This window comes from Pseudomonas sp. LjRoot277, from assembly GCF_964253845.1.
Lineage (GTDB): Bacteria > Pseudomonadota > Gammaproteobacteria > Pseudomonadales > Pseudomonadaceae > Aquipseudomonas.
Genome location: NZ_CAXURI020000001.1, coordinates 5952409 through 6010079, shown reverse-complemented (window position 1 = coordinate 6010079; position 57671 = coordinate 5952409). Strand labels below are relative to the sequence as shown.

General features: G+C 57.7%; 50 protein-coding genes, 2 tRNA genes and 1 other RNA gene (2 of these 53 only partly in view). 33 read left to right on the top strand and 20 right to left on the bottom strand.

Annotated features, from left to right (window positions below; translation table 11 throughout):
- Together ACSQ87_RS27980 and ACSQ87_RS27975 are read left to right on the top strand one after the other, a co-directional pair.
- On the top strand, positions 1-634 hold the 3' portion of the coding sequence (locus tag ACSQ87_RS27980) for a histidine phosphatase family protein (RefSeq protein WP_223433134.1). Its footprint begins 38 nt before the window's first position; the window shows 634 of its 672 coding nt (coding positions 39-672); the start codon falls outside the window, past its left edge; the stop codon is at positions 632-634.
- Positions 635-660: 26 nt separating this feature from the next.
- Positions 661-1518: a phosphatase PAP2 family protein gene (locus ACSQ87_RS27975; protein WP_150658695.1), complete on the top strand. Its 858-nt coding sequence runs from the start codon at positions 661-663 to the stop codon at positions 1516-1518.
- 40 nt (positions 1519-1558) lie between these two features.
- On the opposite strand, the gene rimJ is transcribed toward ACSQ87_RS27975, so the two are convergent.
- The gene (gene rimJ, locus ACSQ87_RS27970; protein WP_436274825.1) at positions 1559-2146 is read right to left on the bottom strand and encodes a ribosomal protein S5-alanine N-acetyltransferase; all 588 of its coding nucleotides are present in this window, start codon (positions 2144-2146) and stop codon (positions 1559-1561) included.
- Between the two features lie 211 nt (positions 2147-2357).
- A complete protein-coding gene (locus tag ACSQ87_RS27965; RefSeq protein ID WP_436274824.1) occupies positions 2358-3764 on the bottom strand; it encodes a DUF2252 domain-containing protein in 1407 nt (468 codons plus the stop codon).
- Positions 3765-4266: 502 nt separating this feature from the next.
- Between ACSQ87_RS27965 and ACSQ87_RS27960 the strand changes: the two genes are divergently transcribed.
- A complete protein-coding gene (locus ACSQ87_RS27960) occupies positions 4267-5784 on the top strand; it encodes a diguanylate cyclase (RefSeq protein WP_436275124.1) in 1518 nt (505 codons plus the stop codon).
- Between the two features lie 124 nt (positions 5785-5908).
- Here the strand turns inward: ACSQ87_RS27960 and ACSQ87_RS27955 are convergent, their stop codons facing one another.
- The 6 genes from ACSQ87_RS27955 to ACSQ87_RS27930 all read right to left on the bottom strand — a co-directional run bounded on the left by ACSQ87_RS27955 (position 5909) and on the right by ACSQ87_RS27930 (position 12759).
- On the bottom strand, positions 5909-6901 hold the full coding sequence (locus tag ACSQ87_RS27955) for a LacI family DNA-binding transcriptional regulator (RefSeq protein WP_223433137.1): 993 nt from the start codon (positions 6899-6901) through the stop codon (positions 5909-5911).
- 92 nt (positions 6902-6993) lie between these two features.
- On the bottom strand, positions 6994-8493 hold the full coding sequence (locus ACSQ87_RS27950; RefSeq protein ID WP_436274823.1) for a glycoside hydrolase family 32 protein: 1500 nt from the start codon (positions 8491-8493) through the stop codon (positions 6994-6996).
- Entirely contained in the window at positions 8490-9635 is a 1146-nt protein-coding gene (locus tag ACSQ87_RS27945; protein ID WP_436274822.1) for an ABC transporter ATP-binding protein, read from the bottom strand. The genes ACSQ87_RS27950 and ACSQ87_RS27945 overlap by 4 nt, the downstream gene beginning before the upstream one ends.
- A 27-nt stretch (positions 9636-9662) precedes the next feature.
- Entirely contained in the window at positions 9663-10505 is an 843-nt protein-coding gene (locus ACSQ87_RS27940; protein WP_150658701.1) for a carbohydrate ABC transporter permease, read from the bottom strand.
- Positions 10502-11464, bottom strand: coding sequence for a carbohydrate ABC transporter permease (locus ACSQ87_RS27935; protein WP_436274821.1), 963 nt, complete (start codon positions 11462-11464; stop codon positions 10502-10504). Before ACSQ87_RS27935 ends, ACSQ87_RS27940 begins: the two co-directional genes overlap by 4 nt.
- Before the next feature lie 20 nt (positions 11465-11484).
- Complete coding sequence (locus ACSQ87_RS27930; RefSeq protein WP_436275123.1) at positions 11485-12759, bottom strand: ABC transporter substrate-binding protein; 1275 nt, start codon at positions 12757-12759, stop codon at positions 11485-11487.
- A gap of 169 nt (positions 12760-12928) precedes the next feature.
- On the opposite strand from ACSQ87_RS27930, the gene ACSQ87_RS27925 reads away from it, so the two are divergent.
- Both ACSQ87_RS27925 and ACSQ87_RS27920 read left to right on the top strand, forming a co-directional pair.
- Positions 12929-14494 (top strand): carbohydrate porin, encoded by a 1566-nt coding sequence (locus tag ACSQ87_RS27925; protein ID WP_436274820.1) that lies wholly within the window; start codon positions 12929-12931, stop codon positions 14492-14494.
- A gap of 104 nt (positions 14495-14598) precedes the next feature.
- Positions 14599-15507, top strand: coding sequence for a carbohydrate kinase family protein (locus ACSQ87_RS27920; RefSeq protein ID WP_436274819.1), 909 nt, complete (start codon positions 14599-14601; stop codon positions 15505-15507).
- A gap of 400 nt (positions 15508-15907) precedes the next feature.
- Here the strand turns inward: ACSQ87_RS27920 and ssrA are convergent.
- The 8 genes from ssrA to ACSQ87_RS27880 form a co-directional block, all read right to left on the bottom strand.
- Positions 15908-16305, bottom strand: a transfer-messenger RNA (tmRNA) gene (gene ssrA, locus ACSQ87_RS27915).
- A gap of 95 nt (positions 16306-16400) precedes the next feature.
- Positions 16401-16679 (bottom strand): hypothetical protein, encoded by a 279-nt coding sequence (locus tag ACSQ87_RS27910; RefSeq protein ID WP_436274818.1) that lies wholly within the window; start codon positions 16677-16679, stop codon positions 16401-16403.
- A 324-nt stretch (positions 16680-17003) separates the two neighbouring features.
- Positions 17004-17276 (bottom strand): hypothetical protein, encoded by a 273-nt coding sequence (locus tag ACSQ87_RS27905; RefSeq protein WP_223432319.1) that lies wholly within the window; start codon positions 17274-17276, stop codon positions 17004-17006.
- Between the two features lie 98 nt (positions 17277-17374).
- Entirely contained in the window at positions 17375-20215 is a 2841-nt protein-coding gene (locus ACSQ87_RS27900) for an FAD-binding and (Fe-S)-binding domain-containing protein (RefSeq protein ID WP_436274817.1), read from the bottom strand.
- On the bottom strand, positions 20212-20883 hold the full coding sequence (locus ACSQ87_RS27895; RefSeq protein WP_223432317.1) for a LutC/YkgG family protein: 672 nt from the start codon (positions 20881-20883) through the stop codon (positions 20212-20214). Before ACSQ87_RS27895 ends, ACSQ87_RS27900 begins: the two co-directional genes overlap by 4 nt.
- Complete coding sequence (locus ACSQ87_RS27890) at positions 20883-22337, bottom strand: LutB/LldF family L-lactate oxidation iron-sulfur protein (RefSeq protein WP_223432316.1); 1455 nt, start codon at positions 22335-22337, stop codon at positions 20883-20885. Before ACSQ87_RS27890 ends, ACSQ87_RS27895 begins: the two co-directional genes overlap by 1 nt.
- Positions 22334-23158: a (Fe-S)-binding protein gene (locus ACSQ87_RS27885; RefSeq protein WP_223432315.1), complete on the bottom strand. Its 825-nt coding sequence runs from the start codon at positions 23156-23158 to the stop codon at positions 22334-22336. Before ACSQ87_RS27885 ends, ACSQ87_RS27890 begins: the two co-directional genes overlap by 4 nt.
- Positions 23159-23309: 151 nt before the next feature.
- Positions 23310-25001: a lactate permease LctP family transporter gene (locus ACSQ87_RS27880; RefSeq protein WP_436274816.1), complete on the bottom strand. Its 1692-nt coding sequence runs from the start codon at positions 24999-25001 to the stop codon at positions 23310-23312.
- 262 nt (positions 25002-25263) lie between these two features.
- Here ACSQ87_RS27880 and ACSQ87_RS27875 point away from each other — a divergent pair, with 262 nt between their 5' ends.
- The gene (locus tag ACSQ87_RS27875; RefSeq protein WP_008149047.1) at positions 25264-26031 is read left to right on the top strand and encodes a GntR family transcriptional regulator; all 768 of its coding nucleotides are present in this window, start codon (positions 25264-25266) and stop codon (positions 26029-26031) included.
- A gap of 138 nt (positions 26032-26169) precedes the next feature.
- Here ACSQ87_RS27875 and smpB read toward each other — a convergent pair whose 3' ends face one another.
- Positions 26170-26652 carry an SsrA-binding protein SmpB gene (gene smpB / locus ACSQ87_RS27870; RefSeq protein ID WP_008149046.1) on the bottom strand — a complete coding sequence of 161 codons (483 nt, stop codon included), beginning with the start codon at positions 26650-26652 and terminating at the stop codon, positions 26170-26172.
- 118 nt (positions 26653-26770) lie between these two features.
- On the opposite strand from smpB, the gene ACSQ87_RS27865 reads away from it, so the two are divergent.
- From ACSQ87_RS27865 to ACSQ87_RS27855, 3 genes are read left to right on the top strand one after another with little or no spacing between them, the layout of a single operon-like run.
- Entirely contained in the window at positions 26771-28174 is a 1404-nt protein-coding gene (locus ACSQ87_RS27865; RefSeq protein ID WP_436274815.1) for a sodium-dependent transporter, read from the top strand.
- A gap of 7 nt (positions 28175-28181) precedes the next feature.
- Positions 28182-28616 (top strand): type II toxin-antitoxin system RatA family toxin, encoded by a 435-nt coding sequence (locus ACSQ87_RS27860; protein WP_033058141.1) that lies wholly within the window; start codon positions 28182-28184, stop codon positions 28614-28616.
- Entirely contained in the window at positions 28609-28923 is a 315-nt protein-coding gene (locus tag ACSQ87_RS27855; protein WP_436274814.1) for an RnfH family protein, read from the top strand. Before ACSQ87_RS27860 ends, ACSQ87_RS27855 begins: the two co-directional genes overlap by 8 nt.
- A 61-nt stretch (positions 28924-28984) precedes the next feature.
- Here the strand turns inward: ACSQ87_RS27855 and ACSQ87_RS27850 are convergent, their stop codons facing one another.
- Complete coding sequence (locus ACSQ87_RS27850; protein ID WP_008149042.1) at positions 28985-29512, bottom strand: outer membrane protein assembly factor BamE; 528 nt, start codon at positions 29510-29512, stop codon at positions 28985-28987.
- A gap of 97 nt (positions 29513-29609) precedes the next feature.
- Here ACSQ87_RS27850 and fur point away from each other — a divergent pair, with 97 nt between their 5' ends.
- The gene (gene fur, locus ACSQ87_RS27845; RefSeq protein WP_003197684.1) at positions 29610-30014 is read left to right on the top strand and encodes a ferric iron uptake transcriptional regulator; all 405 of its coding nucleotides are present in this window, start codon (positions 29610-29612) and stop codon (positions 30012-30014) included.
- Between the two features lie 75 nt (positions 30015-30089).
- Here fur and recN read toward each other — a convergent pair whose 3' ends face one another.
- Positions 30090-31763, bottom strand: coding sequence for a DNA repair protein RecN (gene recN / locus ACSQ87_RS27840; RefSeq protein WP_436274813.1), 1674 nt, complete (start codon positions 31761-31763; stop codon positions 30090-30092).
- Between the two features lie 241 nt (positions 31764-32004).
- Here recN and grpE point away from each other — a divergent pair, with 241 nt between their 5' ends.
- From grpE to ACSQ87_RS27800, 8 genes are all read left to right on the top strand, one after another.
- Positions 32005-32571 carry a nucleotide exchange factor GrpE gene (gene grpE, locus ACSQ87_RS27835; RefSeq protein ID WP_033058135.1) on the top strand — a complete coding sequence of 189 codons (567 nt, stop codon included), beginning with the start codon at positions 32005-32007 and terminating at the stop codon, positions 32569-32571.
- Positions 32572-32673: 102 nt separating this feature from the next.
- Entirely contained in the window at positions 32674-34590 is a 1917-nt protein-coding gene (dnaK, locus tag ACSQ87_RS27830) for a molecular chaperone DnaK (protein ID WP_008149038.1), read from the top strand.
- A gap of 297 nt (positions 34591-34887) precedes the next feature.
- On the top strand, positions 34888-36012 hold the full coding sequence (gene dnaJ, locus ACSQ87_RS27825; protein WP_008149037.1) for a molecular chaperone DnaJ: 1125 nt from the start codon (positions 34888-34890) through the stop codon (positions 36010-36012).
- A 9-nt stretch (positions 36013-36021) separates the two neighbouring features.
- Positions 36022-36828 carry a 4-hydroxy-tetrahydrodipicolinate reductase gene (gene dapB / locus ACSQ87_RS27820; protein ID WP_046045783.1) on the top strand — a complete coding sequence of 269 codons (807 nt, stop codon included), beginning with the start codon at positions 36022-36024 and terminating at the stop codon, positions 36826-36828.
- Between the two features lie 259 nt (positions 36829-37087).
- Complete coding sequence (carA, locus tag ACSQ87_RS27815) at positions 37088-38224, top strand: glutamine-hydrolyzing carbamoyl-phosphate synthase small subunit (RefSeq protein WP_223432308.1); 1137 nt, start codon at positions 37088-37090, stop codon at positions 38222-38224.
- Positions 38225-38343: 119 nt separating this feature from the next.
- On the top strand, positions 38344-41565 hold the full coding sequence (gene carB / locus ACSQ87_RS27810) for a carbamoyl-phosphate synthase large subunit (protein ID WP_223432307.1): 3222 nt from the start codon (positions 38344-38346) through the stop codon (positions 41563-41565).
- Positions 41562-42038: a transcription elongation factor GreA gene (gene greA, locus ACSQ87_RS27805; RefSeq protein WP_046045786.1), complete on the top strand. Its 477-nt coding sequence runs from the start codon at positions 41562-41564 to the stop codon at positions 42036-42038. Before carB ends, greA begins: the two co-directional genes overlap by 4 nt.
- Positions 42039-42066: 28 nt before the next feature.
- Positions 42067-42471, top strand: a complete 405-nt coding sequence (locus ACSQ87_RS27800) for an MFS transporter (RefSeq protein WP_150658736.1) — start codon at positions 42067-42069, stop codon at positions 42469-42471.
- Between the two features lie 9 nt (positions 42472-42480).
- Here ACSQ87_RS27800 and ACSQ87_RS27795 read toward each other — a convergent pair whose 3' ends face one another.
- Complete coding sequence (locus tag ACSQ87_RS27795; protein WP_008005472.1) at positions 42481-42789, bottom strand: YhbY family RNA-binding protein; 309 nt, start codon at positions 42787-42789, stop codon at positions 42481-42483.
- A 101-nt stretch (positions 42790-42890) separates the two neighbouring features.
- Here ACSQ87_RS27795 and rlmE point away from each other — a divergent pair, with 101 nt between their 5' ends.
- The 15 genes from rlmE to pnp all read left to right on the top strand — a co-directional run.
- Entirely contained in the window at positions 42891-43520 is a 630-nt protein-coding gene (rlmE, locus tag ACSQ87_RS27790; RefSeq protein ID WP_007900501.1) for a 23S rRNA (uridine(2552)-2'-O)-methyltransferase RlmE, read from the top strand.
- 202 nt (positions 43521-43722) lie between these two features.
- Complete coding sequence (gene ftsH, locus ACSQ87_RS27785) at positions 43723-45633, top strand: ATP-dependent zinc metalloprotease FtsH (protein WP_033053619.1); 1911 nt, start codon at positions 43723-43725, stop codon at positions 45631-45633.
- 8 nt (positions 45634-45641) lie between these two features.
- A complete protein-coding gene (gene folP / locus ACSQ87_RS27780; protein WP_436274812.1) occupies positions 45642-46493 on the top strand; it encodes a dihydropteroate synthase in 852 nt (283 codons plus the stop codon).
- A 16-nt stretch (positions 46494-46509) separates the two neighbouring features.
- Complete coding sequence (gene glmM, locus ACSQ87_RS27775; protein WP_223432304.1) at positions 46510-47847, top strand: phosphoglucosamine mutase; 1338 nt, start codon at positions 46510-46512, stop codon at positions 47845-47847.
- Positions 47848-47913: 66 nt separating this feature from the next.
- Entirely contained in the window at positions 47914-48669 is a 756-nt protein-coding gene (tpiA, locus tag ACSQ87_RS27770) for a triose-phosphate isomerase (protein ID WP_436274811.1), read from the top strand.
- 4 nt (positions 48670-48673) lie between these two features.
- On the top strand, positions 48674-49057 hold the full coding sequence (secG, locus tag ACSQ87_RS27765) for a preprotein translocase subunit SecG (RefSeq protein ID WP_017336473.1): 384 nt from the start codon (positions 48674-48676) through the stop codon (positions 49055-49057).
- A gap of 22 nt (positions 49058-49079) precedes the next feature.
- Positions 49080-49165: transfer RNA gene (locus tag ACSQ87_RS27760), tRNA-Leu, on the top strand.
- A gap of 96 nt (positions 49166-49261) precedes the next feature.
- A tRNA-Met gene (locus tag ACSQ87_RS27755) sits at positions 49262-49338 on the top strand.
- A gap of 137 nt (positions 49339-49475) precedes the next feature.
- A complete protein-coding gene (rimP, locus tag ACSQ87_RS27750) occupies positions 49476-49934 on the top strand; it encodes a ribosome maturation factor RimP (RefSeq protein WP_010463487.1) in 459 nt (152 codons plus the stop codon).
- Between the two features lie 47 nt (positions 49935-49981).
- Positions 49982-51463 (top strand): transcription termination factor NusA, encoded by a 1482-nt coding sequence (gene nusA, locus ACSQ87_RS27745; RefSeq protein ID WP_095129499.1) that lies wholly within the window; start codon positions 49982-49984, stop codon positions 51461-51463.
- Positions 51464-51490: 27 nt separating this feature from the next.
- Positions 51491-54019 carry a translation initiation factor IF-2 gene (gene infB, locus ACSQ87_RS27740; protein WP_436274810.1) on the top strand — a complete coding sequence of 843 codons (2529 nt, stop codon included), beginning with the start codon at positions 51491-51493 and terminating at the stop codon, positions 54017-54019.
- 159 nt (positions 54020-54178) lie between these two features.
- Entirely contained in the window at positions 54179-54580 is a 402-nt protein-coding gene (gene rbfA, locus ACSQ87_RS27735; RefSeq protein ID WP_008149016.1) for a 30S ribosome-binding factor RbfA, read from the top strand.
- Between the two features lie 3 nt (positions 54581-54583).
- Positions 54584-55501 (top strand): tRNA pseudouridine(55) synthase TruB, encoded by a 918-nt coding sequence (gene truB, locus ACSQ87_RS27730; RefSeq protein WP_008149014.1) that lies wholly within the window; start codon positions 54584-54586, stop codon positions 55499-55501.
- A 117-nt stretch (positions 55502-55618) separates the two neighbouring features.
- Complete coding sequence (gene rpsO / locus ACSQ87_RS27725) at positions 55619-55888, top strand: 30S ribosomal protein S15 (protein ID WP_003177875.1); 270 nt, start codon at positions 55619-55621, stop codon at positions 55886-55888.
- A 197-nt stretch (positions 55889-56085) separates the two neighbouring features.
- Positions 56086-57671 carry the 5' portion of a polyribonucleotide nucleotidyltransferase gene (pnp, locus tag ACSQ87_RS27720; RefSeq protein ID WP_150658742.1) on the top strand. Its footprint extends 520 nt past the window's final position, so the window shows 1586 of its 2106 coding nt (coding positions 1-1586); it begins with the start codon at positions 56086-56088; the stop codon falls past the right edge of the window.

The following is a 57671-nucleotide window of genomic DNA, read 5'->3' as shown; positions in this document are numbered from 1 at the left end:
GATTGATCTGAGCCGTTTTGCCCGCTATCGCAATGCGGCTGTCGTGCTCACCTCGGCGCTGTTGGTGATTGCGCTGACGGTCTGGCTGTTGCATCCTGCCGCTGTACCGGACCTGGCCCACGGCAATGTGGTCGGCGCCCGGGCGTTGAAGGCCGATTGGGCCAAGGGCAACGTGATCGTGCTGGTGCGTCACGTTGAACGCTGCGATCATTCCAGCGCCCCCTGTCTGATCGGTAACGATGGCATTACCGAACGCTCTCGCAGCGTCGCGGTGGAGGTCGGTGCGCAGTTCGAACAACTGGGGCTGAACAAGGCCGACATCTACAACAGCCCCGTCCTCCGTACAGCGCAGACCGCTGGCTACATGTTCAACAAGGTCGGGGTCGGTGAAGAATGGTTGATCAATTGCAAGGGCACCATGCTGCGCGACGCTCTGGCGCACAAGGTGGCCGGGCGAAACCTGATTCTGGTGACCCACAGCGAATGCATGTCACAACTTGAGAAAGACCTCAAATTGCCGACCGCTACCCTCGGCTACGGCGCTTCTTTGTTTATCTCGGCCGAAATACCTCAGGCACCACGGATGCTCGGTGTCATCGAAGCCTCGGACTGGCACTCGGTGACCGCCGAATGACTTCACTTTCTGGATCAGGACACACGATGTTGACTTCTTCCCGCTACCGCTTTTACTGGGTGAACTTCGGCATTCCGCTGGCCTGTGCGGTCGTGGTTTTCCTGCTGTTCGACCTGACCAAAATCGACATCGCGTTCAATGATCTTTTTTATGACCCGGTCACGCAGACGTTTCCGCTGGATCATGTCCATCTGTTCGAAAAGATCACCCATAAATGGGCACGGATCATCCCGAACTGGACCGGAGAGTTAGCGATCGTCGGCGCCTTGCTGTCGTTTCTGTGGCCGCGTCTGAAGGCCGAGAAACATTCGAAAATCATCGCATTCCTGGAAAAAATCAAAGTCGCGCCGGTGCTTCGGTTCGCCAGCAAGCACCGCCGGGACTTCCTCTACGTGGTGTTCGCGTTCTCCATCAGCACCGGGGTGATCCACTACCTCAAAGGCCATACCAGCGTGTACTGCCCGGTCGAAACGACCCAGTACGCGGGGAAGATCGAGCACAAGGAGTGGTACCAGAATTTTGATCTGCTGAAAGTCGCTGGGCCCGGTCGCTGCTGGCCGGGCGGCCATGCCTCGGGCGGTTTCACCATGCTGGCGTTGTACTTCGTGGCGCGTCGTTACCGCTGGCGCTATTCCAAAGCGGTGATGTACGGCTCGCTGCTGCTCGGTTTCGTCTACGGTACGACGCGGGTTCTGCAAGGCTGGCACTACATGTCCCACACCTTCTGGGCCGGGATCTTCGTATGGCTGGCGTGTTTGCTGACAGCGTTGGCGTTCTATGGACGAGCGCGGCTGGAGCAACCGGTGCTCCAACAGGCTGCGCACCCCATCGGTGAGCCGCTCATTGATTTACAAAACAGTAAGCCTGACGGCCGCCCCGCATAACCTTCAGCCCTTTCAAGGGCGGGGCCAAGCAGGCGAAGTATTACGAGAGGCGTCGGGACCAGCGCTGCTCCGGTGCTTCAAAGCGATCATTGATCAACGCCGTCAACACATGATCCTGCCAGCGCCCGGCGATACTCAGGTAGGCCTTGGCGTAGCCTTCACGTTCAAATCCCAGGCGCTCCAGTAATCGCGCACTGCGTTCATTGCCAGGGATGTAATTGGCCATGATCCGGTGCAGTTTCTGCTCATCGAACATGTAGCCGATTCCCGCTTCCAGGGCTTCCTGCATCAAGCCCCGGCCCTGATGAGATTCGTCGATGTGGTAACCGAGATAGCAGGCCTGAAACGCCCCGCGAGTGATGCTGCTGAAGTTGCAGGCGCCGATCATCTGGCCGTTGTCCGGATCCAGCAGCGCGAAATGCACCGCCAGACCGGCCTGGAAAGCGCTGGCTTGCACCTCAAGGCGCGGGCGGATGCGTTCAGGGCTGTGATAATCGACGGGGCGAATCGGCGACCACCGGGCGAGATGCCTCAGGTTGCGCCGGTAGAAGTCGCTTTCCAGCGCCGCCTGTTCAGGGTCGAGCACCGCCAGCGTCAAGCGCTTGCAGGGTAGGGATAGCAGCGGCATAGGGCGCTCCGGTTCACGGGGATCGTCGCGCAAGCATTGCGTGGCCAGCGGGGAAACACAACAAGACAGCAGGCAAAAAAAAGCCCGCGGGAGGGCGGGCAAACCGTAGTTTCTTGAATGAGCGAGCGCAATGTACCCGTTGGTGGAAGGTCGTGGGGTGAAGAAAAATTCATGTCGATGAGTGCCCGCCGCTTCACACCCTGAGACACGCCTACGGCAAATGATCCGCCGCAAAGTCCGCTTCCGAGCGCGCCCGCAAACGGCCCTTGCGGCAGGCCTGCTGGAATTGTTCGAAGTCGCGCTCATTCTGCGCGGTGTAGCTTTGCGCATACTTGAACAGCGCGCCGGCCAGCGCATCGCTTTTGCCGATGTAGCCGCTGATGTGTGCGGCGTTCCCGGATGATTTGGCGTGGGCCCGGGCCAACGCGCGACCACAAATGCGTCCGTAGGCGGCGAAGGTGTCCGCGTCGAACGTCTCGAGTTCAGCCGAGACTTTCATGTCGCGCAACTGGCGCACATAGAAGTGTCGACCGCTGGGGCCGGTGGTCCAGCCGAGGAACAGGTCACTGGCCGATTGCATCAACCGTTGCCCATCGACCACGCGCTGACCGTTGTGCCTAACTCGCGATTTAGTCTTCACATAATCGGCAAGCACCGAACGACGCGCCTCCTTGAACTGCAGGAACAGCGGGAACTCCTGATCGTCAGTCAGCAGGGCCACCAGGCAACGAGTCCCGACGCTGCCCACACCGACCACTTTGAACGCCATGTCGTGGGCATGAAAACGCGACAACAGCTCACGACGGTCGGCTTGCAGCGTGCCGGGATAGTCGCGCATGAACGCGTCGTAAAGCGCACGCCAGTTCGACAGACGCAGCCAGTCGTCGTCGGCATCCAGCAGCGTGGTGTTTTCGTGTAAATGGAAAATTTCCGGCAGGTCATCGCGAATGATCAGTCGGCCATTTGCGTCACGTTCACTGATTTTCGGCAGCAGTTCAGCATGGGTACGCCGTTCGGCTTTTTCGATGGCACGTTCTACATGTTCCAGAGTCGCTTTGCTCGCCTGCTGCCGCAGATCGCGGTAACTGATGGACTCGTACCAGGTTTCCATGGCGCTTTGTTCGGCGCATTCGAGCATGGTCTGCTGGTAGGCGCCGACCACTTGGCGGCAGACCGTTTCTTCGACCGTGTCGCCATGACGCAGGTCGCGCGCTGCCACCACGAAACTGGCCACCAGCCGTTTCAAGTCCCATTCCCAAGGGCCGGGGTGGGCTTCGTCGAAATCGTTGACGCTGAACAGCAGATTGCGTTCCGGCGTTGCAAAACCACCGAAGTTCATCAGGTGACTGTCACCGCAGATGGGCGATACCAGACCCATGCTGGATGTTGCGGCCAAGTCGTGGGCTTGCAGCAGGGCGTTGCCGCGATAGAAGGTGAACGGCGAGACCAGCATGCGGCCGTAGCGCAACTCGACCAGTGACTTGATGCGGCCTTCACTGGACATTTTGATCAGCGGCAACGGGTCGCGATTTATTTTTCCCATGGCCGCCTGCGAACTGCGGGAGCAGTTCTTGCGAGCTTCCTTGCCTTGGTTCAAGCGGTCTTTGAGGGTGGTCATGTGGGTTCTTTTGGTGAGTGTTTTAGACGTGTGAGAGATGAGTGTAGAAGGGCCCTGCGTCTTCATCCGAAGTGTTTGGGCTTTGACCGTGGGGCGAAAAAAGGCGGCTGTTGAGTCAACAGAAAGTTACAGTTTATGAAACCTATTGTTGAGCTATCAGCCTCCGCGTTGTTTCTTATGTCCGTTCTAATCCCCAAAAAGGCACCTGCGATATTCTCGTCAGGTGCCTTTTTTGTTGAGGAGAGCAGTAATGCCTTCCGATGCTCGATTCGTTAAACCGGCCACTGCATACATGGCTGCTGGCCTGCCAGTCGCTAACTGCACTGAGCCTTCCAGAGTTCTGAGCGGCCTGAGAGCAGGTGGCCCAATACGCTACATTCTGTTGCTGCGCCCCTGCTGGACTACTTGTATCCTTATGCATGCACAGGACATGCGCCTGCTGTTATTGCCCCAGTTCAATAACAGCCAGAACGGGAAACCGGACTTTCCAAAAGGTACTGATGTGAAGCGTGATACCCACCTCGTTGTGCTCTTGCTGTTGATTATCGGCTGTTCCCTGGCATCACTGACCATTTGGAAGGTGATGGGTTCTCGAGATCGAGCGCTGGAGGAGGTAGATGTCCACGGGTTGAACCTTACCCAGGCGCTCGCGACCTATTCCGAAGGCATTGTCCGGCAAAGTTCGCTGCTCTTGCTCGGGCTCGTCGAGCGTCTGGAAACCGAGGGCAGTGGCCCCGTGCAGATCCAGCGGCTAAGTGCGCTGGTCAACCGACAGCGGCCCCTGATGCCCCAACTGAGTGGTATCACCATCTACGATAATCAGGGACGCTGGCTGATGTCCTCCAGCCGGCAGATTCCGGCCGCAGCCAGCGCTAGTGACCGTGCCTACTTTATTCATCATCGCGACGACCCTACCCCGGAGCCCTTCATCGGGCCGCCAATTCGTAGCCGGTCTAACCAGGAATGGGTGATCACCGTCAGCCGGCGTTTCAATGATGATCGGGGAGAGTTTGCCGGGGTGGTGGCGGTGACTCTGGGGATAGAAAACTTCCTGCGGCTGTTTGGAAAGCTCGACTTGGGGCAGGAGGGGGCCATTGGGTTGTCCCATACCGATGGTACATTGCTGGTGCGTTATCCCTTCCGCGAGCAGGACATGGGACGCAATTTTTTGAAGTCGCCGATCTATGCAAAATATCTTGTGGAACAATCGGTCGGCACCGCTTCGTTTACCTCCAGCCTAGATGGGATGGAGCGGCTTTACGCCTTCCGCAAGAGTGAAACGCTGCCGCTGATAACTACCGTCGCGCTTGGCAAACGCGAAGCGCTCGCTGCGTGGCGAATGGAAGCACTGCTGTCAGCAGTGGTGGTGACTGGTCTACTGGGACTCACCGGCCTCATTGGTTGGTTTTTGATCCTGGATATCCGCCGGCGGACTACGGTGGAGGTGGAACTGAGAGGCACTCAGCAGCAATTGCTCTCATCGAATCGGCAACTGGAGTTGTTGGCGATGAAGGACGCGCTGACCGGTTTGGCGAATCGACGCTGCTTCGATGAGGCCCTGACTATAGAGGCACGGCGAGCTCAACGAGATGGGACGTCGTTGGCATTGCTGATGATTGATATCGACTATTTCAAGTTGTTCAACGATTCCGTTGGGCATGTTGCCGGCGACGCTTGTCTGCAGACGGTTGGTAAAGTCCTGGATGAGTGCGTACGGCGGCCGTCGGATCTGGTAGCGCGTTATGGCGGAGAAGAGATGGGGATCATCATGCCCAATACCGACGGTGATGGTGCTGCGGTAGTGGCGCAACTTATACTCGACCGGTTGAAAGAAGAGAATATCCCCCACAAAACCAGCCCATTGAGACGAGTGAGTGTGAGTATCGGGATTGCCGCTGCTGCTGGTTCGGAATTGGATCAGTTGCAAGAGTTAGTCGAGGCGGCAGATCAGGCGCTGTATAACGCCAAGGCAGCTGGACGGAACCGTGCTGTGAAGCATGTGCTGCTACTGACTGCCTAAGTAACTCCAATCAAACCTAGCCATCGAAGCTGCCCGCGTCCTGGTGACGGCGCAACACCCCTAGTGCGCGACAAGCTGGCAAATCAAAAGCAAGCGGGTGTGCTATCACCGAATTAACTCATTCTTAGAGTGATGACCTGACCACCAATGGACAATCAACTGGCTGGGTTCCCGATACCTCAAGGGTCTCGATCAGGTGCCGGGCAGCCTTACGACCGATCTCATAGTATGGCAGTTGCACCGTGGTCAGCGGTGGGATGAACAGCTCGGCGATACCGATCATGTTGTCGTAGCCTAGCACGGCGACATCGTCGGGAATTTTCAGGCCACGGCCGAACAACAGCTGATAGGCACAAAAGGCAATGCGGTCGTTGCCACAGATCAGAATGTCGAATTGGGGGCGACCTTCGATGATGTGCCGGTCGAGGATGGCTGCGGTTTCACCATAGGCGTCATGAACGGAAAGGTCATATTGCAGGAGTGCATCAGGCGCCAGACCGAATGCCTGACAGGCACGCTGCAGGCCTTTTTGTCGCAGACCCCAGGCCAGACTCTGTTTTGGCAGATTGATACACAGAGGGCGCCGATAGCCTTGGCTCAAAGCGTGATGTACGGCTCGATACTGCCCTGTTTCGTCGTCTGGCACATAACTCACCAGGTGACTGTCATCTGCCAGGCAATTGGCGAGTACCAGGGGTTTGCTCTTCAAACGCTCGGGAATGCACACCTGGCGAAACCCCATGGCGCTGAAGATCAACCCGTCGGGACGGTGCGACAACATCAGGTCGATGTTCTGGTCGGTGGGCGGGTTGCTCAACAGGTTGAGGATAAAGACATTCCAGCCGGCTTGCTGTGCGGTCTGTTCGATGGACAGCAGCAGCTCGACCGCGAACGGTGTGGTCGCGGTGTCCAACGCGAACACCCCGATGGTTCGGGACTGGAGATTGTCGCCGCGCATTCTGCGCGCCGACAGGCTCGGTACGAATTGCAGTTCATCAATGGCGCGGCGCACCCGCTGAAGGGTTTCGGGACTCAATTTTTCCGGATTGTTGAGCGCTCGAGAAACGGTCATCAGGGACACGCCGGCCAGCTGTGCAACGTCTTTCACTGAAGTCATGCGAGGCGAAACCTGTCAGGTTGACGCAGAATCATGACACATGGCCCGCGCTTCTCGCGACTCGAATGACGCTACTCATAGCCATCCGCCGCTCATAGCCATCCAGAGTCGAGAGGCCATGCCTTGGGAATGGAGACACGCCCGCCACTCCCGCTGGCAAGGAGCTTCACGCCCAGACTGTCGGGCCGCGGATAAAGGCGACTGCTGAGGGTGAAGTGCCCGTTTTCGTCGAACACCTCGATGGACGAGCGATCGAGGAAAACACGCAGTTCCAGTCGCTCTTGTGTAGGGTCTATCGCCACGCTGCGCTGACCGGTGACTTGCGCACCCGAGCGGCTGCGGTCAAGCACCAGTCGATGCAGCGACGCATCGTAGTAGAGCAGAGTTTCCTCATGGCCATCGTCACTGCAGCGCAAGGCGATTCCCAAGTGCCCGCTGCAGCCGAGCAGATCCAGATGCACATGGATTTCGAGCATGTCGCCATTCACTTCCGGTACCCACCGGGTTCCCGATTCATCCCACCAGGGCGTGCCTGGCAATGGTGCTTTGCGCAGAGCGGTGAGTTCCCGTGCCGGATACACGCAAAGGCGATCAGCGCACAGTTCCAGTTCGCGCGGCAAACCGAGCATACCGCACCAGTGATGGGCCTGGCTCGGCATCGGGCTTTCCCACATGTCGAGCCACGCCCACACAAGGCGCCGACCGTCGGCGGCGAGTAGCGTTTGCGCGGCATAGAAATCATGGCCGTTATCCAGCTCGATAAAAGGCCCGCCCGTGAAGTGCCATTCGCTGTCGAGTCGGCCCACTCGATAACCGGTCTGGTACTTGTTCAGCCGTTCGTAACCCTCGGGTTGCATGCCCTGAGGGGAGTAGAGCAGCACATCGCGCCCGTTCAGTCGGAACAGATCCGGGCACTCCCACATATAGCCATCGCCCTCGCTGCCGCTGGACACATAGTCGAGGAATTCCCAGGTGTGCAGATCCGTGGAACGGTACAGCGGGAGCAACGGCACATCGCCCAGACGTGCGCCGGCAATCAGGTACCAGCAGTCGTCCTCCTGCCATACCTTGGGGTCACGAAAGTGCATGATCGTGTCTTGTGGCGCGGCTTCGATAACGGCGCCATGCTTGACGAACCGGATGCCGTCGGTGCTGGTGGCCAGGCACTGGACTTGACGGATCGAGCGCTCGTCACCCACGTCCCCCAGCCAGGTGTGCCCGGTGTAGATCAGCGCCAGGGTATCGCCACACACCACCGCGCTACCGGAAAAACAACCGTCGCGGTCGAAATCGTCGCCGGGCGCCAATGCAATGGGCAGATGTTGCCAATGGACCAGATCGGCACTCTTGGCGTGCCCCCAATACATCGGGCCCCATTTTGCTTCGAAGGGGTAATGTTGATAGAACACGTGATATTCGCCACGAAAGTACACCACCCCGTTAGGGTCGTTCATCCAGCCCGCTGGAGGGGCAATATGATAACCGGGTCGATAATCGTGGATCACGCGAGACAGGCCGTCACTCAGCGCATGCTGCGCAAGGTCAAGGGCGCAAGACATTGGAACGCTCATGGAATTCAAAGACACAGTCATAGGGCGCCTGCTCGTACCGAGCGCAAAGGGACGCCGTCTGATGGGGCTTCAATAGTTTGTGGGTGGCGCCTCAAGGCCGTGCCGTCGGCGTCGAACAGGTGCAGATTGCCGATCTCCAGTTGCAGCTCGACCCGATCGCCTACCTGCCATCCGGCGCTGACCTCGCAACGACAGATCAGTGACTCGTCCTGACCTGTCTCGAGGTGCACATAGGTTTCGCTGCCCAGGTATTCGACGGCGGTCACGACCACGCCGGCGGTTCCATCCGCCGCCTTGAGCGACACGTGCTCCGGGCGAATCCCCAGGGTCAGCTGCGTATCTGCCGCCAGCTTCGAGCTGTCGTAGGGCAGGGATGTGATACCCCATACGAGGGTATCGACCAGGCTGGTTTCGCCTGGGGCCTGCAGGCGAGCCGGCAGAAAATTCATCCTGGGCGAACCGAGAAATCCGGCGACAAAGCGACTGGCCGGACGTTCATAGAGTTCGCGTGGTGAACCGAACTGTTCTACGCGACCACCGTTGAGCACGACAATTTTGTCGGCCAGGGTCATTGCTTCAACCTGATCGTGGGTGACGTAGATCATGGTCGAGCCCAGTCGGGCATGCAGCCGGGCAATTTCGTTGCGCATCTGCACGCGCAAGGACGCATCCAGGTTGGAAAGCGGCTCATCGAACAACAAAATGTCCGGTTCCCGCGCCATGGCTCTGCCCATGGCCACACGCTGACGCTGCCCTCCAGACAATTCTTTTGGCTTGCGTTGCAGCAGTTTGTCCAACTGCAGGATTTGCGCAGTTTTCAGCACACGCTCGCGCAGACTGCTCTTTTCAGTCTTGGCCAGTTTGAGACCAAAACTGATGTTGTCGTAGACGCTCATGTGCGGGTACAGCGCATAAGACTGAAACACCATGCCGACGCCACGCTCGCGCGGCTCCAGGTCGTTGACCCGACGCCCGTCGATCAGCAGGTCGCCGCCGCAGATCGAATCCAGCCCGGCGATCAGGCGTAGCAGGGTCGACTTTCCGCAGCCCGAAGGGCCGACGAACACCACAAACTCACCCGCCGCGATTTCCAGGCTGACGTCACGAAGAATCCGCGCGCCGCCCAATTGTTTGTTCACGTTGTCTAGCTTCAACTTGATCACGATGCTGTTCCTTGTAGTTGTCGGGCATCAACCCTTTAACGCGCCGGCAGTGAGACCGGAAACGATTCGGCGCTGGAAGATCAGCACCAGAATCACCAGTGGGACGGTGACCACCACCGATGCGGCCATCAACAGCCCCCAAGGCAGCTCATGAGGACTCCCGCCGGAAATCAAGGCGATGGCGACCGGCACCGTGCGTTGCGTGTCGGTGAGGGTGAAGGTCAGGGCAAACAGGAACTCGTTCCACGCGGCGATGAAGGCCAACAAGCCAGTGGTGACCAGTGCGGGCCAGAGCAGCGGCAACAGCACGCGGGTCAGCGTGACCCAAGGCGACGCGCCATCCATGATTGCCGCTTCTTCCAGTTCATGCGGCAGTTGCCCCATGAACGTGGTCAGCACCCAGACGGTGAAGGGCAGAGTGAAAATCGTGTAGCTCAGGATCAACGCCCAGGACGTGTTGTACAGGCCCAGCGCGCGGATCACCTCGAACAGCCCCGATAGCACCGCAACCTGGGGAAACATCGACACACCAAGGACCATCATCAACACCGTGCCACGCCCACGAAACTTCACCCGGCCCAAGGCATAGGCGGCGGTCAGGCTGAGGAACAGCGCCAGTGTCACCACGCACAGAGCAACCACCAGCGAATTACCGATTGCCCGCAGGAATGAGGCTTGATGGAGTACCGCCGCATAATTGGAGAAGTCGGGGTTATCGATCCAGTAGCTCACCTCGAACAAGGCGCTGGACGGCTTCAGCGAAGTCACGATGGCGTAGTAGAAAGGGAAGACCGCATACAGCAGCAACACCCCGATCAGACACCAGAACCCGAGGCGCAACAGCGCTTTTTTCAGTAGACGCGGACTCATGACCGGACCTCCAATTGACGGCGTCCGAGGTAGAGATAAAGCATGGCGATGACCGCAACCACCAGAAACAGCAGGGTCGAGGCCGCGCTGCCGTAGCCAACGTCCTGAAACTCCACCAGATGCTGGCGGGCATACACCGACATACTCATGGTGCTCGATGAGTTCGAGGTCAGCACATAGATAACGTCGAATACCCGCAGCGAGTCGAGGATGCGGAAGATCGCCGCCACCAGCAATGCGGGCATCAGCAGGGGAAGCGTGACACGCCAGAACACCTTCAACGGGTGAATGCCATCGACCCGGGCGGCCTCGTAGCAATCGCTAGGTAACATCTGCAAGGCCGCCAGCATCAGCAGCGTGACAAACGGGACGGTCTTCCAGACATCGACGATGATCACCGCCCACATCGACAGATCCGCATCGGCCGTCCAGGCCAGGGGCGAATCAATCAGGCCGAGGCTCAGCATCAGGTGATTGATGATGCCGAACTGGTCGTTAAGCATCCATGACCAGATCTTTGCCGAGACAATGGTCGGAATCGCCCAGGGAATCAGAATCAACGCACGCACCAAGGAACGGCCGGTGAACCTGATGTTCAGCAGCAACGCCACCAGCAGTCCCAGTACGACTTCAAGTCCCACCGACACCACGGTGAAATGCAAGGTGTTGCGCACCGCGTTCCACCATTGCGGATCGACCAGGATGCCCGACCAACTGGTGCCGTTGTGGAACAGATAATTGCTCAAGCCAATGAAGGTTCCGCCACCGGTGTCCGCCAGGTTGGCGTCGGTCAGGCTGAACCAGAATGTCCGCAGTAGCGGCCAGGCCGCCACCAGGGCCAAACACAGCAGCATCGGCGTCAGAAACAGCCAGGCAGCGCGCACGCGGCGACGTTGTACGGGCGTTTCCCTGGTGAGCAGGAGCTCGTCACAGGGGGCATGGGTAGCAGAGACAGACATGGTGATTTCCTTCCTTTGGCTTACCAGTTCCGGCGCTTGATGCGCGTGAGTTCGCTTTCCAGTTCGGCCAGCGCCTGATCGACAGGCAACTCGCCCGCCAGCACGCCATGCACTCGATCGAAGAACGCATTGGAGACCCGTGGATAGCGATCGGCAGTGATTGAGGCGGGGCGCATCACCCCAGCGTTGAGAATGCTGTGCAGCTGAGCGTAATAAGGCATTGCCGCGAGCAGTTCGGGATCTTGATACAGCGACTCGATAACCGGGTTATAGGCGCCTATCAAAGAACGACGTTTTTGCTCTTGGGCACTGGTCAGGTAATTCACCAGTTCTGCCGCAAGTTTTGGATGGGCGCTGTAACGCGATACCGCCAGACCCCAGCCACCGAGAGTGGATGCATGGGTGCCGGTCTCGCCGCCGCGGGGCAGGGGAGCGACCCCGACCTTGTCTTTTACCGCACTGTCCTGGCTTTGCACCAGGGCCCAGACATACGGCCAGTTACGCATGAACAGCGCATTTCCCGACTGGAATACGCCACGGCCTTCTTCCTCGGTGTAATTGAGTACGCCCCGTGGGGAGATGTCTCCCACCCAGCTTTTCGCCAGGGTCAAAGCCGTTCTTGAGGCCTGACTGTTGACCACGATGTCGCCTCGTGGATTGACCAGTCCGCCTTCCGGTTGGCTGCTGATCCACTCCAGCGCATTGCACGTCAGGCCCTCGTAGGCGCGCCCTTGAAAGATGTAACCCCACGCATTGGGGTTCCCGGCAGTGCGTTCGGCCTGTTGAATATTCCTCGCGGTAGCGGTCATTTCCTCCCAAGTCTGGGGAACCTGCTGGTTGTACTTCTCGAGCAAGTCTTTGCGGTAATACAGCAGGCCCGAGTCGGTAAACCACGGCATCGTCACCAGCCGTCCGTTCACCGTGGCGTTATCCACCTGTGCCTGGAAGTAGCCATGGGTTGCGTTGGCTGGAAGCACCTCGCGCAGATCCATCAGATGTTTGGCCAGCATCCCTGGCCACACCATATCGATTTGAATGATGTCGATGTCGGCGGACTGCGCGCTGAGGATCTGTTGGTAGAACGACAACCTCTCGGTCGCCGAATTAGGCGTGGAAACCACCTCGACGTTGTTACCGGTCTGTTTTGACCACGCCTCGACAGCCTCCTTGCAGAGTTGTAACTCCGCACCCACCGCACCACACGAGATCGTCAGATCGGCTGCGCTCGAGAGGGATGGAAGCCCGGCACAGAGGGTGAGCAGTGCTGCTGGAAGGAGAGATTTGAGCTGTTTCATAAAGCCCTCTTTATTTTTGTTTTTAGAAAAGTTAACGTTAACATCGCCAAATGTAGCAGCGTATTTGCGATGAGGCATCCTTTTTTTCGTCGATTTTGACAATTCATCATTCACGAAAAAAGGGTCCGTCGCGGGAACAAAAACAATAAAAACAAAACAGGAAATCCACATGCAGAAAGCATCAAGCTGGCTACTCGCAGGTGTGCTTGGCACCTCGGCGGCAACCTCTCAGGCCGCGACTCTGGAACAACGCATGGCTGCGTTTGAAGCCCGTGCCAGCGCAGCGGAAAAACGCGCCGCCGCAGCCGAACAGCAAACCCAGGCACTTGCCAGAGAATTGCAACAGATCAAACTTGCCACTCCCGCCTTGCAGCCTGCAGCGTCTACTGCTGCAGCCATTTCGGCGCCTGCTTTGGACACCCGGCTGGCAAAACTCGAAGCCCGTCAGCAAAGCATGGAAAAGCAGGGCAGCAGCGGACACCTCACTGATGGGTTCAGCTTCAACGGCTACGCCCGCTCCGGATTGCTGATCAACGATCGGCTGGGTGGTGGTCGTGGCGGCCCTTATGAAACTCCTGCCGGTTCAGTCGGTGGTGCAGTCGGGCGACTCGGTAACGAGGACGACACCTACATGCGTATAGACCTGTCGAAAGAAATCTATGCGCAAAACGGCACCCGTTCCAAATTCACGGTCTCCATCGCCGATGGTGTGGAAAGTTCCAATGACTGGACGGCCGACGAAAGCAAACTGAACGTGCGCCAGGTATTCACAGCGCTTGACCATGTCGCTGCGTTCAAGGGCAATTCAGTGTTCGAGAACGCCACCCTGTGGGCAGGCAAGCGATTCGATAGAGATAATTTCGATATCCACTGGCTGGACTCGGACGTTGTCTATCTGGCCGGCACCGGGGGTGGAATCTACGATATGCAGATGAACAAGAATTGGCGTTCGAACTACTCTTTGATCGGGCGTAACTACGGGGATTTCAGTCAAGGCGATCTTAGTGCCGATGTGGAAAGCTACATCCTGACCTCCAACCAGTTCTTCGACAGTGGTCAGTGGCAGTGGATGTTCAATGCCATTGGCTCAAAGAAAAACGATTTCGGTACCCGCACCAATGAAGCCGGTCTGACGCCTGCGGATTCCGGTTTGCACAGCATGCTGGCCAATCACCAGAAAGACTTTTTCGGCAGGGAAGGCTTCTTCAAAACGGCGCTGCTCTACGGGCAAGGTCTGGGGGCAGAGGTCAAGAACATCGGCTCGGATGGCGAGCTGATCGACGACGCCCGCGCTCTGCGTCTGGCGGTTTATGGCGAGACACCCATAGCGCCGGGCTGGCGCATCGGCCCCAGCTTGTTGGCCGAGCAAAGCAAGGACAGATACGTCAAGGGTGACGATTACCGCTGGATGACCCTGAACGTGCGGTTGGCCAATAAAATCAACAGCAATTTCGAGATGGCCTACGAAATGAGCTGGCAAACCATGGACCTCGACCCCAAGGGCTACCTGCAACGTAATGCGGTCGACGGTAACTTCTGGAAATTCACGATCGCCCCGACATTCAAACCTGATGTTGGCGACCTGCTCACACGTCCCGAATTGCGAGTGTTCGCAAGCTTTATGAACTGGTCTTCGGACCTGGACAGATACAGTACCTCTGACTCCTTCGGCAAGTCGGACTTCAATGCTGGAGGCGTATGGCAGTACGGCATGCAGATGGAAACCTGGTTTTAATATTTGAACGCGTCCGGCCAACACCAAGGCGCATTGAGTAAGTGATTACCGGTCGAAGCTGATTAGCCAGCAGTTACCTACGACAAAGTATTGAGGAAATGACGATGGTATTGCCTCGCGCAGTAGTATTTGGCGAAGCTCTGACCGACCTTGTCCAAGGCACTCCTGGACAGTGGAAGGGCTACCCAGGTGGTGCTCCCTGGAACGTTGCACGAGCGCTAAGTCGCTTGGGTGTTGGCTGCGCTTTTGCTGGGTCGGTGAGCATGGATTCACTGGGTGACGAGATAGTTTCGCAGTCGGAAGCGGCAGCGTTAGATATGAGGTTTATCCAACGGGTAGACCGAGATCCTTTGGTCGCCATTGTTCCATCAAGCCGTCCTCCAAAATACTTTTTTGCTGGAGATGCCGATCTGTTTTTTGATCCTGATCTGATGCCCGAAGGATGGATCAATCAAGCAGAGCTGTGTCATTTCAGCTGCATCAGTTTGGCTCGACAGCCACTCGCAGGCAGGCTGGTTAAAATTGCTCGGCAGGCCAAAGAAGCTGGTAAACGGATTAGCTATGATCCGAACTGGCGCAATTTAATGGATAGCCATTATCGGGAGCAGACCTTCCCTACGATGACCGCCCTTGCTGACATGATTAAGCTTTCCGACGAAGACCTTCGGCAAATTTATCCAGGGCTGACCGAACACCAGGCAATGGATGAGCTTCGCGCTCTCAATCCTCAGGCGCAGATCCTGTTTACCCGAGGGGAACACGGGATGATTCTCCACACCCCGGACAGCCAACTCGAGCAGCCGGCTATTGCCGTGAAAGTGGAAGACACGGTTGGAGCAGGAGACGCTTGTATGGCTGGTTGGCTGGCGGCGGAGTTGCTGGGGATCTCAGACTTGAGCGCGCGCCTGCGATTTTCAGCGGCTTGCGCATCCATATCTTGCCGGTATGCCGGAGCCCATGCTCCAGCGCTAACTGATGTGGAAGGTTTGCTTCAGCGGCTAACACGTACCTGACCATGGTTGTCGGCGCCGAGGAGTTGTCCAAGTAAAAAGACGCAACTCGTGGTTGTCTGATAGACCTTCTAAGCGTGAGCCCCTGAGTATGGGAATGCGGAGCCTTCCCATACTCAGGGGCTTGGCCGCAGAAGCGCAGGCATGCGAGAGATTTAGCGACAGTCGTTACTTCTGTCGCCCGCGGTCGGAGAGGCGGGTGGTTTGAGCGCACATGAGATGTACTCCATGACACTTTTTGGTATTCCAAAGATTAGCTTCGGGTAGCCGGGAATACCATTGGGAATACCAAACTGCCTGGAACTCAAAAAACCTGGAAAGCCCCCCGCAGCCCTGAAACCCCCGTATTCACTGGATTTCAGGCACAAAAAAAGACGTCCGTGGACGTCTTTAGATGTTGAAGTGGTGGAGCCGGGGGGATTTGAACCCCCGTCCGCCAGTACTCCGCTGTCGGTACTACATGCGTAGCCGTGTCTATTAAGTTAACCCTCAGCGACCCGACGGGCAGGGTGCTTTGGGCGAGTTGTGTAAGTTTTAGCCGCTTCGTCCACAACGTACTGCACGGCGATTCTGTTCTATATGACAATCACTTTGGGTTTACAGACATCCCCTGGTGATTGCTGGACCCGAAGGTACCAGAAGCTCAGGATCTAAAGCTGCTTACGCAGCGAGAGAGAATTCCTGGCCGTAGGTTTCGTCATTGGCAACTATAAGTAGTTGCAACAGTGGATTTACGAGTTCTGTTACCAACTCGGCATGCACCTAAAGTTTCGCAACCGGCGTCGAATCCTAAACGGCCCCGAGCCTGTTGCTCTGTGAATCAAAGTGAGCAACAAGCCCGTGCAGTGTACGCCAACACGTCTCAGAAGGCCAACCCGAAGGTTGGCCACCGCAGATTATGGGTTGGCTTGGTTGCGCTGTTGGTCCGCGAGTGACAATCCCTGGGTGGCCTCGGTGACGCATTTTTTGTCATCCCCGGAGGCTTGTGAAGCTTCGGCGCTGGACATCAGTCTTTTGATCTCCATGGTGGTGTTTGCGGAGGTCGCCGGCAGTGAATTCACTTTGTTTTTGAGCTCTTGCAGCTTGCTCGTACAAAGGTTGTTGTCCGCAGCAAATACTGGAGAGGCCAACATTGCAGCAGAAATGAACAGACCAGCGAGTGCGGTACGTTTCATGGATATCTCCTTGAACTGATGGTCTCGGTGCTATATGAGCGGGCGGCTCGGCCGAGGTCGGAAAATAAGCCACGATTGATGGGGCCTATTTAAAAGACTACGGAGCGGCGCAGGAATTCGGTTTTAGCAGAAAGGTTATGAAAAAATTGTTTGATAAAAGCAATGGCATTAAAAGCGGGCGCAATCGGTTCTTTTCGCTGGTGGCCTCTTCCACATGACCAACCCCAGATGCAACAAAACCCGCAATTGGCGGGTTTTGGTTTGCTTCATATTGGGTGGCACCGGGGGCCACAAGCCCAACTCGAAGGTTGGCCTTGTGCTGGATTACTTCCCGCCTTTGTTCGCGTTCTTGATTTCCTGGATAGTTTGTTCGGTCTCGGCGATGCAATCATCCGTCCCTTCCTTGGTGCCTTTTGCCTGATCGGCTTTGGCTTGCTTGACGCTGTCCATTACCTGATCAGCCATCTCCGGAGGAGTCTGTGCCTTGGCATTTTCGATGGTTTTCAGGTTGACCGCACACAGGTCTTCGGCGGCAAACGAGGTGGACGCCATCAGCGAGACAGTAACGAACAGACCTAACAGTACAGAACGTTTCATGAGTATCTCCTTGAACTGAGGGTCCAGGCATCGCTGGCCATCAGGACGGGCTGCCGAGTTTGGGTCAAGCCCGGTAACCTCCGGGCTTGTTCTGTGGACTATGGCAGCGCATCAGGGTTCTGTTTTTCTTGCATAACCCTCGCCTGCGTTACCCGATCCACCAAATAGACTAGCCCGTGGTAATCAATTCCGCCGTGTTGCGTCAGACCTATTTCACACGTGCGGCTGGTAGAAATCCCCTCGCTACACTGCTGAACCGCGTCCTTGAGCGTGCGCAGCGAATGAGCATTCAACTCGGGCGTGGTAAAGCCCTTGTCGCCGGCAAACCCGCAGCAATGAATGCCTTCAGGAATAACCACGTTTTTGCTGCACTTGCGCGCCAGATCGATCAACGCCTGGCTTTCCCCAAGGTGCTGGGTGCTACAGGTGACGTGCACTGCGATTGGCGCCTCCTGCGGCGTGAAATCCAGACGATCCATCAGATGCGTACGAATGAAACGCACCGGGTCGTACAGGTCCAGACGCACATCGCCCAGGTCCTGGGCCAGACGCAAGGTGCAGGGGCTGGTGTCGCAATAGATCGGGTCGAGCCCGCCGCGGCTGGCGTGCAGCAAGGCGCCAATCAGTTCCTGGCGTTTGTGCTCGGCCTGTTCGGCGTAGCCCTTGGAGGCGAACGGTTGTCCGCAGCAGAGGTTGTCCAGGTTGTCCGGGAAGACCACTTGGTAACCGGCTTTTTCCAGCAGCCCACGGGTTTTGTCGTACAGCGACATTTGCTCTTTATCACCCGCCGCCGGGCCCATTGCCCGCGACACGCAGGCCGCGAGGTACACCACTCGAGGGCGTTCGTCCGACACGGTCGGGCTGAAGCGAATGGCTTTTTCCGGTTGCGGCATGGCGTTTGTCCACTGCGGGACCTGACCTTTGGATAGGCGCGTCAACGTTGCTGAAAGCTTTGCCAGTCGTGGCGCCCCCAACAGCATTCGCGCACCGTTGGCTACGTGCAGGGTGAAACGTGCACCTTGCAGCGCAGTGGCGAAATTACCTTCCAGCCAATTGGCGGTTTTCGTATGAGTTGCCTTCCGGCTGCGGAGTTTTTTCACCAGCTCGCCGGTGTTGATTCCTACAGGGCAACGCTGCGCGCAGAGGCCGGTGGCGGCGCAGGTGTCGATGCCTTGGTATTCGTACGCGGCTTCGAGTTCGGTGGTGTCCACGCCCGCGCGTTTCTTCGCCTGAATGTCACGCCAGATCACGATGCGCTGCCGCGGGCTCAGGGTCAGGCCTTTCGATGGGCAGACCGGTTCGCAGAAGCCGCACTCGATGCACTTGTCCACAATCTCATCGGCGGCTGGCAACGGCTTCAGATGCTTGAGGTGGATCTGTGGATCCTCACTGAGCACCACGTCCGGGTTGAGAATGCCATTAGGGTCAAGCAGACGTTTAAGCTGCCACATCAACTGGTAGGCATCGCTGCCCCATTCCAGTTCGACAAAGGGGGCCATGTTGCGCCCGGTGCCGTGTTCGGCTTTCAGCGAGCCGCCGAACTCCACCGCCACCAACTGCGCCACGTCGTCCATGAACGCCTGATAGCGTGCGACTTCTTCCGGGTTGTTGAAGCCTTGGGTGAAGACGAAGTGCAGATTGCCTTCCAACGCGTGTCCAAAAAGGATCGCTTCGTCGTAGTGATGTTTGTCGAACAGCTCGATCAAGCGGTTTACACCGATGGCCAGTTGTTCCACCGGGAAGGTCACGTCTTCGATGATCACTGTGGTGCCGGTTTTGCGCACGGCGCCGACGGCGGGGAAGGTGTCCTTGCGGATCGCCCAGAGCCGGGCGTTTTCCACCGGGTCTTCGGAGAAGTCGACTTGTTTTTCCACCGGGAAAGAAGTCAACGACGCCATGATGTGTGCCAGTTGTTCCTGCAGCAAAGTGGACGATGCGGCGCGGGATTCGATCAGCAGCGCGCAGGCATTGTTCGACAGCCGTTGTACGAAAGCGGGCATACCGGGTTTGTCCTGCACCGAACGCAGACTGCGCCGGTCCAGCAGTTCCACGGCCGACACCGGTTGGCTTTTCAGCACGGTTACGGCGTTGCAGCAGGTCTCCACGTCCGGAAACACGATCAGCGCCGAGGCCTTGTTCGGATGATCGATCACCGTGTCGTAAGTCACCGCGCTGATGAAACCGAGGGTGCCTTCGGAGCCCACCAGCAAGTGGCTCAAGATGTCCACAGGCTCGTCGAAATCCACCAGCGCATTGAGTGACAGCCCGGTGGTATTTTTCAGACGGTATTTGTGGCGAATTCTCGCCGCCAATTCGGCATTGGCGCGGGTTTCGCGGCCCAACGTTGCCAGGCGTTCAAGCAGCATAGCGTGGCTCTCACGAAACGCCGCAACACTCGCCACATCTTCGGTATCGAGACGGCTGCCGTCGGCCAGCACCAGACGAATGCCCGCCAACGTGTGATAAGTGTTTTGCGCCGTGCCGCAGCACATACCGCTGGCATTGTTGGCGACGATGCCACCAATCTTGCAGGCATTGATCGACGCCGGGTCCGGGCCGATCTTGCGTCCGAACGGCGCTAACCACGCGTTCGCCTGCGCGCCGATCACGCCCGGTTGCAGACGGATTTGCGTACCTTGCCCGCGAATCTCGCGACCGTTCCAGTTATCCCCCAGGACGATCAACACCGAATCGCTGATGGCCTGTCCGGACAGGCTGGTGCCGGCGGCGCGGAAGGTTACCGGGACCCGATCCCGTTGCGCCAGTTTAAGCAGCGCGACGACCTCATCTTCGGACTCGACACGAATCACCAGTTTCGGAATCAGCCGGTAGAAACTGGCGTCGGTGCCGAAGGCCAGGGTCGACAGCGGATCGTCGAAACGTCGCTCCTGGGGAATCAGTTGCTGCGCATCTCGCAGGAAAGCCGCCGGTAGATTCATTGGTCCTCCAGGATCATGACCACGAGGTCTTTCGGACCGTGAGCGCCGTAGGCCAGAACTTGCTCGATGTCGGCGGTTTTCGACGGGCCGGACACCAGCAGGGCGTTGGTCGGCATGCCTTGGGCCCACTCGAATTCCTGCTGCACTTGATAGAAGTTGTCGCGGATTTCACTGGCCTTGAGCAGGGCGAAATGCACTGGCGGCACCAGGCTCATCAGTCGCGGTTCTTCCCGCGTCGGCCAGAGAATCAGACTACCTGTGGCGGCGATTGCACCGAGGGTGCCGGTCAGGCTGGCCGGCGTGTCGTTGAACAATTCGGTCTTCCATTCTTCAACCGGACGGTCGTAGGACTTGAGCGTTGGCAGATCAGGATTTTTCGCCCAGTGCTGAGTGACACGTTGACCGTGAGGTGTAGTCGGTGCGATCAACAGACTCGGCAACTGGCGGTCCCGCAACAACTGAGCAAGCAACGAAGGCCAACCTTCACCGGACGTCAGATGGATTTCGGTGTGCACCACTTCCATCAGTTTGCGCAGCTGTGGGATGCGTTGCTCGGCGGTGTATGTGTAGGGCGCTGTCACCAGTTCGACGTCAAAATCGTCAGGCACCGGCGTGGTGCCCGTCAGACTTTTACGCAGTTTGGCGAGGATATTTTGCTTGGCGCTCATCAGCGATCTCCCTGTTTGGCCAGATGCTCGCGGGCCATGTCATGCAGTGAGCGGGCGGCGGGTTTCGGTGCGCTGTGGTTTTGCGTCCACGGGCCGACATTGCTCGGTGCCAGCGTGCGCAAGCGAGTGGCGAAGAAGCCGAACAGTCGATAAAGCGTGGGTGAACTGTTGAGCTTCGCCCAGGCATTCCAGATAAACCGCTCTTTGCGCGAGTACTTGCTGCCCTGGCCGCGCATCACTTGATGAGGGCTGTCCGGGGCTTTGACGTTCTCCTCTCGCAGGCGACGCAGCAGTGCCGGAATCGGAATTTTTACCGGACAGACTTCACCGCAGGCGCCACACAGCGACGAGGCGCTCGGGTGGTCCGGGACTTTCGCCAGGCCGACCATGTGCGGGGTGATGATTTTTCCGATAGGCCCAGGGTAAACCTCCCCATAGGCGTGGCCGCCAATTCGGGTGTAGACCGGGCAATGATTCATACAGGCGCCGCAGCGGATGCAGTTCAGGGTCTGGCGTAATTCGCTGTCGGCGAAGGCCTGGCTGCGACCGTTGTCGAGCAATACCAGGTGCACTTCCTGAGGGCCGTCGAGTTCATGCTCCTTGCGCGGGCCGGAGATCATGTTGACGTAGGTGGTGATCGGCTGGCCGAGGGCTGAACGGGTCAGCAGTGACAGCAGCGGCACCACATCGCGCAGGTTTTCCACGACTTTTTCGATGCCGGTGACGGCGATGTGTACCGGTGGCACCGTGGTGGTCATGCGTCCGTTGCCTTCGTTTTCCACCAACAGCAAGGTGCCTGTTTCGGCCACGGCGAAGTTGACGCCGGAGACGCCGATGTCCGCTTCGAAGAATTTCTGCCGCAAGACTTTGCGACCGATCTGAATGAGTTGGTCAACGTCCTTGGTGTATTCCACGCCAAGTTTGTCGTGGAACAAGGACGCGACCTGACCGGCATTCTTGTGGATCGCCGGCATAATAATGTGTGAAGGCTTCTCGTGGTCGAGCTGGACGATGTACTCGCCCATGTCCGATTCCAGGCATTCAATGCCCTGTTCAGCGAGGAAATGATTCATTTCCATCTCTTCGCTGACCATCGATTTGCCCTTGATCACTTGCCGCCCCTCGTGAGCGCGGATGATCGATAAGACGATGCCATTGGCCTCGTCCACCGTTTCCGCCCAGTGCACTGTCACACCGTTGCGGGTCAGGTTCTGTTCAAGCTGTTCGAGCAGGTCGGGCAACTTGGATAACGCACGGGCGCGGACAGCATTGCCCAGCACTCGCAAATGTTCTCTTTCGTGGGCATCGCTGAAGGACGCTGCCCGTTTTGTCATCAGCGAATCCATCGCCGTGCGAAAGTTATTTCGCAGTTGCTTGTCACCCAACGCCTTGTGAGCCCGGGTGCGAAAATCTTCTTCCACGGCAACCGTAGGAATAATCGCGGAAGCGTTCATAGAACACCTCCGGTTCGCTGCCAAAGGAAGCTGGCCAGGTGTTGGCCGCGCAATGCTTCCTTCTGTTTCTCCAGCGAGCCGTTGATGTTCATCAGGCAACCGCAGTCGGCACTCAGTACCTTGTGCGCGCCGGATTCCTTCAACGACCGGGTCTTGTCAGCCACCATCGCGCCGGAAATGTCTGGCATACGGACGCTGAAAGTCCCACCGAAGCCACAGCATTCACTTTCATGGTTGTGGTCGACTCGCTCCACGTTACGGAGCTGCGCCAACAACTCGCGGCCATGCAAGTGGGTGTTCATCTCACGGCGTGCCGAGCACGACGTGTGCAACGCCACTTTGACTGGCTCGCCACTGTCCTTGAGCTGCACCTTGCAGACAAACAACAGAAACTCGGCCAGTTCATAAGTCCGGGCAGCCAGCGCCTGAACCTGTTTCAAGGTTTCCGGCTCGTCCTTGAACAAGTCGGCGTAATGTTCGCGCAACATCCCGGCACACGATCCCGACGGCACCACCACCGGATAGTCCCCGGCAAACAGTGCCAGTTGCGAGCGTGCCACGGTCCTCGCCTGATCGGTGTAACCCGAGGTGTAGGCCGGTTGCCCGCAGCAGCTTTGCCCCTGCGGATACTCGACACGAATGCCTTCGCGTTCCAGCAAGTGAATCGCGTCCATCCCGGCTTCCGGGTAGAACAAATCCACCACGCAAGTTCCGAACAGGTAGACCCGTGACGGTTTCTCGCTGGGGTATTGCCGAGGCTCGGGCAGTGGCGGGGCGACGCGGGTCGCATTCGGCACAGCGTTGTAAAAAAGCTCGCTCATCAGGCGTGTCTCCGGGTGGTCCCGGTTATCCGTCTGTTAAGGCTGCTGAATATAGAGAGGCAAGCTTTCAGCAGCCTTACAGACCGGGTTGTGAATAGCTGACGCCGGAGTCGTGGTCCGGCGTCGGTTTTTGCTTTTTATCGTGTAGTACTTAGTGCACCAGCATGCCGGTGAACCAGTAGGCCTGAGCCAGCGTGATCAGGCCGACGATCGTTGCAAAGAATAGGCTGTGCTTGAGGGTGAAACGGAACAGATCCGATTCCTTGCCTACCAGACCAGTCGCGGCGCAGGCGACGGCGATCGATTGTGGCGAGATCATCTTGCCGGTCACGCCACCGCTGGTGTTCGCCGCAACCAGCAACACATCGTTGACGCCGATCTGGTGCGCAGTGGTCGCTTGCAGCGAACTGAACAGTGCGTTGGACGAGGTATCGGAACCGGTCAGGAACACACCCAGCCAGCCGAGGAACGGCGAGAAGAACGGGAAGGCTGCACCGGTGCCTGCCAGAACCAGCGCCATGGTCGAGGACATGCCCGAGTAGTTAGTGACGAAGGCAAAGGCGAGCACCATGCCGATGGACAGAATCGGCCAGCGCAGCTCGTAGAAGGTCTCTTTCAAAGTGGTCAGACCAGTTTTGACATTGATCTTCAGTACCAGCATCGAGATCAGCGCGGAGAAGAAAATCGCCGTGCCGGTCGCGGAAATCGGGTCGAGTTTGAACACCGCCGGAATAGCGGTCGGGGCAGACACGATCGGTGCAACCTTGATCACCATTTGGTCCAGGTGCGGGATCGCGAAGTTGAACACCCAGCTGTACATTGACCCGCCAGCGGCAAACATCGCCTTGAACGGTTTCAAAGTCCAGATAGTGACCAGCACGGTGAGGATCAGAAATGGTGACCAGGCTTTGAGAATTTCACCGAGGCTGTAGGGCGAAGCCACGGTGCTGCGCGGCTGACCGAAACCGCCGGCGCTGGACACCACGGAAGCCGAGACGGCACCGACGATGTGTGCGCCTGCGGCGCGTTTTGGCTGCCAGACTTTCAGGAACAGGGTTAGAGAAATCAGGCTGACCAGCGCCGAGGTGATGTCCGGCAGCTCCGGGCCAATGAAGTTCGAAGTGAAGTATTGGGTGACGGCAAAGCTCAAACCGGCCACCAGTGCGGCAGGCCAGGTTTCCCGCACGCCGCGCAGGCCATCCATCATGAACACCAGCCAGAACGGCACGAACACCGACAACAATGGCAGTTGCCGACCGGCCATGGCGCCAATCTTGAACGCGTCGATACCGGTGACTTGCCCGGCAACGATGATCGGAATCCCCAGGGCGCCGAAGGCAACCGGCGCGGTGTTGGCGATCAGGCACAGGCCCGCGGCGTACAACGGGTTGAAGCCCAGTCCTACCAACAGTGCGGCGGTAATCGCGACCGGCGCACCGAAACCGGCGGCACCTTCCAGGAAGGCGCCGAAGCAGAAGCCGATCAGCAGCACTTGCAGGCGCTGGTCGTCGGTGATCGACAGTACCGAGCTGCGGATCACTTCGAACTGACCACTCTTGACCGTCAATTTGTAGAGGAATACCGCCGCCACGATGATCCAGGCAATCGGCCACAGGCCGTAGGCGAAGCCATAGCCGGCGGCGGCGAAAGCCATGTCGACCGGCATCTGGAAGGCGAAGATCGCCACGGCAATGGACAAGGCCAGCGTGATGCTGCCGGCCACATGTCCTTTGAGTCGGAACACGGCCAATGCCAGGAAGAAAAACACGATGGGGATAACGGCCGCTAGCGCGGACACGCCGAGACTGCCGAGCGGAGAATAGAGCTGTTGCCAGGTTTGCATATGGGGTGGCCCCTAATTGTTGTTGGTCAGGCACTGGTCAGCGTTCTTGGATAATTGGTAATACCAATTTACAATCGCTGTTGGCTAGGGTAAAAGCCTTGTAGGCGGCGTGTCAATTTGCCGCCCTAAAACTTTTGTCGAATACGCGGTGCAGAAGTCATCTGGTCCGCTCGACCAAATGCCGTCTGGCAGGTGCTGACACAGCCCTGATAGGCCAGAATAGAGACCCCGGCGAGCCGTCGGGGTCGTGGAGAAATGAGTTATGGGGTTTGATCAGATTCGTCAGCGCCGTTTGTCTGACGATATTGTCGAGCAGCTCGAGGGGATGATTCTCGAGGGCACGCTGAAGGCGGGTGAGCGCTTGCCGGCCGAACGTGCGTTGGCCGAGCAGTTCGGCGTGTCACGCCCTTCGTTGCGCGAAGCGATTCAGAAACTGGCGGCCAAGGGCTTGCTGGTCAGTCGTCAGGGTGGCGGCAATTATGTGGTGGAGTCGCTGGGGTCAACCTTCAGCGATCCGCTGCTGCATCTGCTGGAAAGCAACCCTGAAGCGCAGCGCGATCTGCTGGAGTTTCGTCACACCCTGGAGGCCTCCTGCGCCTATTACGCCGCCATGCGTGCTACGGACGTTGATCGCGAGCGATTGACCGCGGCCTTCAACGAATTGCAGGACTGCTATACGCGTCACGACGAGGTAAGTCGGGCGGAAGAGGGGGCGGCGGATGCGAAATTCCATCTGGCGATTGCTGAGGCCAGTCACAACGCGGTGTTGCTGCACACCATTCGCGGGTTGTTCGATCTGCTCAAGCGTAACGTGGTGACTAACATCGGCGGTATGTACAAGCAGCGTACGGAAACCCGCGACATGCTTATCACGCAGCACCGGGAGTTGTACCTGGCGATCATTGAAGGAAGGGCCGAGCAGGCGCGGGAAGTCTCCAGTCGACACATTTTGTATGTGCAGGAAGTGCTGGAAGAAGTGCGTCAGGAAGTACAGCGCATGGCTCGGGCGGAGCGGCGCAAAGGAATGTAGAGATGACTGTGGCGAGGGAGCTTGTCGGATCGCCGCACCGTCCCGCTCGACTGCGCAGCAGTCGCCGGCAGTCTACAAGCGAGGGCTGCTTCGCACCCCAGCGGGAGCAAGCTCCCTCGCCACACTCAGGCCGAAAGATTAATCTTCCTTGCCCTTGTTGCGCACCGCACGCTGCAACTCGCGACCGGCGTCGCGTTCACGTTCGGTATCACGCTTGTCGTATTCCTTCTTGCCCTTGCCCAGAGCGATCTCGCACTTGACCATGTGCTTGCTCCAGTACCAGGACAGGCACACGCAGGCATAGCCTTTTTGCTGAACGGCCGTGGCCAGCTTCTCCAGCTCGCGCCGGTTGAGCAGCAATTTTCGGGTGCGGGTCGGATCAGCGATGACGTGGGTGCTGGCGGTCATCAGCGGCGTAATGTGGCTACCGAGCAACCAGGCTTCGCCATCCTTGAGCAGTACGTAACTGTCAACCAGTTGCAGCTTGCTTGCCCGCAGACTTTTTACTTCCCAGCCGGCCAGGACCAGACCAGCCTCGAACTTGTGCTCGATGAAGTAATCGTGTCGCGCCTTTTTGTTTTGCGCGATGGTCCCTGTTGGGTGTTTCTTCTGTTTAGCCATAGGGGCGGCATTATAGGGAGTTGCACGCGAGTCGGCTACGGTATCGCTACGTGCTTGAGCAGGTTGATTGAATCCCGGACAATGCGGCCTCTTTTTTGAACGCTTGGGCGTGATAACGATGTCGACAGACAAGGTTTCTGTCCACGGCAGTTGGGCTAGCCGCTGGGTCTTCATACTCGCCGCGACCGGTTCGGCCGTGGGCCTGGGTAGTATCTGGAAATTCCCGTACATGGTCGGCGTCTACGGCGGCGGCGCCTTCGTGCTGATGTTCCTGGCCTGTATCGCGCTGATCGGTGTGCCGGTCATGCTGGCCGAAACCCTGATCGGCCGCCGTGCACGGCAGAGCCCGGCCAACGCCCTGAAGGTATTGGCGCTGGAAGCCGGGCATTCGGGTAAATGGTCCTGGGGCGCATTCGCCGGGATGATCACGGCGTTGCTGATCTTGTCTTTCTATAGTGTGGTCGGCGGCTGGTCGCTGGATTACATCATCGACATGGGCCGTGGCGACTTCCAGGGAGTGACGGCTGATCAGGTCGGCGCGTACTTTGGCAACGTTATCTCCGACCCATGGCGCCTGACACTTTGGCACACGATTTTCATGCTGCTGTCGGCGGTGGTCATCGCCAAGGGCGTGGTCGCGGGCCTGGAGCGCAGCCTGCGGATCATGATGCCGCTGCTGTTCGTGATGGTGATTGTTCTGCTGGGCTACAGCATGACCACCGGCCATTTCATGGAAGGCGTGCATTTCATGTTCGACTTCCACCCGGAAAAAGTACTCGACGGCTTGCTGCCCGCCATGGGGCACGCGTTTTTTTCCCTGAGCGTGGGCGTCGGCTCGATCATGATCTACGGCGCCTATATGCCGAAGAATTCATCGATTTCAGGCACCATCGTCGGCGTGGCGCTGCTCGATACCTTCGTTTCCCTGGTAGCGGGTCTGGCATTGTTTCCGATCGTGTTCGCCGCGGGCCTGAACCCGAGCGAAGGCCCTGGCCTGATGTTCGTAAGCCTGCCATTTGCCTTTGGTAACGTAGCGTTTGGCCAGTTGATGGGCGTAGTGTTCTTCGTGCTCGTAGCGATTGCAGCCTGGAGCTCGGCGATTTCCTTGCTTGAGCCGATGGTGGCTTACCTGGTTGAGCGCACGAAAGTCAGCCGCGCCTGGGTGACCTTTTGGCTGGCATTTATCTGCTGGTTTGTCGGTCTGGGCACGGTGTTTTCCTTCAATATCTGGAAGGAAGCCAAATTTTTCGTGAACGAAGACGGAATGTTCCACCTCTATCAATGGGGTGCGGCCGGTGGCCTGGACTTCTTTGGTGTGATCGATTTCTTCACCTCGCGGATCATGTTGCCACTCGGTGGTTTGTGTTTCGTGGTGTTTGCAGGCTGGGTGATGGGGCGTGAAGCGGTACGCGACGAGCTGTCGATCCGCAACCCCGTATTGTTCGCCCTGTCCCTGTTCTTGATGCGCTATGTGGCGCCCATCGGCATTCTCGTAGTGTTTGCCGCCCAGCTGTGGAAGTGACGCTGACATGACGACACACATTCAACGTTCGGCCCTGCTGCCGTATCCGGCACAAGCGCTGTATGACCTGGTCAACGACGTGGCGCGTTACCCGGAGTTTCTGCCGTGGTGCTCATCGGCCGAAGTCCTGGAGAGTTCTCCTGAGCATATGCGCGCTAGTGTCGGTGTGGCCAAGGGCGGTCTCAGCCAGCATTTCGTAACGCGCAACACGCTGGTGCCTGGGCATTCGATCGAGATGAACCTCGAGGAAGGCCCGTTCAATCAACTGCATGGCGTCTGGGTGTTCAAACCGTTGGGCGAGAAAGCCTGCAAGATCAGTCTGGACCTGTCGTTCGATTACGCCGGGCCGATTGTCCGCGCGACCCTGGGGCCGTTGTTCAATCAGGCGGCCAATACGCTGGTGGATGCTTTCTGCCAGCGCGCCAAGCAGATGCATGGTTGAGGCCGTGATCGACGTTGAGGTGGTGTATGCCGCCATTGATCGGCAGGTGCTTCTCTCGGTGACGGTTCCCGCCGGAGCGACAGTGCGGGCGGCTTTGCTGAAGTCAGGCATCGGCGAGTCGTTTTCCGAGCTGGATCTGGCCAGTTGCCCGGTGGGGATCTTCGGTAAAGTGATCGCTGATCCGGACAAGCATCCTGTCCAGGCTGGAGATCGCATCGAGATATACCGACCATTGCTGGCTGATCCGAAAGAAGTTCGTCGGTTGCGCGCAGCCAAGGCTGCTGAGGCCAAAAACCGGAATCAGTGATTCGCTCAAATGCTGGACAATAAAAAACCCGGACATGCCGGGTTTTTTATTGCGTCGCAAATTATTGCGGCGAGGTTTCCAGAGGTTCTGGAGTCGGGACTGGAACGGTTTCTACACCGTCGACGTCCTTCTGGATCTGGTCCAGCAACGAACCTGGCTTGACCGGTTTTTCTGGTTTCGGTTTCTCGGCGTTTTCTGCTGGCGCAGCAACTGTGGTGCCGCTGTCCTTGCCGAGAATGGCTTCGTCGCGGCTCACGCCTGGCATGAAATCACCAGAGAGGCTGACAAGCTGGTCATTTGGGTTGAAGATAACGCTAATGCGTTCCTGTTGGCGTTCGCCGCCACCCGGTTGCAGGCTGTACAGATAATCCCAGCGATCGGCATGGAACGTGTCGGTCAACAGAGGGTTGCCCATGATAAACCGTACTTGCTTGCGGGTCATTCCCGGGCGTAACTGGTCTATCATGTCCTGCGTGACGACATTGCCCTGCTGGATGTCGATTTTGTAAACCCCGGGGAATGAACAACCGGCGAGTGCGAGCAGTCCCACAAAGGTGAAACTGGTTAGCAAGAGCTTGGTGTTTTGCATCGGTGGGCGACTTCCACTATCTTGGCTGGGACAACGTAAACGCCGATCATACCCGCATTAAGAGAAGCTGCGAAGCAGCATCGCGAGAAAGCTGACCATGGTTGAAAATAGCGAACTACGCAAAGCCGGCCTCAAAGTGACCCTTCCACGGGTCAAAATTCTGCAAATGCTCGATTCCGCCGAGCAACGCCACATGAGTGCCGAGGATGTCTACAAGGCGCTGATGGAGGCTGGTGAGGACGTCGGTCTGGCCACGGTTTACCGTGTCCTGACCCAGTTCGAGGCAGCTGGCCTTGTGGTGCGGCACAACTTCGACGGGGGCCATGCGGTCTTCGAGCTGGACGACGGCAAGCATCACGACCACATGGTCAACGTCGAGACCAGTGAAGTGATCGAATTCTTCGACGAAGAAATCGAGCGACTGCAGAAGGCAATCGTCGACAAGTATGGCTTCGAGATGGTTGATCACAACCTTGTGCTGTACGTACGCAAGAAAAAGTAAGCATGTCGCGCGAACTTAAGGTTCGCGAAACGAGCGAAGGCGACCCCAGGGTCGCCTTCGTGCTTTCTGCCGATCTCAAATTTTTGCAGTAACGACCATTTTTTTTGCGTGAGCCAGAGATTCCTTGGTGAGGTCAATGCCTCCCAGCATCCGCGCCACTTCTTCGACACGATCGTTCTTGCTCAGCTTGGAGACGGCTGTGTGAGTGGCATCTTCGCCGCGCACTTTGTGTGCGAATAGATGTTGATGTCCCTGCGCTGCTACTTGCGGCAAGTGAGTTACCGTCAATACCTGCCCGCGCTCCCCAAGTCGACGCAGCAATTGGCCTACGATTTCGGCAGTCGGGCCGCCGATGCCCACGTCCACTTCGTCGAACACCAGGGTCGGTACGCGGGAGGTCTGAGCGGTGATCACTTGAATCGCCAGGCTGATCCGTGACAGTTCGCCGCCGGATGCCACTTTTGCCAGGGCTTTCAGCGGTTGCCCTGGGTTGGCGCTCACGAGCAGTTCTACCTGCTCAAGTCCATTCGGCAGGAGTTCATCGCTGCCGTTGGGGCGCAGTTCGATGGTGAAACGACCGCCGGGCATGCCCAGTCGCTGGATTTCCTGCTCCACGGCGCTGGCCAGGCTGTTCGACGCCTGATGGCGCAAATCGCTCAGCTCACGAGCCTTCTCTTGATAATGACGGGCATAGGAGGCCAGTTCATCGCTCAATCGCTCGATGGATTCGTCGTTGGCGTTCAGGGTTTCGATTTCATCCAGCAAGCGCTGCTGCATCTCGGCCACTTCGGTCGGCTGGATGCGGTGTTTGCGCGCCATGGTATAGATCGCATCAAGGCGCTCCTCCAGGTACTGAAGACGCGCTGGATCGGCATCGAAGTTATCAAGGAAGCGGTTCAGTTCTCCCACGGCTTCTTCGACCTGGATCTGTGCGCTGGTCAGCAGGCTGCTGGCTTCACCCAGGGCCCCAATCGAGTTGTTGACGCTCGAAAGGCGATTGAGGCTGGCGGTGAGGGCGTTTAGTACATTCCCGGAATCACTTTCGCTGCATTGCTCGACCACCTGCCGGCAAATGCCCAGCAGGGTTTCGGCGTTGGTCAGGTTCTTGTGTTCCTGTTCCAGCTGCTCCAGCTCGTTTTCGCCGAGGCCGAGGTTTTCCAGCTCTTCGAGTTGATAGCTGAGCAATTGATGGCGAGCGCGCTGCTCGTCGCCAGAATTGGAAAGGCGTTCCAGCTCCTGACGGGTCTGGCGCCAGCGTTGGGCGGCCAGGTGTACCTGACGGGCAAGGTCCGTCGCACCGGCGTACTCGTCGAGCAGCCGGCGGTGCGTGTCGGTCTTGAGCAGGGATTGATGTTCATGCTGGCTGTGGATATCGATCAGTAGCTCGCCCAGGGCTTTGAGATCGCTGAGGGGGCAGGGCGTGCCGTTGATGTAGCCACGCGAGCGCCCTTCGGCGGTGATCACCCGGCGCAGGATGCACGGGCCGTCGCTCTCCAGGTCACGCTCGGCCAGCCAGGCACTGGCTTCTGGAATTTCGACCAGATCGAAGGTTGCCAGGATATCGGCCTTGTCGGCGCCGGGACGGACCACGCCGCTGTCGGCGCGATCGCCCAGGGTCAGGCCGAGGGCGTCGAGCATGATCGACTTGCCGGCGCCGGTTTCCCCAGTGATCACGCTCATCCCGCGATCGAGTTCGAGATCGAGATGTTCAACGATGGCGTAGTTATGTACGGACAGGTGCACCAGCATAAAGGCCGCTCCCAGGCTTTAGGTCTGGTTATTTATACAGTGTTTTGTTTCCGGCTGACAATGCCCTCCCTTAGCTCGATTTGCTTGATCCGACGAAATCCTTAGTGCGCCCGGGAATGACAATGCAGCTGTTTTTTGTAGGGTTAATAAATCAGCGCCCCTTGAAGCTGAATTTTGCGGCCCCATATAGCTGGGCAGAAGCGTGAGTTGAGCTCGCGGACGATATTGAAAGGAGAAATCTATGGCTGACGAACAGACAGTGGATACGCAAAATCTAGACGCCGATCAGGCTGCCCAGGATTCGGGTGATGAACTGGCGGCTCGTGTTCAAGTGCTCGAAGAGCAATTGGCTGGCGCTCATGATCAGGCTTTGCGTGTAGCGGCTGATCTGCAGAACGTCCGCCGTCGCGCCGAGCAGGATGTAGAAAAGGCTCACAAGTTCGCACTGGAGAAATTCGCCGGTGACTTGTTGCCGATCATCGACAGCCTGGAGCGTGGTCTGGAGTTGTCCAGCCCGGATGACGAAAGCATTCGTCCAATGCGCGAAGGCATCGAGCTGACCCTGAAAATGTTCCAGGACACCCTGAAGCGTTATCAGCTGGAAGCGATCGATCCGCATGGCGAACCGTTCAACGCCGTTCAGCATCAGGCAATGGCCATGCAGGAAAGCGCCGACGTCGAGCCGAACAGCGTGCTCAAGGTGTTCCAGAAGGGCTATCAGCTCAACGGCCGCCTGCTGCGCCCGGCCATGGTCGTGGTCAGCAAGGCCCCGGCGCCGGTTTCGCCTTCGATTGACGAGCAGGCTTGAAATTAGCCGCAAGGCCCCCATTTAGAAGTCAAGCGTTTAAGTGCTACCGCAGTTAGCCACCACTGCTGCGGCAACCAAATCCAAAGTTTCGGGAGAGTGAACATGGGCAAAATTATCGGTATCGACCTGGGGACTACCAACTCCTGCGTCTCCGTGCTTGAAAACGGCGTAGCCAAAGTTATTGAAAACGCTGAAGGCACGCGTACCACGCCGTCGATCATCGCTTACGCCAACGACGGTGAAATCCTCGTTGGTCAATCGGCCAAGCGTCAGGCTGTGACCAATCCGCACAACACCCTGTATGCGGTGAAGCGTTTGATCGGTCGTAAGTTCGACGAAGAAGTCGTACAGAAAGACATCAAGATGGTCCCGTACAAAATCGCCAAGGCTGACAACGGTGATGCGTGGGTTGAAGTGAACGGCCAGAAAATGTCGCCGCCACAAATCTCGGCTGAAATTCTGAAGAAAATGAAGAAGACCGCCGAAGACTACCTCGGCGAGCCAGTGACCGAGGCGGTGATCACCGTTCCGGCCTACTTCAACGACAGCCAGCGTCAAGCCACCAAAGACGCCGGCCGCATCGCGGGCCTGGATGTAAAACGTATCATCAACGAACCAACCGCAGCCGCTCTGGCTTACGGTATGGACAAGGCGAAGGGCGATCACACCGTGATCGTTTACGACTTGGGCGGCGGTACTTTCGACGTTTCCGTGATCGAAATCGCTGAAGTCGATGGTGAGCACCAGTTCGAAGTACTGGCCACCAACGGTGACACGTTCCTGGGCGGTGAAGACTTTGACATTCGTCTGATCGACTACCTCGTTGACGAATTCAAGAAAGAAAGCGGCATGAACCTTAAAGGTGACCCGCTGGCCATGCAGCGCCTGAAAGAAGCCGCTGAAAAAGCCAAGATCGAACTGTCTTCGAGCAATTCGACCGATGTGAACCTGCCGTACATCACTGCGGATGCCACCGGTCCTAAGCACTTGAACGTGAAAATCTCCCGCGCCAAGCTCGAAGCGCTGGTAGAAGACCTGGTTCAACGCACCATCGAACCTTGCCGCATCGCTCTGAAAGACTCTGGCATCGACATTGGCGCCATCAACGACGTGATCCTGGTCGGCGGCCAGACCCGTATGCCACTGGTTCAGAAGCTGGTGACCGAGTTCTTCGGTAAAGAAGCACGTAAAGACGTGAACCCGGACGAAGCGGTTGCCATGGGTGCTGCTATCCAGGGCGCAGTATTGGCCGGTGACGTGAAAGACGTTCTGCTGCTGGACGTTAGCCCGCTGACTCTGGGCATCGAAACCATGGGCGGCGTGATGACTGCGCTGATCGAGAAAAACACCACGATTCCTACCAAGAAATCGCAAGTGTTCTCGACTGCCGACGACAACCAGGGCGCTGTGACTATTCACGTGCTGCAAGGTGAGCGTAAGCAAGCCGCTCAGAACAAGTCTTTGGGCAAGTTCGACCTGGCCGAGATTCCACCAGCACCACGTGGCGTGCCACAAATTGAAGTGACCTTCGACATCGACGCCAACGGCATTCTGCACGTAGGCGCCAAAGACAAGGCTACCGGCAAGACTCAGTCGATCGTGATCAAGGCCAACTCCGGTCTGTCCGAGGAAGAGATTCAGCAGATGATTCGCGATGCTGAAGCCAACGTCGACGCAGATCGCCAGTTCGAAGAGCTGGCAACCGCTCGCAACCAGGGCGATGCGCTGGTTCACTCGACTCGCAAAATGGTCGCAGACGCTGGCGATAAAGTGACTGCTGAAGAGAAGACTGCAATCGAAGCTGCTGTTGTTGCGCTGGAAGCCGCTGTCAAAGGCGACGACAAGGCTGCGATCGAAGCCAAGGTTGAAGAGCTGTCGAAAGTCTCCGCTCCAGTAGCGCAGAAGATGTACGCCGAGCAGGCTCAACCTGCTGAAGGTGCTGCACCGCAAGGCGAATCGGCTGAGAAGGCTGACGACGTCGTCGACGCTGAGTTCGAAGAAGTCAAAGACCACAAGTAAGTTGTTGGTCGGCCGGTTGACTGCCTTCAGGCAGTGACTGGTAGGATGTCGCCGCGCGGGGGCTTGCTCCCGCGTTGGCGTGTCTGGAGTTAGCGAATTTTTACAGCATGCGACAACGCTCGTGTGTTGGCGGTATGGCCGGGAATGCTCCTGCTTTTCGAGCCGAAAGTACCGCATCGAATCAAAGACCAGGATCGTTGAATTGACGTGAGTTGGGTCCGGGCCTGTATTGGGGCTCAACGAGTTTGGCAAGGCTCAGGAGAGGTTTGCCGAACGTCCTTAAGAGTGCAAAGACTTATGGCAAAGCGTGACTATTACGAAGTATTGGGTGTTGAGCGTGGCTCAAGCGAAGCAGACCTGAAAAAGGCCTACCGTCGCCTGGCGATGAAGCACCACCCGGACCGTAATCCCGATGACAAAGCGTCGGAAGATATGTTCAAGGAGGCCAACGAGGCCTACGAGGTACTGTCCGATTCCAGCAAGCGCGCGGCGTACGACCAGTACGGTCATGCCGGTGTCGACCCAAGCATGGGCGGCGGCGGTGCCGGGTTTGGCGGTCAGAACTTCTCCGACATCTTTGGTGATGTCTTCAGTGACTTCTTCGGCGGCGGTCGCGGCGGTTCTCGTGGCGGCGCTCAGCGCGGCAGCGACCTGCGTTACACCCTGGAACTGAATCTGGAAGAAGCGGTGCGCGGTACGACCGTGAATATCCGTGTTCCGACATTGGTCAACTGCAAGCCGTGCGACGGTTCGGGTGCCAAGAAAGGCTCCTCGCCGATCACTTGCCCAACGTGTGGCGGTATCGGTCAAGTCCGTATGCAGCAGGGCTTTTTCTCGGTACAGCAGACGTGCCCGCGCTGCCATGGTCAGGGCAAGATCATTTCCGATCCGTGCGACTCGTGCGACGGTCAAGGTCGTGTCGAAGAGTACAAGACCCTCTCGGTGAAAGTGCCGGCCGGTGTCGATACCGGTGACCGCATTCGTCTGTCCGGCGAAGGCGAGGCGGGTGCTCAGGGTGGTCCGACTGGCGACCTGTACGTGGTGATCAACGTGCGTGAGCACGCGATCTTCCAGCGCGACGGCAAGCACCTGTTCTGTGAAGTGCCAATCAGCTTTGTTGATGCTGCGCTGGGTGGCGAGCTGGAGATTCCGACCCTTGATGGTCGAGTCAAACTGAAAATCCCTGAAGGGACTCAGACCGGCAAGCAGTTCCGTGTTCGCGGCAAGGGCGTTGCGCCAGTGCGTGGCGGCGGTGCTGGTGACTTGATGTGCCGAGTGGCGGTCGAAACCCCTGTCAATCTGGGGCGTCGTCAGCGTGAACTGCTGGAAGAGTTCCGTAGCTCGCTGGCAGATGACAACAGCCATTCGCCTAAAACCACCGGTTGGTTCGAAGGCGTGAAGCGCTTCTTCGGCGATTTGTAAGGAGTCGGCATGCGACGTATAGCTGTGATGGGCGCTGCCGGGCGCATGGGCAAGATTCTGGTCGAGGCGGTGCAGCAGCGTGCGCCGCTGACCGGGCTGACGGCAGCCATCGTGCGCCCCGGTAGCACGCTGATTGGCGTGGATGCTGGTGAGCTGGCCTCGCTGGGGCGTATCGGTGTTCCACTGTCCGGCAATCTGGACGCGGTGGCTGATGAGTTCGACGTGCTGATCGATTTCACGCTCCCGGAAGTCATGCTGAAAAACCTGGCGTTCTGCCGTAAGGCGGGCAAGGCCATGGTGATCGGCACGACAGGGTTGGACGCTGCGCAGAAGCAGCTGCTGGCCGAGGCCGGCAAGGATATTCCGATCGTGTTCGCAGCCAATTTCAGTGTCGGTGTAAACCTGTCGCTGAAGCTGCTCGACATGGCTGCTCGTGTGCTGGGTGATGACGCGGATATCGAGATCATCGAGGCTCATCATCGGCACAAGATCGATGCACCTTCAGGTACTGCTCTGCGCATGGGTGAAGTCATCGCCAATGCGTTGGACCGTGATCTGCAAAAGGTCGCGGTCTATGGTCGTGAAGGTCACACCGGTGTGCGAGAGCGTGAAACGATCGGCTTCGCGACTGTCCGCGGTGGTGATGTGGTCGGCGATCATACGGTGCTGTTCGCCTGTGAGGGGGAGCGGCTGGAGATCACCCATAAAGCTTCCAGTCGCATGACCTTCGCCAAGGGCGCGGTACGTGCTGCGTTGTGGCTGGACGGTCGTGAGCCGGGTCTTTATGACATGCAAGACGTGCTCGACCTGCGTTAAGATGCACCCGAAACCGGGTTCCAACACAGTGTTTGGGCCCGGTTTTATTACGCCAAGCGACGTCCTGTCGCATTCCCCGGCCTTTAAGGCTCATTGGCGGTAGACCAAAAATGCCTTTTTCTGTAAGCTACAGCTTTAGTGTGTCCACTAAAAGCGCGCAGAATTATTCGGTGAAGAAGCGGGGTGACGTGTCCATACGTCACTCCGCTTTTTTACAACCTGCGATCGCCCTTTCAGGCTTTATTTACGGGAGGTCTTCTTGACTAAGCCAGCCATACTCGCCCTTGCTGATGGCAGCATTTTTCGCGGCGAAGCCATTGGAGCCGACGGTCAAACCGTTGGTGAGGTGGTGTTCAACACCGCCATGACCGGCTATCAGGAAATCCTTACCGATCCTTCCTACGCCCAACAGATTGTTACCCTGACTTACCCGCACATCGGCAACACCGGCACCACGCCGGAAGACGCCGAGTCCGACCGCGTCTGGTCCGCTGGTTTGGTCATCCGTGACCTGCCGCTGGTTGCGAGCAACTGGCGTAACACGATGTCTCTGTCCGACTACCTGAAAGCCAACAACGTTGTGGCAATCGCTGGTATCGACACTCGCCGCCTGACGCGCATCCTGCGTGAAAAAGGCGCGCAGAACGGCTGCATCATGGCCGGGGACAACATTTCCGAAGAAGCCGCCATCGCCGCTGCTCAGGGTTTTCCTGGCCTCAAAGGCATGGACCTGGCGAAAGTCGTCAGCACCAAAGAGAAGTACGAGTGGCGCTCGACTGTCTGGGATTTGAAAACCGACAGTCACGCGACCATCGAAGCCTCTGAGCTGCCGTACCACGTGGTTGCCTACGACTACGGCGTCAAGTTGAACATCCTGCGCATGCTGGTCGAGCGCGGTTGTCGCGTGACCGTGGTGCCGGCACAGATGCCAGCTGCTGAAGCGCTGGCGTTGAAGCCGGACGGCGTGTTCCTGTCCAACGGTCCTGGCGATCCGGAGCCTTGCGACTACGCGATCCAGGCGATCAAAGATGTGCTGGAAACCGAAATTCCGGTCTTCGGTATCTGCCTTGGTCACCAACTGCTGGCCCTGGCCTCCGGTGCCAAGACCCTGAAAATGGGTCACGGCCACCACGGTGCCAACCACCCGGTCCAGGATCTGGATACCGGTGTGGTGATGATCACCAGCCAGAACCACGGTTTTGCGGTAGACGATGCGACCCTGCCAGCCAACGTCCGCGCGATCCACAAATCGCTGTTCGACGGCACCCTGCAAGGTATCGAGCGTACCGACAAGAGCGCCTTCAGCTTCCAGGGTCACCCTGAAGCCAGCCCTGGCCCGAACGACGTAGCACCACTGTTTGATCGCTTCATCAACGAAATGGCCAAGCGACGCTGATCGCTCGCCTTGATGTAGCAAAGCTTGAGGGCGGTCCCGACACACGGTGGCCCCCTCAGGTCTTCAAAGATTGAACAAGACGGCTTGCCGACTGACCTGCGGATTTGAGTGACAAACCCATGCCAAAACGTACAGACATTAAAAGCATCCTGATTCTCGGCGCTGGCCCGATCGTGATCGGCCAGGCCTGCGAATTCGACTACTCCGGCGCCCAGGCCTGTAAAGCCCTGCGCGAGGAGGGTTACCGCGTCATCCTGGTGAACTCCAACCCAGCGACCATCATGACCGACCCGGACATGGCCGACGCCACCTATATCGAGCCGATCAAGTGGCAGACCGTTGCCAAGATCATCGAGAAAGAGCGTCCGGACGCGCTGCTGCCGACCATGGGTGGCCAGACCGCTCTGAACTGCGCACTGGATCTGGAGCGCGAAGGCGTTCTGGAGAAGTTCGGCGTAGAGATGATCGGCGCCAACGCTGACACCATCGACAAGGCTGAAGACCGTTCGCGCTTCGACAAGGCGATGAAATCCATCGGCCTGGACTGCCCGCGTTCGGGTATCGCCCACAGCATGGAAGAGGCCAACGTGGTCCTCGAGAAGCTTGGCTTCCCGTGCATCATCCGTCCGTCCTTCACCATGGGCGGCACCGGTGGCGGTATCGCTTACAACCGTGAAGAGTTCGAAGAAATCTGCGCCCGCGGTCTGGACTTGTCGCCGACCAAAGAGCTGCTGATCGACGAATCGCTGATCGGCTGGAAAGAGTACGAGATGGAGGTTGTCCGCGATAAGAAGGACAACTGCATCATCGTCTGCTCCATCGAAAACTTTGACCCGATGGGCGTGCACACCGGTGACTCGATCACTGTTGCTCCGGCACAAACCCTGACGGACAAGGAATACCAGATCATGCGTAACGCCTCGTTGGCGGTACTGCGTGAGATCGGCGTGGAAACCGGCGGCTCCAACGTTCAGTTTGGCATCTGCCCGGACACTGGCCGTATGGTCGTGATCGAGATGAACCCGCGTGTATCCCGCTCTTCGGCACTGGCTTCGAAAGCCACTGGTTTCCCGATTGCGCGTATCGCTGCCAAGCTGGCGATCGGCTACACCCTGGACGAACTGCAGAACGAAATCACCGGCGGTGCTACTCCGGCATCCTTCGAGCCGTCCATCGACTACGTCGTGACCAAGCTGCCACGCTTCGCCTTCGAGAAATTCCCGAAAGCCGACGCACGCCTGACCACTCAAATGAAGTCGGTGGGTGAAGTCATGGCCATCGGCCGGACTTTCCAGGAATCCCTGCAGAAAGCCCTGCGCGGTCTGGAAGTGGGCGTTTGCGGTCTGGACGAGAAGCTCGACCTGAGCAATCCGGAAAGCATGAGTATCCTCAAGCGCGAACTGACCGTGCCGGGTGCCGAGCGTATCTGGTACGTGGCTGACGCGTTCCGCGCCGGTCTGTCGGTCGAAGACATCTTCGGCATGAACATGATCGACCCGTGGTTCCTGGTGCAGATCGAAGATCTGATCAAGGAAGAAGAGAAGGTCAAGACCCTGGGTCTGGCCAGCATCGGCCGCGACGTGATGTTCCGCCTCAAGCGCAAAGGCTTCTCCGACATGCGTCTGGCCAAGCTGCTGGGCGTAACCGAGAAGGCTCTGCGTCGCCACCGTCACAAGCTTGAGATTTTCCCGGTCTACAAACGCGTTGACACCTGCGCGGCCGAGTTCGCCACCGACACCGCCTACATGTACTCGACTTACGAGGAAGAGTGCGAAGCCGCGCCATCGGGCCGCGACAAGATCATGATCCTCGGCGGCGGTCCTAACCGTATCGGCCAAGGTATCGAGTTCGACTACTGCTGCGTACACGCGGCACTGGCCCTGCGCGAAGACGGGTACGAGACCATCATGGTCAACTGCAACCCGGAAACCGTTTCCACTGACTACGACACCTCCGATCGCCTGTACTTCGAACCAGTGACCCTGGAAGACGTGCTGGAAATCGTCCGCGTCGAGAAGCCGAAAGGCGTGATCGTCCAGTACGGCGGCCAAACCCCGCTGAAACTGGCTCGTGCCCTGGAAGAAGCTGGCGTGCCGATCATCGGCACCAGCCCTGATGCCATCGACCGTGCAGAAGACCGTGAGCGCTTCCAGCAAATGGTCGAGCGCCTGAACCTGCGTCAGCCGCCAAACGCCACCGTGCGTAGCGAAGACGAAGCGATTCGTGCGGCCAGCAAGATCGGTTACCCGCTGGTGGTTCGTCCGTCCTACGTACTGGGCGGCCGTGCGATGGAAATCGTTTACGAAGAAGAAGAGCTCAAGCGCTACCTGCGTGATGCGGTGAAAGTGTCCAACGACAGCCCGGTGCTGCTCGACCACTTCCTCAACTGCGCCATCGAAATGGACGTGGATGCAGTCTGCGACGGTACCGACGTGGTAATCGGCGCGATCATGCAGCACATCGAACAGGCTGGCGTTCACTCCGGTGACTCCGCGTGCTCCCTGCCGCCGTACTCGCTGCCTGCACACATCCAGGACGAGATGCGCGAACAGGTCAAGAAAATGGCCCTGGAACTGGGCGTTGTCGGCCTGATGAACGTCCAGTTGGCGCTGCAAGGCGAAGACATCTACGTCATCGAAGTCAACCCGCGCGCTTCCCGTACCGTACCGTTCGTGTCGAAGTGCATCGGTGTTTCCCTGGCAATGATCGCGGCTCGCGTGATGGCCGGTAAAACCCTGAAGGAAATCGGTTTCACCAAAGAAATCATTCCGAACTTCTACAGTGTGAAAGAGGCGGTGTTCCCATTCGCCAAATTCCCTGGCGTGGACCCGATCCTGGGCCCAGAGATGAAGTCCACTGGTGAAGTGATGGGCGTGGGCGACACTTTCGGTGAAGCGTTTGCCAAAGCCCAAATGGGCGCCAGCGAAGTGCTGCCTACCGGCGGTACCGCATTCATCAGCGTGCGTGATGACGACAAACCACTGGTTGCAGGCGTGGCCCGTGATCTGATCAACTTGGGCTTCGAAGTGGTCGCCACTGCCGGTACTGCCAAGCTGATCGAAGCCGCAGGCCTGAAAGTGCGTCGTGTGAACAAGGTGACCGAGGGTCGTCCACACGTGGTCGACATGATCAAGAATGACGAAGTCACCCTGATCATCAACACCACCGAAGGTCGTCAATCGATCGCTGATTCGTACTCCATTCGTCGTAATGCCTTGCAGCACAAGATTTACTGCACCACTACCATTGCTGCTGGCGAAGCTATCTGCGAAGCGCTGAAGTTCGGTCCCGAGAAGACCGTGCGCCGCTTGCAGGATCTACACGCAGGATTGAAGGCATGATCAAATACCCAATGACCGTCAAGGGCGCTAAAGCCCTGGAAGAAGAACACGCTCACCTGACCAAGGTCGTCCGTCCGAAGCTCAGTCAGGACATCGGTACGGCCCGTGAGTTGGGAGACTTGAAAGAAAACGCTGAATACCACGCTGCTCGCGAGCAGCAAGGTATGGTCGAGGCGCGGATCCGCGACATCGAAGGCCGCATGCAAAACGCGGTGATCATTGATGTCACGACCATTCCTCACACCGGCAAAGTGATCTTCGGCACCACCGTTGAAATCGCCAACGTCGAGACAGATGAAAGCGTCACTTACCACATCGTTGGTGAGGATGAGGCTGACTTCAAGCTCGGCAAGATTTCGGTCGGCTCGCCATTGGCCCGCGCCTTGATTGCCAAGGAAGAGGGTGATGTGGTTGCCGTGAAAACGCCTGGCGGCGTTATCGAGTATGAGATTGTCGAAGTTCGCCACATCTAAGCGCAGGCGCCCGCTACGTGCGGGCGCCATGCTTTGGCAATTGACTCAGATGTTGTGGGTTGGTGGTCTGTGGCTGTTGCACATCGGTCTGCTGCCGGTGCTGGGCAAAATTGGCCTGGCACCGCTGCTGATCGACGAAATCGCAGGCATGCTTGATGCGCTGATGGTGGGGTTCGCCGCAGCGTGTGTGATTTTTCAGGCTTTGGTGCTGGTTCAGGCCGAGGGCCTTGCCAGTCTATGGCGCGATATTCGCGGTCAACTGCTGATGACGGCGCTGTATGCGTGTGCGATGTATGTCGCGGTGCGTATCGGCTGGCCGGATGCCGTGCGTTGGCAGGTGTTCAGCTATCTTGTTCTGGGCTTTTCCGGGCTGGTGCTGGTGTTGCAACCGGTGCCTGGGTGGAGTGGCAGGGTGCGCGAAGCACACCCTTGACCCTTGTCATCACTTGAAGCGATGGACGTTCGACAGCTGCTTGTTGACGCTGAAGTTCTTGCGGTAAATCAATGCCATCTTGCCGATGACCTGAACCAGGTCCGCTTTGCCGACCTTGCACAGTTCTGCAATGTTCGCCAGGCGCGACTCGCGATCGAGGATGTTGAGCTTGATTTTAATCAGCTCGTGATCCGCCAAAGCGCGTTCAAGTTCGGCTAACACACCTTCAGTCAAACCGTTGTCAGCCACAGTCAAAACTGGTTTCAGATGGTGGCCAATGGATTTGTACTGTTTCTTCTGCTCTTGAGTGAGCGGCATAATCTGACCCTTTAGTCTGGATTCTGTAAAATGGCGGCCATTTTACCCGAGGGTTCGTGGATCCGCCCAATTAATCACGACCCTTATCATCGAGGTGCCCAATGGCGCGTTCCAAGACAAGCCTTGGTTGGCTGAAAAGACATGTCAATGATCCATATGTGAAGCAGGCGCAGAAGGATGGTTACCGCTCGCGTGCGAGTTACAAGCTTCTGGAGGTCCAGGAGAAATACAAGCTGATCCGTCCGGGTATGAGCGTTGTCGACCTGGGTGCGGCGCCCGGCGGCTGGTCGCAGGTCACTAGTCGGCTGATCGGTGGTCAGGGGCGTCTGATCGCCTCGGACATCCTGGAAATGGACAGCATTCCGGACGTGACTTTCATCCAGGGTGACTTCACCCAGGACGAAGTGCTCGCTCAGATCCTTGAAGCCGTGGGTAATTCGCAGGTGGACCTTGTGATTTCCGATATGGCCCCCAATATGAGTGGTACGCCTGAGGTGGACATGCCAAAAGCCATGTTTCTATGTGAGCTGGCTCTTGATCTGGCGGCTCGGATACTCAAGCCGGGTGGTAATTTCGTGATCAAGGTGTTTCAGGGCGAAGGGTTTGATGCTTACGTGAAGGACGCTCGTCAGAAATTCGACAAGGTCCAGATGATCAAGCCGGACTCTTCCCGTGGCAGTTCTCGCGAGCAATACATGCTGGCTTGGGGCTACCGCGGCCGTAGTGAGTAAATCGAGGTTTTTTTGCGGGTCGATAGGTTTTTCGTATTTCGCCCCGTGAGCATTAGCGAATATTGTGTAGAAAGTGTTTCACAAAGGGTTACAGACGGCGCCTGCCAGAGCCGTAGGTAATGTAGTAAGTTAGGCCGGTGAATATCATGCGAAGCGCGCGCCATTAGCGGAGCTTGCTTCAGAGGGTAGTTAATTGAACGATATGGCAAAGAATCTGATCCTGTGGTTGATCATCGCGGCTGTCCTGGTGACAGTGATGAACAACTTCTCCAGCCCTAACGAGCCGCAGACCCTCAACTATTCCGACTTCATCCAGCAGGTCAAGGATGGAAAGGTCGAGCGCGTAGCGGTTGACGGCTACGTGATTACCGGCAAACGCAACGATGGCGACAGCTTCAAGACCATTCGTCCGGCAATCCAGGACAACGGTCTGATCGGCGACCTCGTGGACAACCATGTCGTAGTTGAAGGCAAGCAGCCTGAACAGCAAAGCATCTGGACTCAGCTCCTGGTTGCAAGCTTCCCGATCCTGGTGATCATCGCCGTGTTCATGTTCTTCATGCGGCAGATGCAGGGCGGCGCTGGTGGCAAGGGCGGGCCAATGAGCTTCGGCAAGAGCAAGGCGCGCCTGCTCTCCGAGGATCAGGTGAAAACCACCTTGGGTGACGTTGCCGGTTGTGACGAAGCCAAGGAGGAGGTCGGCGAGTTGGTCGAGTTCCTGCGTGATCCGGGCAAGTTCCAGCGTCTGGGCGGCCGTATTCCACGCGGCGTGCTGATGGTGGGGCCTCCAGGTACCGGTAAAACATTGCTGGCCAAAGCGATTGCCGGCGAAGCAAAAGTACCGTTCTTCACCATTTCCGGTTCCGATTTTGTCGAAATGTTCGTCGGTGTCGGTGCCAGCCGTGTTCGTGACATGTTCGAGCAGGCCAAGAAGCACGCGCCATGCATCATCTTCATCGATGAAATCGACGCCGTCGGTCGCCACCGTGGTGCCGGTATGGGCGGCGGTCATGACGAGCGCGAGCAAACTCTCAACCAGTTGCTGGTAGAGATGGACGGCTTCGAAATGAACGACGGCATCATCGTCATCGCTGCAACCAACCGTCCGGACGTACTGGACCCTGCGTTGCTGCGTCCGGGCCGTTTCGACCGTCAGGTTGTCGTCGGTCTGCCGGATATCCGTGGTCGCGAGCAGATTCTCAAGGTTCACATGCGAAAAGTGCCAATGGGTGACGACGTCGCTCCGGCTGTGATCGCTCGTGGTACCCCTGGTTTCTCCGGTGCCGACCTGGCTAACCTGGTGAACGAAGCGTCGTTGTTCGCGGCCCGTGCCGGCAAGCGCATCGTCGAAATGAAAGAGTTCGAATTGGCCAAAGACAAGATCATGATGGGCGCCGAGCGCAAATCCATGGTCATGTCCGAGAAAGAGAAGCAGAACACCGCTTACCACGAAGCAGGGCACGCTATTGTCGGGCGCGTCGTACCTGAGCATGATCCGGTCTACAAGGTGTCGATCATTCCGCGCGGTCGTGCGCTGGGTGTGACCATGTTCCTGCCGGAAGAAGATCGCTACAGCCTGTCCAAGCGTGCATTGATCAGTCAGATCTGCTCGTTGTACGGCGGCCGTATTGCTGAAGAAATGACCTTGGGCTTCGACGGCGTCACCACCGGTGCGTCAAACGACATCATGCGTGCCAGCCAGATCGCACGGAACATGGTAACCAAGTGGGGCTTGTCGGAAAAACTCGGTCCGTTGATGTACGCAGAAGAAGAGGGCGAAGTGTTCCTCGGTCGCGGCGGCGGTGGTCAGGGTGCAAGCTTCTCCGGCGAGACAGCCAAGTTGATCGACTCCGAAGTGCGCAGCATCATTGACCAGTGCTACGGCACGGCCAAGCAGATCCTCACCGATAACCGTGACAAGCTCGACGCCATGGCTGATGCCTTGATGAAGTACGAAACGATCGACGCTGATCAGATCGACGACATCATGGCAGGTCGTACGCCTCGTGAACCTCGCGACTGGTCAGGCGGCACCGGTACCTCCGGAACTCCTCCGGTGGCACAGGATCCGCGTCCGGAAACACCGATCGGCGGTCCGGCTGCTGACGTTTAAGGTTTGAAATGACTTCTGTTCAGTCCTCGACCCGGTTGCCTTGCGGCAATCGGGTTCTTGATTTAGCCCTGACGCACGTCATGGGTATTCTCAATGTCACTCCCGATTCCTTCTCTGATGGCGGCCAATATAGCCAGCTCGATGCGGCCTTGCGCCACGCTGAGGCTATGGTGTCGGCCGGCGCGACGTTGATCGATGTCGGTGGCGAATCGACCCGGCCGGGTGCCAGGGTGGTTTCACCGCTGGAAGAGCTTGAGCGCGTAGCTCCGGTCGTCGAGCGAATACACCGCGAGCTGGATGTAATTATCTCGGTCGACACTTCCACGCCAGCTGTAATGCGCGAAGCCGCACGACTTGGTGCGGGGTTGATCAATGACGTGCGTTCGTTGCGGCGCGATGGTGCTCTGGATGCGGCCGCAGCCACTGGTCTGCCGGTCTGTCTGATGCATATGCTCGGTGAGCCGGGCGACATGCAGGACAATCCGCAGTATCGGGACGTCACGAAAGAGGTGGGCGAGTTTCTCGCCGAGCGCATGGCTCAGTGTGCGTCGGTAGGCATTACAGCGGACCGGATCATCCTTGATCCGGGCTTTGGCTTCGCAAAAACCTTGCAGCACAATCTAAGCTTGTTCAAACATATGGAGGCCCTGCATGCCTTGGGGCGGCCCCTGTTGGTCGGGGTTTCGCGAAAGAGCATGATAGGTCAGGCATTGAATCGTCCGGTTGGTGAGCGTCTGTATGGTGGTCTGGCGCTTGCAGCGCTGGCTTCGGTCAAGGGCGCGCGTATATTGCGCGTCCATGATGTGGCCGAAACCGTCGATGTGGTGCGGATGATCGCAGCAGTGGAATCAGCCGAATAAGAATGATGGAGTACTTATGACTAAGAAATACTTTGGCACCGACGGCATTCGTGGTCGGGTCGGCGAATATCCGATTACTCCTGACTTCATGCTCAAGCTCGGTTGGGCTGCTGGTATGGCGTTCCGCAAAATGGGCGCCTGCAAGGTATTGGTGGGCAAGGACACTCGGATCTCCGGCTATATGTTCGAATCGGCGCTGGAGGCCGGACTTACGTCGGCAGGTGCCGATGTCATGCTCCTGGGCCCTATGCCGACACCGGCCATCGCCTACCTGACTCGTACCTTCCAGGCCGAAGCGGGCATCGTGATCAGTGCCTCGCACAACCCTCACGATGACAATGGCATCAAGTTTTTCTCCGGGAAGGGCACCAAGCTTCCTGATGAGGTCGAGCATATGATCGAAGAATTGCTCGACACCCCGATGACTGTGGTTGAGTCGAGCAGGATCGGAAAGGTATCGCGCATCAACGATGCTTCAGGCCGCTATATCGAATTCTGCAAAAGCAGCGTCCCGACCGGCACCAGCTTCGCGGGCCTGAAAATCGTGATCGACTGCGCTCACGGTGCGACCTACAAGGTGGCACCTAGCGTATTCCGTGAGCTGGGAGCCGATGTCGTTGTGCTTTCTGCTCATCCTAACGGCCTGAACATCAATGAAAATTGCGGCTCGACCCATATGGAGCCGCTGCAAGCTGCCGTATTGGCCGAGCATGCTGATTTGGGTATCGCCTTTGATGGTGATGGTGATCGGGTTCAGATGGTTGATCATACCGGTGCTGTCGTCGACGGTGATGAGTTGCTGTTTATCATTGCTCGCGACCTGCATGAGCAGGGTAAGTTGCAGGGCGGTGTGGTCGGTACGCTGATGAGTAACCTGGGGTTGGAATTGGCCCTGGCGGATCTGGCAATTCCTTTTGTGCGGGCTAATGTTGGCGACCGTTACGTAATCTCCGAGTTGCTGGAGCGCAATTGGCAGGTGGGTGGTGAAAATTCGGGGCACATTGTCTGCTTCGACCACACCACCACCGGTGACGCGATCATTGCCGCATTGCAGGTATTGATGGCGCTGAAGACCCGCTCCGAGGGGCTGGCGCAATCGCGTCAGGCGCTACGCAAGTGCCCTCAGGTGCTGATCAATGTGCGATTCGGCGGTGGTGCGAGCCCTCTTGATCATCCGTCCGTCAAGGAGGCAAGCGAGCGTGTTACCAAGGCTATGGCTGGTCGTGGGCGTGTGCTGTTGCGCAAGTCCGGGACGGAGCCGCTGGTGCGGGTCATGGTCGAAGGCGAGGACGAAACACAGGTTCGCGGCTACGCCGAAGAGCTGGCAAATCTGGTTACTGAAGTTTCTGCCTGATTTTGGCTTGCCAGCCATGATTGTGTTGGGTAACATCTGCGCCCACTTTGACCGACGAGGTACAGCATGCGTCGCCCTATGGTAGCTGGTAACTGGAAGATGCACGGTACCCGCGCCAGCGTCGCTGAGCTGATCAATGGCCTTCGTCATCTGGCCTTGCCGAGCGATGTTGATGTAGCGGTATTCCCGCCTTGCTTGTATATCAATCAAGTGATTGATGGCCTGGAAGGAAAGTCGATTTCGGTCGGCGCGCAGAACTCTGCGGTGGAATCCATGCAAGGTGCATTGACTGGTGAGATTGCGCCGAGTCAGTTGGTGGATGCAGGTTGTTCCTTGGTGCTTGTCGGGCACTCCGAGCGCCGCCAGATAATGGGCGAGCAGGACGGAATGCTGATTCGCAAGTTCGCAGCGGCACAGGCATGTGGCTTGATTCCAGTGTTGTGCATAGGGGAAACCCTTGAAGAGCGCGAAGCTGGAAAAACTCTTGAGGTTGTCGGGCGTCAGCTAGGCAGTATCATAGAGGAGCTGGGTGTTGGTGCCTTTGCAAAGGCGGTAATTGCTTACGAGCCGGTCTGGGCCATTGGTACCGGGCTGACTGCTTCGCCGCAACAGGCGCAGGATGTGCATGCAGCCATTCGCGCTCAGTTGGCGGCAGAGAATTCTGAGGTCGCACAAGGTGTGCGGCTTCTATACGGCGGCAGCGTGAAGGCGGCCAATGCGGTCGAACTGTTCGGCATGCCGGATATCGATGGGGGGCTCATTGGTGGGGCTTCCCTGAATGCAGATGAGTTCGGTGCGATTTGTCGCGCCGCGGGAAACTGAAAAAATGCTGGAAACAGTCGTAGTCGTTTTTCATCTGCTGGGTGCATTGGGCGTAGTTGCTCTGGTTTTGCTGCAGCAGGGTAAAGGTGCGGATGCTGGCGCGTCTTTCGGAGCAGGTGCTTCAAATACTGTGTTCGGAAGCCAAGGTTCCTCTACCTTTCTTAGTAAGTTTACTGCTATACTTGCCGCCGGTTTCTTCATAACCAGCTTGGGGTTAGGTTACTTTGCTAAAGAGAAGGCTCACCAGCTGACTCAAGTAGGCTTGCCAAATCCAGCAGTGTTGGAAGTTCCAAAGCAACAACCGGCTTCTGATGATGTACCGGTGCTTCAAGAGCAAAAGTCGGCTACTCCAGCGACTGACGTGCCTCCAGCTCAAGAGCAAAAGTAAGAAGGGTTTCAAACGTAGTATTGCCGAGGTGGTGGAATTGGTAGACACGCAACCTTGAGGTGGTTGTGCCCATAGGGTGTAGGGGTTCGAGTCCCCTTCTCGGTACCAATTATCAGGAGAGCCCGCTGTTGCGGGCTTTCTTGTAGGTGGAAGGTTACATTGACCCTGTCAGGGATCGGTCGTATACTTCCGCCCCAGCTTTGTCGCGGGGTGGAGCAGTCTGGTAGCTCGTCGGGCTCATAACCCGAAGGTCGTCGGTTCAAATCCGGCCCCCGCAACCAGTTTAAGGAGCCCCTTTTAAGGGGCTTTTTGTTAGCTGGACACTTCAACGCCGCTGTTCGACGGCGTTTCAAGGATGGGCGTTTCGCCCATTTTTTTATTTTGCACAGCATGCACATACATGCACGAGGGGGTTCAGGTGTCGAGCAAGCTAGAAGAGTTGCAGGCCTTGCTGGCCCCGGTGGTCGTGGCCCTAGGCTATGAATGCTGGGGTATTGAGTTTTCGGCTCAAGGTCGCCACTCAATGTTGCGCGTTTATATCGATAAAGAGGGCGGCGTGCTGGTGGACGATTGTGCCATTGTCAGCCGTCAGATCAGCGGTGTTCTGGATGTTGAAGATCCAATCGCCGTTGAATACACCCTTGAAGTTTCCTCGCCAGGCATGGAACGCCCGCTGTTCACTATTGAGCAGTTTGCAAAATTTGCCGGTGAACAAGTGAAGATCAAGCTGCGCTCGCCTTTTGAAGGCCGACGCAACTTTCAGGGCCTTCTGCGCGGTGTAGAAGAGCAGGACGTCGTGGTTCAGGTAGAAGACCATGAGTTCCTGTTGCCGATCGATATGATCGACAAGGCCAACATTATTCCCAGTTTTGACTGAGACGCGGATCCCGCGGATCCAATGGCTTGCGAAAGGCGAGGCGTACGATGAGCAAAGAAGTACTGCTGGTTGTTGAGTCGGTATCCAATGAAAAGGGCGTACCGGCAAACGTAATTTTTGAAGCGCTGGAGCTGGCTCTGGCCACTGCTACCAAAAAGCGTTTCGAGGACGAAGTCGATCTGCGTGTGGAAATCAATCGCCACACCGGTGCTTACGAGACATTCCGTCGCTGGACGGTCGTCGAAGAAGCAGACCTGGACGATCCGGCCATCGAAACCTGGCCGAGCAAGGTTGCAGAAACGCATCCTGGTGCTCAGGTTGGCGATGTAGTCGAAGATAAGATCGAATCCATCGAGTTCGGCCGCATCGCTGCACAGACTGCCAAGCAAGTCATCGTGCAGAAAGTTCGCGAAGCCGAGCGCGCTCAAGTCGTTGATGCCTATCGCGAGCGCCTGGGGGAAATCATCTCCGGCACCGTGAAGAAAGTGACCCGCGACAACGTGATCGTCGACCTGGGCAACAACGCTGAAGCGTTGCTGGCTCGCGAAGACATCATTTCTCGCGAAACCTTCCGGGTTGGCGTGCGTCTGCGTGCGCTGCTCAAGGAAATCCGCACCGAGAACCGCGGCCCGCAGCTGATCCTGTCGCGTACCGCGCCGGAAATGCTGATCGAGTTGTTCCGCATCGAAGTGCCGGAAATCGCTGAAGGCCTGATCGAAGTAATGGCTGCGTCCCGTGATCCGGGTTCGCGCGCCAAGATCGCGGTCCGCTCCAAGGACAAACGCATCGACCCGCAAGGCGCTTGCATCGGTATGCGCGGTTCGCGCGTCCAGGCAGTGTCGGGTGAGTTGGGCGGTGAGCGTGTGGACATCGTCCTGTGGGACGATAACCCGGCTCAGTTCGTGATCAATGCAATGTCGCCGGCTGAAGTGGCGGCAATTATCGTTGACGAAGATGCCCATGCAATGGACATCGCCGTTGGCGCAGACAATCTGGCTCAGGCCATTGGTCGGGGTGGTCAGAACGTGCGTCTGGCTAGCCAGTTGACTGGCTGGACCCTGAACGTGATGACCGAATCGGACATCCAGGCTAAGCAGCAAGCAGAAACCGGCGACATCCTGCGCAACTTCATCGACGAGCTGGAAGTCGACGAAGACCTGGCACAGGTGCTGGTAGATGAAGGCTTTACCAGCCTGGAAGAGATTGCCTACGTACCGTTGGAAGAAATGCTCAACATCGACGGCTTTGACGAAGAAACCGTCAACGAGCTTCGCGCTCGCGCCAAGGATCGTTTGTTGACCAAAGCCATCGCTACTGAGGAAAAGCTGGCAGACGCCCATCCGGCCGAAGACCTGCTCTCGCTTGAGGGTATGGACAAGGATTTGGCGATGGAACTGGCGGTGCGCGGCGTAATTACCCGCGAAGACCTGGCCGAGCAGTCTATTGACGACCTGCTCGACATCGACGGCATTGACGATGATCGTGCCGGCAAGTTGATCATGGCCGCCCGAGCCCACTGGTTCGAGTAATTAGGCGCGGCCTGAGGAGAGAAGTGCATGACGCAAGTCACGGTGAAACAACTGGCCGATGAGGTCAAAACACCGGTAGAGCGCCTGTTGCAGCAGATGCGTGAGGCAGGTCTGCCGCACACCGCCGCCGATGAAGGTGTGAGCGATAGTGAGAAGCAGTCTTTGCTGACTCACTTGAAGAGCAGCCACAAGGCGAAAGTGGAAGAACCGCGCAAGATTACATTGCAGCGCAAAACCACCAGCACCCTGCGTGTTGCTGGCAGTAAAAGCATCAGCGTTGAAGTGCGTAAAAAGAAAGTTTTCGTACAGCGCAGCCCGGAAGAAATCGAAGCCGAGCGCAAACGCGAACTGGACGAACGTCGCGCAGTAGAAAATGCTGCACGTCAGAAGGCTGAAGAAGAAGCCAAGCGTCGCTCCGAAGAAGAAGTGCGTCGCCAGCCTGCTGCTGCGCAATCCGCTACTAACGACGCCGTCGCAGCTCCTGCTGCAGTTGCCGAGCCAGTACGTGAAAGCGCGCCGGTTGTGGCTGCTGCACCAGCGCCGTCTGCCGACGTTCGCAACAAGCAGAACGAACAGCGCCGTCCGGACAAACCACGTGCCGACGATAACAGTCGTCGTGGCAGTGGCGATGGCGAGCGCAAAAACGCTCCGCATCGTGCTTCGGTCAAAGAGAAAGCGCCTGCTCCACGCGTTGCCCCACGTACTACCGACGAAGAAAGCGATGGCTTCCGTCGTGGTGGTCGCGGCAAGGCCAAGCTGAAGAAACGCAACGCTCACGGTTTCCAGAGCCCAACCGGCCCTGTCGTGCGTGATGTGCAGATTGGCGAGACCATCACTGTTGGCGATCTCGCCAACCAGATGTCGGTCAAGGCTGCTGAAATCATCAAGTTCATGTTCAAACTGGGTACCCCAGCGACCATCAACCAGGTGCTTGATCAGGAAACTGCTCAGCTAGTAGCCGAAGAACTGGGCCACAAAGTGACCCTGGTCAGCGACACCGCCCTGGAAGATTCCCTGGCCGAGTCCCTGAAGTTTGAAGGTGAGACGTTCTCCCGTGCACCGGTTGTGACCGTAATGGGCCACGTTGACCACGGTAAAACCTCGCTGCTCGACTACATCCGTCGTGCCAAGGTAGCTGCTGGCGAAGCCGGCGGTATCACCCAGCACATCGGTGCATACCACGTTGAAACTGATCGCGGCATGGTCACTTTCCTCGATACCCCGGGTCACGCTGCGTTTACCGCAATGCGTGCTCGTGGTGCCAAGGCGACTGACATCGTGATCCTGGTCGTTGCAGCGGACGACGGCGTAATGCCGCAGACCATTGAAGCGGTCCAGCACGCCAAAGCTGCCGGTGTTCCACTGGTAGTTGCAGTGAACAAAATCGACAAGCCGGGCGCTGATCTCGATCGCATCCGTAGCGAACTGTCGGTTCACGGCGTGACTTCGGAAGAGTGGGGCGGCGACACCCCGTTCGTATCGGTTTCGGCGAAAGTCGGTACTGGCGTAGACGAGTTGCTCGAAGCTGTTCTGCTGCAAGCTGAAGTTCTGGAACTGAAAGCGACTCCTTCGGCTCCTGGCCGTGGCGTCGTGGTTGAATCGCGTCTCGACAAAGGTCGTGGCCCGGTTGCTACCGTTCTGGTTCAAGACGGTACCCTGCGCCAAGGCGACATGGTTCTGGTTGGTTCGAACTATGGCCGTGTACGTGCCATGCTCGACGAGAACGGCAAGCCAATCAAGGAAGCCGGTCCTTCCATCCCTGTCGAGATCCTCGGCCTGGACGGTACCCCGGACGCTGGCGATGAGATGAGTGTGCTGTCGGACGAGAAGAAAGCCCGTGAAGTGGCTCTGTTCCGTCAAGGCAAGTTCCGCGAAGTCAAGCTGGCCCGCGCTCACGCTGGCAAGCTTGAAAACATCTTCGAGAACATGGGTCAGGCAGAGAAGAAGACGCTCAACATCGTCCTCAAATCCGACGTCCGTGGTTCGCTGGAAGCGTTGAACGGTGCCTTGAATGGCCTGGGTAACGACGAAGTGCAAGTGCGTGTTGTCGGTGGCGGTGTCGGTGGTATCACCGAGTCCGACGCCAACCTGGCACTGGCCTCCAATGCTGTACTGTTCGGCTTCAACGTGCGTGCCGATGCTGGCGCTCGCAAGATCGTCGAGCAGGAAGGTCTGGATATGCGTTACTACAACGTGATCTACGACATCATCGAAGACGTCAAGAAAGCCCTCACCGGTATGCTGGGCAGCGATGTTCGCGAGAACATCCTGGGTACCGCTGAAGTGCGTGACGTGTTCCGTTCGCCGAAGTTTGGCGCGATCGCCGGTTGCATGGTTATCGAAGGTGTTGTTCACCGTAACCGTCCAATCCGTGTACTGCGTGAAGACATCGTTATCTTCGAAGGCGAGCTGGAATCCCTGCGCCGCTTCAAGGATGACGCTTCCGAAGTACGTGCCGGCATGGAATGCGGTATCGGCGTCAAGAGCTACAACGACGTCAAAGCTGGCGACAAGATCGAAGTCTACGAGAAGGTCCAGGTTGCTCGCAGCCTCTAACTCGCGCACTTCAAGGGCCACGGCGAGCCGCCGCATGCAAGTGCGCGGCACGGCGTCAGGACTCTAAACGCAACGCCCGGTCTGGCTTTTGTCAGGCCGGGCGTTTGCCGCTTTCAGACCCCACGGGTTTCACCGTGTGGCAGTAACAGGTAACAAGACATGGCAAAAGAATACAGCCGTACCCAACGTATCGGCGATCAGATGCAGCGTGAGCTGGCACAGCTGATCCGTCGTGAAGTCAAAGACCCGCGCGTCGGCCTGGTCACTATTACCGCTGTTGAAGTCAGCCGTGACGTCGGTCACGCCAAGATCTTCATCACCGTGATGGGTCAGGACAACGCTGAAGACATCGCGCAAAGCATCAAGGTGCTCAACTCCGCCGCCGGTTTCCTGCGCATGCAGTTGGCTCGCGAAATGAAGTTGCGCAGCGTTCCACAGTTGCACTTCCACTACGACGAAAGCGTCGTGCGTGGTGCTCATCTGTCGGCATTGATCGAACGTGCGGTAGCTGAAGACAATCAGCATCCGGTTGCGGCAGAAGCCGAAGACACCAAGGAGTAATCGGTGGCTCAGGTCAAACGTATCCGTCGTAACGTCAGCGGCATCATCCTGCTCGACAAGCCACTGGGGTTCACCTCCAATGCGGCGTTGCAGAAGGTTCGCTGGTTGCTGAACGCCGAGAAGGCCGGGCACACCGGCAGTCTCGATCCGCTGGCCACCGGCGTGTTGCCGTTGTGCTTCGGTGAGGCCACCAAGTTTTCGCAATACCTGCTCGATTCCGACAAGGGTTACGAAACCCTGGCGCAACTGGGCAAGACCACTACCACGGCCGATGCCGAGGGTGATGTGTTGCTGGAGCGCCCGGTGACCGTTGGTCGCGCCGATGTCGAAGCGGTGCTGCCGAAATTTCGTGGGCAAATCAGTCAGATACCGCCCATGTACTCGGCGCTCAAACGTGATGGCCAGCCGTTGTACAAGCTGGCCCGGGCAGGTGAAGTAGTGGAGCGCGAACCGCGTTCTGTTACTATTACGCGCTTGGAATTACTGGCCTTTGAAGGTGATACTGCGCGGCTTGCAGTGGATTGCACCAAAGGTACCTATATCCGCACCCTGGTGGAGGATATCGGTGAGCAACTCGGTTGTGGCGCTTACGTTGCTGAACTGCGACGTACCCAGGCCGGGCCTTTCACGCTGGCCCAGACGGTCACGCTTGAAGAGTTGGAAGCGGTACATGCCGAAGGCGGCAACGAAGCGGTCGACCGCTTCCTGATGCCATCGGACAGCGGCTTGCTGGATTGGCCACTGTTGCAGTTCTCGGAGCACAGCTCGTTCTACTGGCTTAACGGCCAACCGGTACGAGCCCCGGATGCACCGAAGTTCGGCATGGTACGGGTACAGGATCACAATGGTCGCTTCATCGGTATCGGTGAAGTGAGCGAAGACGGGCGCATCGCGCCACGTCGACTGATTCGGTCAGAATGACCGAACGAGGGTGGCTGTTAACAGGCACGGTCACTACTCATTTTTAGATACAGGGATTTGTCCCTGGCCTGTTGAAGCTGTTTCTTTGAAACAGTTTCCTGATAAAAGGATTGCCTCATGGCTCTCGACGTTCAAGAAAAAGCTCAAATCGTAGCTGACTACCAGCAAGCTGTTGGTGACACTGGCTCGCCAGAAGTGCAAGTTGCACTGCTGACCCACAACATCAACAAGCTGCAAGGTCACTTCAAGGCCAACGGTAAAGATCACCACTCCCGTCGTGGTCTGATCCGCATGGTAAACCAGCGTCGTAAGCTGCTGGACTACCTGAAAGGCAAGGATCTGGGTCGCTATCAGACTCTGATCGGTCGCCTGGGTCTGCGTCGCTAATAAGCGATTGCGCTAGAGGTTGGTTGTCTGTCGTACGTCAGTGGGTTTCCCGCTGGCGCATGGCAGGCTCCCAGCCTCAAGTTTTATCTGGATACCTGCTTTACCTGGACAATGACAGTCGGGCCGATTCCCGGCGTTGCCCAAGAATTTCGCAAGAAGACAAGTTCCCCAAGAGCCACAAAAGAAGGTAGGACACCGTGAACCCGGTAATCAAAAAATTCCAGTTCGGTCAGTCGACCGTTACCCTCGAGACTGGCCGTATCGCCCGTCAGGCCTCCGGCGCAGTATTGGTCACCGTTGACGACGACGTCAGCGTATTGGTGACTGTGGTCGGCGCCAAGCAAGCCGATCCAGGCAAGGGCTTCTTCCCTCTGTCTGTTCACTACCAGGAAAAAACTTACGCTGCCGGTAAGATCCCTGGCGGTTTCTTCAAGCGTGAAGGCCGTCCTTCCGAGAAAGAAACCCTGACTTCCCGACTGATCGACCGTCCGATCCGTCCGCTGTTCCCAGAAGGCTTCATGAACGAAGTGCAGGTTGTCTGCACCGTCGTTTCCACCAGCAAGAAGACCGATCCGGACATCGCTGCGATGATCGGTACCTCGGCTGCGCTGGCCATTTCCGGCATTCCTTTCGATGGCCCGATCGGCGCTGCCCGCGTTGCGTTCCATGAAAGCACCGGTTACCTGCTGAACCCGACTTACGAACAACTGAAAGCTTCGAGCCTGGACATGGTCGTTGCCGGTACTTCGGATGCCGTTCTGATGGTTGAATCGGAAGCCAAAGAGCTGACCGAAGACCAGATGCTGGGCGCGGTACTGTTTGCTCAAGACGAATTCCAGGTTGTGATCAACGCTGTTAAAGAACTGGCCGCTGAAGCAGCCAAGCCAACCTGGGCCTGGGCTCCACAACCAGAAGCTACCGCTCTGCTGGGCGCTATCCGTGCCGAGTTCGGCGACGCGATCTCCCAGGCTTACACCATCACCATCAAGGCCGACCGTTACGCTCGTCTGGGCGAACTGAAAGACCAGGTGGTTGCCAAGCTGTCCGGTGAAGAAGGTCAGCCTTCCTCCAGCGAAGTCAAAGCGGCTTTCGGCGAAATCGAATACCGCACCGTTCGCGAAAACATCGTAAACGGCAAGCCGCGTATCGATGGTCGCGACACCAAGACCGTACGTCCGCTGAACATCGAAGTCGGTGTTCTGCCAAAGACTCACGGTTCGGCTCTGTTCACCCGTGGCGAAACCCAGGCTCTGGTTGTTGCAACACTGGGCACCGCCCGTGACGCACAACTGCTGGACACCCTGGAAGGCGAGAAAAAAGACCCGTTCATGCTGCACTACAACTTCCCTCCGTTCTCGGTAGGTGAGTGTGGTCGCATGGGTGGCGCTGGTCGTCGCGAAATCGGTCACGGCCGTCTGGCCCGTCGTTCGATTCAGGCCATGCTGCCTGCTGCCGACGTGTTCCCGTACACCATCCGTGTTGTGTCGGAAATCACCGAGTCCAACGGTTCGAGCTCCATGGCTTCGGTCTGTGGCGCTTCCCTGGCGCTGATGGATGCCGGCGTTCCGATGAAGGCACCGGTTGCCGGTATCGCCATGGGTCTGGTTAAAGAAGGCGAGAAATTCGCCGTCCTGACCGACATCCTGGGTGACGAAGACCACCTCGGCGACATGGACTTCAAAGTAGCGGGTACTGCCAAAGGCGTTACCGCGCTGCAGATGGACATCAAGATCAAAGGCATCACCGAAGAAATCATGGAAATCGCTCTGGGCCAAGCCCTGGA

Excerpts from the sequence above, each read along its gene's own strand:
- ACSQ87_RS27975 (WP_150658695.1), top strand. The coding sequence starts at position 661 with ATGTTGACTTCTTCCCGCTACCGCTTTTACTGGGTGAACTTCGGCATT.
- rimJ (WP_436274825.1), bottom strand. The coding sequence starts at position 2,146 with ATGCCGCTGCTATCCCTACCCTGCAAGCGCTTGACGCTGGCGGTGCTC.
- ACSQ87_RS27965 (WP_436274824.1), bottom strand. The coding sequence starts at position 3,764 with ATGACCACCCTCAAAGACCGCTTGAACCAAGGCAAGGAAGCTCGCAAG.
- ACSQ87_RS27955 (WP_223433137.1), bottom strand. The coding sequence starts at position 6,901 with ATGACTTCAGTGAAAGACGTTGCACAGCTGGCCGGCGTGTCCCTGATG.
- ACSQ87_RS27950 (WP_436274823.1), bottom strand. The coding sequence starts at position 8,493 with ATGACTGTGTCTTTGAATTCCATGAGCGTTCCAATGTCTTGCGCCCTT.
- ACSQ87_RS27940 (WP_150658701.1), bottom strand. The coding sequence starts at position 10,505 with ATGAGTCCGCGTCTACTGAAAAAAGCGCTGTTGCGCCTCGGGTTCTGG.
- ACSQ87_RS27935 (WP_436274821.1), bottom strand. The coding sequence starts at position 11,464 with ATGTCTGTCTCTGCTACCCATGCCCCCTGTGACGAGCTCCTGCTCACC.
- ACSQ87_RS27930 (WP_436275123.1), bottom strand. The coding sequence starts at position 12,759 with ATGAAACAGCTCAAATCTCTCCTTCCAGCAGCACTGCTCACCCTCTGT.
- ACSQ87_RS27925 (WP_436274820.1), top strand. The coding sequence starts at position 12,929 with ATGCAGAAAGCATCAAGCTGGCTACTCGCAGGTGTGCTTGGCACCTCG.
- ACSQ87_RS27920 (WP_436274819.1), top strand. The coding sequence starts at position 14,599 with ATGGTATTGCCTCGCGCAGTAGTATTTGGCGAAGCTCTGACCGACCTT.
- ACSQ87_RS27910 (WP_436274818.1), bottom strand. The coding sequence starts at position 16,679 with ATGAAACGTACCGCACTCGCTGGTCTGTTCATTTCTGCTGCAATGTTG.
- ACSQ87_RS27905 (WP_223432319.1), bottom strand. The coding sequence starts at position 17,276 with ATGAAACGTTCTGTACTGTTAGGTCTGTTCGTTACTGTCTCGCTGATG.
- ACSQ87_RS27900 (WP_436274817.1), bottom strand. The coding sequence starts at position 20,215 with ATGAATCTACCGGCGGCTTTCCTGCGAGATGCGCAGCAACTGATTCCC.
- ACSQ87_RS27895 (WP_223432317.1), bottom strand. The coding sequence starts at position 20,883 with ATGAGCGCCAAGCAAAATATCCTCGCCAAACTGCGTAAAAGTCTGACG.
- ACSQ87_RS27890 (WP_223432316.1), bottom strand. The coding sequence starts at position 22,337 with ATGAACGCTTCCGCGATTATTCCTACGGTTGCCGTGGAAGAAGATTTT.
- ACSQ87_RS27885 (WP_223432315.1), bottom strand. The coding sequence starts at position 23,158 with ATGAGCGAGCTTTTTTACAACGCTGTGCCGAATGCGACCCGCGTCGCC.
- ACSQ87_RS27880 (WP_436274816.1), bottom strand. The coding sequence starts at position 25,001 with ATGCAAACCTGGCAACAGCTCTATTCTCCGCTCGGCAGTCTCGGCGTG.
- ACSQ87_RS27875 (WP_008149047.1), top strand. The coding sequence starts at position 25,264 with ATGGGGTTTGATCAGATTCGTCAGCGCCGTTTGTCTGACGATATTGTC.
- smpB (WP_008149046.1), bottom strand. The coding sequence starts at position 26,652 with ATGGCTAAACAGAAGAAACACCCAACAGGGACCATCGCGCAAAACAAA.
- ACSQ87_RS27865 (WP_436274815.1), top strand. The coding sequence starts at position 26,771 with ATGTCGACAGACAAGGTTTCTGTCCACGGCAGTTGGGCTAGCCGCTGG.
- ACSQ87_RS27860 (WP_033058141.1), top strand. The coding sequence starts at position 28,182 with ATGACGACACACATTCAACGTTCGGCCCTGCTGCCGTATCCGGCACAA.
- ACSQ87_RS27855 (WP_436274814.1), top strand. The coding sequence starts at position 28,609 with ATGGTTGAGGCCGTGATCGACGTTGAGGTGGTGTATGCCGCCATTGAT.
- ACSQ87_RS27850 (WP_008149042.1), bottom strand. The coding sequence starts at position 29,512 with ATGCAAAACACCAAGCTCTTGCTAACCAGTTTCACCTTTGTGGGACTG.
- fur (WP_003197684.1), top strand. The coding sequence starts at position 29,610 with ATGGTTGAAAATAGCGAACTACGCAAAGCCGGCCTCAAAGTGACCCTT.
- recN (WP_436274813.1), bottom strand. The coding sequence starts at position 31,763 with ATGCTGGTGCACCTGTCCGTACATAACTACGCCATCGTTGAACATCTC.
- grpE (WP_033058135.1), top strand. The coding sequence starts at position 32,005 with ATGGCTGACGAACAGACAGTGGATACGCAAAATCTAGACGCCGATCAG.
- dnaK (WP_008149038.1), top strand. The coding sequence starts at position 32,674 with ATGGGCAAAATTATCGGTATCGACCTGGGGACTACCAACTCCTGCGTC.
- dnaJ (WP_008149037.1), top strand. The coding sequence starts at position 34,888 with ATGGCAAAGCGTGACTATTACGAAGTATTGGGTGTTGAGCGTGGCTCA.
- dapB (WP_046045783.1), top strand. The coding sequence starts at position 36,022 with ATGCGACGTATAGCTGTGATGGGCGCTGCCGGGCGCATGGGCAAGATT.
- carB (WP_223432307.1), top strand. The coding sequence starts at position 38,344 with ATGCCAAAACGTACAGACATTAAAAGCATCCTGATTCTCGGCGCTGGC.
- greA (WP_046045786.1), top strand. The coding sequence starts at position 41,562 with ATGATCAAATACCCAATGACCGTCAAGGGCGCTAAAGCCCTGGAAGAA.
- ACSQ87_RS27800 (WP_150658736.1), top strand. The coding sequence starts at position 42,067 with ATGCTTTGGCAATTGACTCAGATGTTGTGGGTTGGTGGTCTGTGGCTG.
- ACSQ87_RS27795 (WP_008005472.1), bottom strand. The coding sequence starts at position 42,789 with ATGCCGCTCACTCAAGAGCAGAAGAAACAGTACAAATCCATTGGCCAC.
- rlmE (WP_007900501.1), top strand. The coding sequence starts at position 42,891 with ATGGCGCGTTCCAAGACAAGCCTTGGTTGGCTGAAAAGACATGTCAAT.
- ftsH (WP_033053619.1), top strand. The coding sequence starts at position 43,723 with ATGGCAAAGAATCTGATCCTGTGGTTGATCATCGCGGCTGTCCTGGTG.
- folP (WP_436274812.1), top strand. The coding sequence starts at position 45,642 with ATGACTTCTGTTCAGTCCTCGACCCGGTTGCCTTGCGGCAATCGGGTT.
- glmM (WP_223432304.1), top strand. The coding sequence starts at position 46,510 with ATGACTAAGAAATACTTTGGCACCGACGGCATTCGTGGTCGGGTCGGC.
- tpiA (WP_436274811.1), top strand. The coding sequence starts at position 47,914 with ATGCGTCGCCCTATGGTAGCTGGTAACTGGAAGATGCACGGTACCCGC.
- secG (WP_017336473.1), top strand. The coding sequence starts at position 48,674 with ATGCTGGAAACAGTCGTAGTCGTTTTTCATCTGCTGGGTGCATTGGGC.
- nusA (WP_095129499.1), top strand. The coding sequence starts at position 49,982 with ATGAGCAAAGAAGTACTGCTGGTTGTTGAGTCGGTATCCAATGAAAAG.
- infB (WP_436274810.1), top strand. The coding sequence starts at position 51,491 with ATGACGCAAGTCACGGTGAAACAACTGGCCGATGAGGTCAAAACACCG.
- rbfA (WP_008149016.1), top strand. The coding sequence starts at position 54,179 with ATGGCAAAAGAATACAGCCGTACCCAACGTATCGGCGATCAGATGCAG.
- rpsO (WP_003177875.1), top strand. The coding sequence starts at position 55,619 with ATGGCTCTCGACGTTCAAGAAAAAGCTCAAATCGTAGCTGACTACCAG.